The organism is Actinacidiphila rubida, assembly GCF_900110255.1.
In the GTDB taxonomy this organism is placed as follows: Bacteria; Actinomycetota; Actinomycetes; order Streptomycetales; family Streptomycetaceae; genus Actinacidiphila; species Actinacidiphila rubida.
Genome location: NZ_FODD01000042.1, coordinates 1 through 55967, shown reverse-complemented (window position 1 = coordinate 55967; position 55967 = coordinate 1). Strand labels below are relative to the sequence as shown.

The window sequence follows — 55967 nt, the reverse complement described above, 5'->3', positions numbered from 1 at the left end:
GGCCAGCTCCGCGTACCCGCCGGGCACGGTGCCCAGGTGGGCCACGACGCGGCGGCCGAGCCACGACGGGTCGGTGCCGGCGCCGAGCGCGTCCACCGTCCCGGCGACCTCGCGCCCCGGCACCGTCGGCAGTTCGGGCCGCGGCACCGGGCCGCTGACGGTGCCCGCGCGCAGCACCGTGTCGATCAGGTGCACCCCGCACGCGGCCACGGCGATCCGCACCTCGCCGGGGCCCGGCACCGGGTCGGGACGTTCCTCGAGGCGCAGGTTCTCCGGCGGTCCGAAGGCGTGCAGGCGGATGGCGCGCATGGGGCGGGTCCCTTCGCGGAGGAGGTGCCGCGCGGGTGGTGGCGCGGACCGGGGGACCAGCGAACAACGTCAAGTGCGCTTGAGGTCAAGCGCGGCGGCGGGGAGGGACGCCTGCGCCCTGCGGCCGCCGCCTCACACCCGCGGGTAGCGGGCCAGCAGTTCCCACACGGCCGGGTTGGCGTCCAGGCCGTCGTGCATGTCGGTGAGGTCGGCGACCAGGTCGTGCAGGAAGTCCCGGGCCTCGCGGCGCAGCTCGGCGAAGTGCACGGTCAGCGGCGGCTCGTCCTCGGCCCAGTCGGCGGTGACGTCCACGTGCCCGAAGCGGCGGACGAAGCGCAGGCGGTCGGTGGACTCGGTGAAGTCGAACTCGGCGTACTGCGGGCGGGCCGCCCGGCTGCCGCGCGGATCGCGGTCCAGCTCCTCGACGACGGCGCACAGCGCCCACGCGAAGTCCAGCACCGGCACCCAGCCCCAGCGGGTGGACAGCTCCCGCTCGCCCTCGGCCAGATAGACGTCGCCGCAGAAAAGGTCGTGGCGCAGCGCCCGCACGTCGGCGGTCCGGTAGTCGGTCTGCGGCGGGTCCGGGAAGCGGCGGGAGAGGGCGTATCCGAGGTCGATCACTGCCGCATCGTGCCAGACACGGGCGGCGGGGTCCGCGACCGGTATACGGCGGAGGCGCCACGCCGAGCGGCGTGGCGCCTCCGGGCCGGGCGCCGCGGACCCCCTGGAGGCTTCGCGCGCCTCGGAGGTCCCGGAACTCCCGGAGCCCGATGCGTCAGAGGTTGACGCCGAAGTCCTGGGCGATGCCCGCCAGGCCCGAGGCGTAACCCTGGCCGACGGCGCGGAACTTCCACTCGGCCCCGTTGCGGTACAGCTCGCCGAAGACCATGGCGGTCTCGGTCGCCGCGTCCTCGCTCAGGTCGTAGCGGGCGATCTCGCTGCCGCCGGCCTGGTTGACGATGCGGATGTAGGCGTTGCGGACCTGGCCGAAGTTCTGGCTGCGCGACTCGGCGTCGTAGATCGAGACCGGGAAGACGATCTTGTCGACGTCCGCGGGCAGCCCCGCCAGGTTGACGTTGATCGACTCGTCGTCGCCCTCGCCCTCGCCGGTGCGGTTGTCGCCGGTGTGGACGATGGTCTGGTCCGGGCTCTGCTTGTTGTTGAAGAAGACGAAGTGGCCGTCCGAGTAGACCTTGCCGGTCGCGTTGACCGCGATGGCGCTCGCGTCGAGGTCGAAGTCGGTGCCGGTGGTGGTCCGGACGTCCCAGCCCAGGCCGACCGTCACGGCCGTCAGGCCGGGCGCTTCCTTGGTCAGCGAGACGTTGCCGCCCTTGGTCAGGCTTACCGCCATGGGAAGTCCCCTTTTGTGGTCGTAGGTGATGCGGACGAAAGTACCGTCATCACTTTCATACGCGGGGGCGGCTCCGGAGGTTCCGCCGCTGAGGTAAATCCCCGTGACGGGTGACCCCGGGCGCGGGATCATGGGGGCATGTCCGGGCCACTCGTCATCCGCGGTTCGGTCTCCGTGCCGGAGGCCGAGCTCCTGTGGCGTTTCTCGCGGTCGTCCGGGCCGGGCGGGCAGCACGTGAACACCAGTGACACCCAGGTGGAGTTGCGCTTCGACCTGGCGTCGACGGAGGTGCTGCCGCCGGTGTGGAAGGAACGCGCCCTGGAGCGGCTGGCCGGCCGGCTGGTCGACGGGGTGCTGACCGTCCGGGCGTCCGAGCACCGCTCGCAGTGGCGCAACCGCGAGACGGCCGCGGCGCGGCTGGCCTCGCTGCTCGCGGAGGCGACGGCGCCGCCGCCCAAGGCGCGGCGGGCCACCCGCGTCCCGAGGGGGATCAACGAGCGCCGCCTGCGGGTGAAGAAGCAGCGGGGCGAGACCAAGCGCGGCCGCAGCGGGGGCTGGGACTGAGACGTGGGCGCTCCGGTCCGGGCCGGTGCGCGCGGCGCTCAGGTCAGATAGCGGTAGCGGCCGCGGAAGTAGGTGAGGGGACCGCCCTCGGCGCTCGGGGTGCGGGCCGTCATCACGCGGCCGATCAGCAGCGTGTGGTCGCCCGCGGCGACCCGCTGCTCCGTCTCGCACTCCAGTATCGCCAGCGCCCCGCCGAGGACGGGCGCGCCCGACTCCTCGCCGCGGTAGTACGCGACGTCCTCGAACAGCAGGCGGTCGCTGACCCGGCCGCGCATCGCGAACCGGCCGGCGATGTGCCGCTGGCTCTCGCTGAGCACCGACACCGCCCAGCGCGGTTGGCGCTCCAGCAGCTCGTCCATGCGCGAGCCGACCCGCACGCTCACCAGCACCAGCGGTGGCTCCAGGGACACCGACATGAACGCCGTCGCCGTCATGCCGACGTCCTCGCCGCGTGGCGGGTCGTCCGCGTCGTGCGCGGTGATCAGCACCACGCCCGCGGCGAGGCGGGTCATGGCGGCGCGGAAGTCGTCGATGTCGGCGGTGGGACCCATGGTGGTCCCAGGATGCCGTCCCGGTGAATCGTGAAGCACGCTCCTCACGGTACGGGTCGGTGGAACGGCCCCGCATCGGACTGTGGTCCCGGACCCTGAAGGCGAGGTCCTAGGACCAAAGGCTCTACGGTGGGTATTCACCCGCTTACCGGATCATGTGACTTGAGTCACAAGGGGGAGGAATTGTTGACCCTGTGTACCGGGCGGACAGCTCGCTGTGATTCAGTGGCGATGTCGTCGGACAGTGCGCATGGGTAGCCGCAGGGGCCGGGAGGACCGGGGGCCGGAACCGATCACGGGAGTCGCTGAAGAGGGCGTGGAGAGGGGCATGGACACCGATTCGGAGCCGTATGTCCGTCTCGCGACCCTGCGTCAGCTGCACCAGGTCGTCGCGGACCTCAACACCGCCCGCAGCCTCGCCGACACGCTGCAGGCCGTCGCCGACGGGGTGGTGCGCGGCCTCGGCTACGAGCTGGCCGCCGTCAACCTGGTCCGTCCCGACGGCGACCTCGTCGTGGCCGCGTTCGCCGGCAGCCAGGCCGGAGAGGCGCTGCTGGCCGGGCGCGTCGGCTCCCGCACGTCCTGGGAGCGCCGGCTCACCATGGGCGAGCGCTGGGGCCTGTTGCGCTTCATCCCGCACACCGAGGGCTGGGTGCTCATCGACGACGACGTGCCGCAGTGGCACACCGAGGGCCCGCTGCCCCGGTTCGCCGACGAGTGGCACCCCGGCGACCGGCTCTACGCCCCCATGTACTCCTCGCAGAGCGTCGGCGGCGAGCTGATCGGTGTCATCTCCGTCGACCAGCCGACCACTGGCCGGCACCCGGGACCCTGGGGCTGCGAGGCGCTCCAGATGTACGCGTTCCAGGCCGGCATCGCCATCAGCAACGCACGGCTGCGCGCCAACATGCAGCGCGCCCTGGTCCGCCTCGAACGCGACCAGCAGGCGCTGCGCGCCAGCGAGGAGAGCTTCCGGCAGGCCTTCGAGTACGCGCCCAGCGGCATGGCCATCGCCGAGATGGGCGGCGACCAGCACGGCAAGCTGCTGCGCGCCAACGACGCGCTGTGCCGGCTGCTCGGGCGCTCCGCGTCCACCATGCGCCGCTACTCCTTCTCCGACCTCGTCCACCCCGAGGACGTCGGGCTGCTGCTGCGCACCTCCGCCGAGGGGGGCCGGGCCGAGCTGCGGCTCGCCCGCCGCGACGGCACCTACGTGTGGGTGTCGCTGCGCAACTCGGTGGTGGCCGACACCGCCGACGGGCCGCGGTTCCTCCTCACCCACGTCGAGGACATCGAGGAGCGCAAGAGCCGCGAGCTGCAGCTCGCCCACCGGGCCAGCCACGACTCGCTGACCGGCCTGCCCAACAGCGCGGAGCTGCGCGCCCGGCTGTCCGCCCGCCTCTGCTCCCGCCCGCAGGACCGGGACGCCCGCGAGGCGGCGGCCGCGCTGGTCGACGACGTCGGCGGGCCCGACGACTTCGCGTTCTCCTACGGCTACGGCCCGGACGAACTGGCCACGCCACTGGGCGCGCTGGACTCCCACACCCACACGGTGCCGCCCGACGAGAACGACGAGGAGTCCGCGAACAAGGGGCTCGCGGTGCTCTTCTGCGACCTCGACGGCTTCAAGTCCATCAACGACAGGTTCGGGCACCACACCGGGGACGCGGTCCTCATCGAGGTCGCGCGCCGGCTCACCGGCGCGGTGCGGGACGGCGACACGGTCGCGCGGCTCGGCGGGGACGAGTTCGTCGTCCTCGCGGACGGGCTGGCGCCGGCCGACGCCGCGGATCTCGCGGTGCGGCTGCGGAACGCGATCATCCCGCCGATACGCGTCGACGGGCGCGCGGTGCGGGTCGGGGCGAGCTTCGGTATCGGCTGGGCCGGCTGCGGCATGACGGCGGAGGAAGTTCTTCACTCGGCGGATCAGCGGATGTACGTGGAGAAGCGGAGTCGTTCGGCGAAGCCGAATCATCGGCGGGCCGGCTGAGGTTTTTCTTTTTCCGCGGGTTCGGCCTACGGGGTGCCCCCGGGGCTCGCTCGACCACGCGGGGAGCACCTCCTCCCCACCTCCTGCCCACCCCCTCCCGCTCGCCGACCGTTGCCCCGGGGGGAGGAGGGGCTGGGGATGGGGGAGGATCGGGGGATGGAGACGGGCGAGGAGACAGGGCGGCGGCGGGCGGCGGTCGAGGGGTGCCGGAAGGTGCTCAGCGGGTCGTTGCGGCCGGGGATGAAGCAGAAGCTCGAGCGGCTGGCCGCGGCTGCGGAGGAGGGCGAGGCGGACCACTACGGGGACGGGGTGGTCCGGGAGCTGGAGCTGCGGGTCGCCGCGCTGCTGGGGATGCCGGACGCCGCGTTCTTCCCGACGGGGACGATGGCCCAGCAGGTGGCACTGCGGGCGTGGGCCGGCCGGACCGGAAACCCGGTGGTCGCGCTGCACCCGCTCGCGCACCCGGAGGTGCACGAGCGGGACGCGCTGCACGCGGTGAGCGGCCTGCGGACCGTGCACCCGACGACGCGTCCGCGCACGCCCACCGCCGAGGAGGTCCGGGACTTCGAGGAGCCGTTCGGCACGCTGATGCTCGAACTGCCGCTGCGGGATGCCGGGTTCGTGCTGCCCACGTGGGACGAGCTGACCGCCGTGGTGGCCGCGGCGCGCGAGCGGGACGCGGTCGTGCACCTCGACGGCGCCCGCCTGTGGGAGTGCACGCCGCACTTCGGCCGCAGCCTGCCGGAGATCGCCGAACTCGCCGACAGCGTCTACGTGAGCTTCTACAAGTCGCTGGAGGGCCTGTCCGGCGCCGTGCTGGCCTCCTCCACGGAACTGGTCGCCGAGGCCAAGGCGTGGCGGCACCGCTACGGCGGCATGCTGTTCGAGCAGTTCCCCGCGGTGCTCGCCGCGCAGGCCGGCCTGGACACCGAACTGCCCCGGCTGGCCTCGTACGTCGCGCACGCCAAGCCCGTCGCGCGGGCGCTGCGCGAAGGCCTGGCCGCCGCGGGGCTGGGCATGCCGCGGGTCCATCCGGAGGAGCCGCACACCCACCAGTTCCAGCTGTGGCTGCCCTACCCGGCGGACGCGCTGAACGAGGCGTCCGTCCGGCAGGCGGAGCAGACCGGGATCAGCCTGTTCGGCCGCGGGCGCTTCATGGAGCCGGGGCTGCCCGGGCTGTCGATGACCGAGGTGACCGTCGGCGCCTCGGCCCTGGAGTGGACCGAGGACGACGTGCGGGCCGCCGCGGCCGACTTCGCCCGCCGCCTGGCCGAAAGCACCGGCGGCCCGCAGGGGTGACGGCGCGGGGCGTCAGATCCGGAGCAGGAGCTTGCCGGTGCTGGTGCGGGACTCCAGCAGCCGGTGCGCCTCGGCCGCGTCCTCCAGCGCGAACTCCGCGCTGACCGGCAGCTCCACGCCGCCGTCAGTGACCGTGCGGAAGGCCGCGGTGGCGATCTCCCGCAGCCGCTGCGGGTCCGCCGCGGCCATGTTCAGGATCGAGAAACCGGCCACGGAGATCGCCAGCGGGTACGTCTCGGCGGGGCCGATCGACCACGGCTCCTCCGAACCCGCGTTGCCGAACGACACCAGCCGCCCGAAGCGGCCGACGACCGACAGGGTGCGCCGGAACGTCTCGCCGCCGACCGGGTCCAGGGCGATGTCCACGCCCTTGCCACCGGTCGCCCCGCGCACGTCGGCGTCGAAGGTGTCCGCCAGGAACACCTGGTCGTAGCCGGACTTCAGGGCGTGCTCCGCCTTGTCCAGGGACGACACCACGCCGTAGACCGCCGACGCCCCGCCCATCCGGGCCAGTTGGCCCGCGACGGTGCCGACGCCGCCGGCCGCGCCCTGGATCAGCACGGTGTCGCCCTCGCGCAGCCGCCCCACCTCGTGCAGCAGGCCGTACGCGGTGGGCAGGACGCTCGGCAGGGTGGCGCCGGTGCGCAGCGACAGGCCCTCCGGCACCGTGAAGACCGTCGCCGCCGGAGCGGCCACCACCTCCGCGTACCCGCCGCCGTTGAGGAACGCGGCGACCTCCTGCCCCGGCGTGAACCCCTCGACGCCCGCGCCGACCGCGCGGATCGTGCCGGACACCTCCAGACCCGGCAGGAACGGCAGGGACTCGACCCGGTAGCCCTCCGAACGGGCCTTGACGTCCGCGAAGTTGAGGCCGGCGAAGGCCACGTCCACGGTGACCTCACCCGGCCCCGGCTCCGGTGCGGGTATGTCGACGACCGTGAGGACCTCGGGGCCCCCGAACTCCTCGATGACGATGGCGCGCATGCCGTACTCCCCGTGTGCGGTTCCGGTTGCCTGCCCTGACTGGTCTGCCCAGCTCCGGCCTGATCTATCGAACCGTCAATACGCCGTCGGCGCGCTAGAAATTCCCGCCACCGGCCCGAACAAGGCCGGATTCGTACGCGAGCACCACGGCCTGCACACGATCGCGAAGTCCCAGTTTGGTGAGGATGCGCCCCACATGCGTCTTCACCGTGGCCTCCGACAGCACCAGCTTCTGCGCGATCTCCCCGTTGGACAGACCCTGCGCGACCAGCAGCAGCACCTCGCGCTCCCGCTCGGTGAGCTTGTCGACCTCCTGCTGCCGCGGCTCGCTCCCGGTACTGGGCAGCATCGGCGTGAACCGGTCGAGGAGGCGGCGGGTGGTGCTCGGCGCCACCACCGCGTCCCCGCTGTGCACGGCGCGGATCGCGGTCAGCAGCTCGTCCGGCGGCACGTCCTTGAGCATGAAGCCGCTCGCGCCCGCCTTGAGCGCGGTGAACGCGTACTCGTCGAGGTCGAACGTGGTGAGGATCAGCACCCGCGGGGTGCCTTCGGCCGGGACGCGCTCGCCGGCGCAGATCCGCCGGGTCGCCTCCACGCCGTCCATCCGCGGCATGCGCACGTCCATCAGCACCACGTCGACCCTGGTGCCGCGCAGCACCTCCAGGGCCTCCGCGCCGTCCCCGGCCTCGGCGACCACCTCCATGTCCGGCTGGGCGGCCAGCACCATCCGGAAGCCGGTGCGCAGCAGCACCTGGTCGTCGACGAGCATGACGCGGATGGCCATGGGCGTGGTCCCTTCGGTAGTCATCGGTTCAGCGGCCGGTCTTCAGCGGCAGGACGGCGCTGATCCGGAACCCGCCCCCGGGGCGGGGTCCGGCGTCCAGGGTGCCGCCGATCATCCCGATGCGCTCCCGCATCCCGATCAGCCCCTGTCCCAGACCGTCCCGGCCGCCGTGGGCGAGCAGCTCCTGTCCGGCGCCCCGCCCGTCGTCCTCGATCAGCAGGTCCAGCTCGGCGTCGCCGAAGTCCAGCATGACCTTCGCGCTCGCGCCGTCGCCGCCGTGCTTGCGGACGTTCGTCAGCGCCTCCTGCACGATCCGGTACGCGGTCAGCTCCACGCCGCTGGACAGCGGCCGTGCCTCCCCGGCGACCTCGAACCGCACCGGCAGCCCCGCCCCGCGCACCTGGTCGATCAGGTCGGCGAGCTGGTCGACGCCCGGCTGCGGCACGTACTCGCCGCCCGCGTCGTCCCCGGCCCGCAGCAGGCCCAGCAGGCGGCGCATCTCGGCCAGCGCCTGGCGCCCGGTGCTGGAGATCGTCTCCAGCGCCTGCTTCGCCTGGTCCGGCGCGGCATCCAGCACATAGGCGGCGCCGTCCGCCTGCACCACCATCACCGAGACGTTGTGCGCCACCACGTCGTGCAGCTCCCGCGCGATCCGGGCGCGCTCGGCGGCGACCGCGGCCTTCGACTGCGCCTCCCGCTCCCGGTGCTGCCGCGCCGCCCGCTCCTCCAGCTGCGCGTAGTACGCCCGCCGGGTGCGCAGGCGGTCGCCCACCACCCAGGAGCACGCGAAGATCACGGTGAGCAGGATCGTCTGGAACAGCGTCGTCCAGATCGTCGTGCCCCGCTCGTGGGGCGGCCAGCGCACCATCGACAACGGCGCGGCGGCCAGTCCCGCGAGCAGCGCCAGCCGCGACGCCCAGCGCTCCCCGTTCGACGCGCAGGTGTAGATGATCACCAGGAACGCGGCGTCGCCCGGGTTCGACTCGACGTTGAACACCAGCTGCGCGAGGCCGGTGGCGATGGCCACGAGCAGCATGCGTTCCGGCATGCGGCGGCGCAGCGCGACGACGGCCGCGAGGGCCAGGGACATGGGGATGGCGGCGAGCTTGGCGGCGCCGGACGGTCGGGGGTCCTCCACGGCCCACGCGGCGCAGGCCAGCAGCAGGACGACGGCCCAGAAGCTGTCGACCCCTGTCGGGTGCCGTCGGAAGAAGTCGTAGACGCGCTGCACATAACCCAGCGTAGGCAGGGGATCCCGTCCCGGGGTCAACCCCCAGAGCGATCTGCTCTACGCCCCAAGGTGGACGGTTCCCTCCGGGGGTTCCCCCTGTCCGTCCCCGGGTGCCACGCGCTGCGCGCTGCCGTCTGCCGGTCTCGTTGTGGCTTGTCGCGCCGACGGGGTGCCCCCGGGGCTTGTTCCGGCGTGTGCCGCGCCGTCGTGGCTTGTCGCGCAGTTCCTCGCGCCCCTGGCGGTGCAGGTTCGTGGGTGGGGTCAGGGGCCACTCCGGGTGTGTCTCCTCGAACTGTGCGTGCGCCGTTCTTTCGTTCGGTTGGGCGGGTGGATGCACAGTTCTGCGGGGACACACCCGGATCGTCCCCTTCCGGCCGGTCCCCGTCTGCGGGAGGACGTTGGCTGTGTCCCATGTCCCCCGCCGCACGGTGGGTGAGTGGGAGGGGGTGGGGAGGAAGTGCTCCCCGCAGAGAAATGTGCGCGGCCCCCGGGTGCGGCTGCGTACGTACCCGTATGCACATTTCCGAGGAGACGCTTCCGGAGCGCCCCCGACCCCACGGACAAAGGGCACGCATATCAGGGGCGCGGGGAACTGCGCGAGCAACCCACCACCGGCCGGGACACGGCAACGGCGCCCCGGGGGCACCCCGGATGCCGAACCCACCCACCGGCCGGTGGACGGCCGACAAGCCCCGGGGGCACCCCGTAGGCCGAACCCAGCAAGCCCCGGGGGCACCCCGGCGGTGTGAGAGGGGTTACGCGTCGTCGCCGGAGCCGCGCGCAGCGCCTTCGCGTAGGATTGACGAGAAGGGACAGCCGGGAGGCAACGTGGTCGTCGAGGAGAAGCCGGCGAGGCTGGCCGTGGGGGTCGTGGGGGCGGGCCGGGTGGGCGCGACGCTCGCCGCCGCACTGGGCCTGGCGGGCCACCGCACCGTCGCCGCTTCGGGGGTGTCGGACGCGTCCCGCAGGCGCGCGGAGACGCTGCTGCCGGGGGTGCCGCTGGTGGAGCCGCGGGCCGTGCTGGAGCACGCGGACCTCGTGCTGCTGACCGTCCCGGACGACGCGCTGCCCGATCTGGTGAGCGGTCTCGTGGAGACCGGTGCGATCCGCCCGGGCCAGTTGCTGGTGCACACCTCGGGCCGCTACGGCACGGCCGTGCTGGATCCGGCGCTGCGGGCCGGCGCGCTGCCGCTGGCGCTGCACCCGGTGATGACGTTCACCGGTTCGCGGGTGGACGTGCAGCGGCTGAACGGCTGCACGTTCGGCGTGACGGCCCCCGGCGAGCTGCGGATGGCCGCGGAGGCGCTCGTCATCGAGATGGGCGGCGAGCCGGAGTGGATCGAGGAGTCGGCGCGACCGCTCTACCACGCCGCGCTGGCGATCGGCGCGAACCACATGGTGACGCTGGTGGCGCAGTCGATGGACCTGCTGCGCGCCGCGGGGGTGCAGGAGCCGGGCCGCATGCTCGGCCCACTGCTGGGCGCGGCCCTGGACAACGCGCTGCGTTCCGGGGACGCGGCGCTGACCGGCCCGGTGGCCCGCGGCGACGCCGGCACCGTCAGCGCGCACCTGGCGGAGCTGCGCCGGCACGCGCCGGAGGACGTCGCCTCGTACGTGGCGATGGCCCGCGCGACCGCGGACCGCGCGCTGGCGAACGGCATGCTCAAGGCCGAGTACGCGGAGGCGCTGCTCGGCGCCCTCGCCGACGAGGGGATCCGATGACGGAACTGGTGCACCACGCGCGCGACCTCGAACCGGCCGCCGCCGTGGTCATGACGATGGGCGCGCTCCACGAGGGGCACGCCTCGCTGATCGAGGCGGCCCGGGCCCGCGCGGACGGCGGCCGGGTCACGGTGACCGTGTTCGTCAATCCGCTGCAGTTCGGGCCGAACGAGGACCTGGACCGCTACCCGCGCACCCTGGACGCGGACGTGAAGCTCGCCGGGGAGGCGGGTGCCGACGTGGTGTTCGCACCGGCCGCCGACGAGGTGTATCCGGGCGGCGAGCCGCAGGTGCGGCTGTCGGCGGGGCCGATGGGGGAGCGGTTCGAGGGCGCCTCGCGGCCCGGCCACTTCGACGGGATGCTGACCGTCGTCGCCAAGCTGCTGCACCTGACGCGGCCGCGGGTCGCGTTCTTCGGCCAGAAGGACGCCCAGCAGCTCGCGCTGATCCGCCGGATGGTCACCGACCTGAACTTCCCCGTGGAGATCGTCGGCGTGCCGACCGTCCGCGAGGGCGACGGCGTCGCGCTGTCCAGCCGCAACCGCTACCTGTCCGAGGTCGAGCGGGTGTCGGCCCGCGAGCTGTCCCGGGCGCTGTTCACCGGCCGGGAGGCGGCGGCCATGGGCCCCTCCGCGTCGCTGCGTGCGGCGACGGCGGTGCTGGAGAACGCCGCCTCGATGGAGCCGCCCGTCGTGCTGGACTACGTCGCCCTCATCGACCCCGCGGACTTCACCGACGCCGCCCCCGGCCACACCGGGCCGGCCGTGCTGGCTGTGGCCGCGCGGGTCGGCGCGACGCGGCTGATCGACAACATCCCCCTGGAGTTCGGAGATCCCGAATGACCGCCACCTGGAACGCCGGCCGCAGTGACGGCGCGGGCAGCAGCACCGGCATACGCCTGACCGCGCCGCCGCCCGGCTGGTCGCGGGAGGCGGACGTGGTCGTGGTCGGCTCGGGTGTCGCCGGGCTGACGGTGGCGCTGCGCTGCGCCGCGGCCGGCGCGAAGGTCACGGTGGTGACGAAGGCGCACCTGGACGACGGCTCCACGCGCTGGGCGCAGGGCGGCATCGCCGCGGCGCTGGGCGACGGCGACACCCCGGAGCAGCACCTGGAGGACACCCTGGTGGCGGGTGCCGGGCTGTGCGACGAGCCGGCGGTCCGCACCCTGGTCACCGAGGGCCCGGACGCGGTGCGGCGGCTGATGGACACCGGCGCGCACTTCGACACCGACGCGGCGTCCGGCGAGCTGCTGCTGACCCGGGAGGGCGGGCACCGCAGGCGCCGCATCACGCACGCGGGCGGTGACGCGACGGGGGCGGAGGTCTCCCGCGCGCTGATCGCCGCGGTGCGCGAGGCCGGCATCGACTTCGTCGAGAACGCCCTCGTGCTGGACCTGCTGACGGACGCGGAGGGCCGTACCGCGGGCGTCACCCTGCACGTGATGGGCGCCGGCGCCCGCGACGGGGTGGGCGCGGTGCGCGCGCCCGCCGTGGTGCTGGCCACCGGCGGTATGGGTCAGGTCTTCTCGGCCACCACCAACCCGGCGGTGTCCACCGGCGACGGCGTGGCGCTGGCGCTGCGGGCCGGTGCCGAGGTCAGCGACCTGGAGTTCGTGCAGTTCCACCCGACGGTGCTGTGGCTGGGCCCGGACGCCGAGGGCCAGCAGCCGCTGGTGTCGGAGGCGGTCCGCGGTGAGGGCGCGCACCTGGTGGACGCCGACGGGGTCCGCTTCATGGTGGGGCAGCACGAGCTGGCGGAGCTGGCCCCGCGCGACGTCGTCGCCAAGGGCATCATGCGCCGCATGCAGGAGACCGGCGCCGACCACATGCTGCTGGACGCCCGGCACTTCGGCGCGCGGATGTGGGAGGAGCGCTTCCCGACGATCCTGGCCGCGTGCCGGGCGCACGGCATCGACCCGGTGACGCGGCCGATCCCGGTGGCGCCGGCCGCCCACTACGCCTCCGGGGGCGTCCGCACCGACCTGCGGGGCCGCACGACCGTGCCGGGCCTGTACGCGTGCGGCGAGGTGGCGTGCACCGGCGTGCACGGCGCGAACCGGCTGGCGTCGAACTCGCTGCTGGAGGGCCTGGTCTTCGCCGAGCGGATCGCCGCGGACATCGCCGCGCACCCGGCGTCGTGCGGCGAGCCCGTCGTGCCGGAGGCGTTCGCCTCCCCGCTGCTGGCGCCCGAGGCCCGCTACGAGGTGCAGCGGATCATGTCGGCCGGCGCGGGCGTGCTGCGCAGCGCGGAGAGCCTGGCGGTGGCCGCGGGCGCCCTGGAGCGCCTGCACACCGCCGCGGTCGAGGCGTACGACCGGGACGGCAAGACCGAGGAGCCGTGCGTGGAGACCTGGGAGGCGACGAACCTGAGCCTGGTCGCCCGGGTCCTGGTCGCGGCCGCCCGTCGCCGCGAGGAGACCCGTGGCTGCCACTGGCGGGAGGACCGCCCGGACCGCGACGACGCCCGGTGGCGCCGGCACCTCGTCGTCCGGCTCACCCCGCACCGCACACTGGAGGTGCGGACCACGCAAGGCCCCGACTTCGCGGGCACGCGCCCCGCCGGGATCGGGGATGATGGGGCGGCCGCCGCCCCGCACCCGGCCCCCGCCGCACCGAAGGAGTTCTCGTGAGCACGCCCGACCGCCCCCTGCCCGTCTCGCTCCCGCTGCCGACGATCGGGCCGCCGTCCGCCGAGGCGGGCGGCTGCGGCGACGGCTGCGGCTGCGGCGCCGGGGAGGACTTCGCCCTGGACCCGCTGGAGTGCGGTCTGGACCCGGCGCTGGCCGAGCTGCTGGTGGACGCGGGCCTGGACCCGATCCAGGTCGAGGACATCGCGCACATGGCGATCGAGGAGGACCTCGACCAGGGCGTGGACGTCACCACCGTGGCGACCGTCCCCGAGGACGCGCTGTCCGTCGGCGACTTCACCGCGCGCGAGGCCGGCACGGTCGCCGGGCTGCGGGTCGCGGAGGCGGTGCTGTCGGTGGTGTGCACCGACGAGTTCGAGGTGGAGCGGCACGTCGAGGACGGCGACCGGGTCGAGGCGGGGCAGAAGCTGCTGACCGTCCGCACCCGTACCCGCGACCTGCTGACCGGCGAGCGCAGCGCCCTGAACCTGCTGTGCCGGATGTCGGGCATCGCGACCGCGACCGCCCGCTGGGTGGACGCGCTGGAGGGCACCACCACGCAGGTGCGCGACACCCGCAAGACCACGCCGGGCCTGCGGGCCCTGGAGAAGTACGCGGTGCGCTGCGGCGGCGGTGCCAACCACCGCATGTCGCTGTCGGACGCGGCCCTGGTCAAGGACAACCACGTGGTGGCGGCCGGCGGCGTCGCGCAGGCGTTCAAGCTGGTGCGCGACGAGTTCCCCGACGTGCCCATCGAGGTCGAGGTGGACACCCTGCACCAGGTGCGGGAGGTGCTGGACGCGGGCGCCGACCTGATCCTGCTCGACAACTTCACGCCCGCGGAGACCGCCGAGGCGGTGGCGATCGTCGGCGGCCGGGCGTTCCTGGAGTCCTCCGGGCGGCTGACGCTCGACAACGCCCGCGTGTACGCGGAGACGGGCGTCAACTTCCTGGCGGTGGGCGCGCTCACGCACTCCTCGCCGGTCCTCGACATCGGCCTGGACCTGCGAGCGGAAGCGTAAGGCGGATGCTGCTCACCATCGACGTCGGCAACACGCACACCGTCCTGGGGCTGTTCGACGGCGAGGAGATCGTCGAGCACTGGCGGATCTCCACCGACGCCCGCCGCACCGCGGACGAACTCGCGGTGCTGCTCCAGGGGTTGATGGGCATGCATCCGCTGCTCGGCGACCTCGGGGACGGCATCGACGGGATCGCGATCTGCTCGACGGTGCCGTCGGTGCTGCACGAGCTGCGGGAGGTGACGCGCCGCTACTACGGCGACGTCCCGTCGATCCTGGTGGAGCCCGGCATCAAGACCGGGGTGCCGATCCTCGTCGACCACCCCAAGGAGGTCGGCTCCGACCGGATCATCAACTCCCTTGCGGCCGTGCACCTCTACGGCGGTCCGTGCATCGTCGTCGACTTCGGCACCGCCACCACGTTCGACGCGGTGTCCGCGCGCGGGGAGTACGTCGGCGGGGCGATCGCGCCGGGCATCGAGATCTCGGTGGACGCGCTGGGGGTGCGCGGAGCGCAGCTGCGGAAGATCGAACTCGCGCGCCCGCGCAGCGTCATCGGCAAGAACACCATCGAGGCGATGCAGTCCGGCATCCTGTTCGGCTTCGCCGGGCAGGCCGACGGGATCGCCGAGCGGATGGCCCGCGAACTGGCCGACGACCCCGACGACGTGACGGTCATCGCCACCGGCGGCCTCGCGCCCCTGGTGCTGGGCGAGGCGTCGATCATCGACGCGCACGAGCCCTGGCTGACGCTGATCGGCCTGCGGCTCGTCTACGAGCGGAACGTGTCCACCACGTGAGCCGTTGCGCCGGTGAAGACCTGGTGACAACTGCCTGTTGAGGGCTCTCCGGTACAACCCGTACCCCCGTACCGTCGTCCTATGGGGCAGAGGTGGCCTTGACAGGCGGGGTGGGCGGCATGCGGGGTTCCAGCCGAGCGGGTGCGGCAGTCGCCGCGACGGCGCTGGCGGTGCTGGTGACGGGGCAGGGCGCGCGGGCGGACGACGGGGGACAGGCGGCGATCCGGCTGGTGTCCGCACCGGGGACGGTCTTCGTGCCGGACCCGGGCGGTGGTGCTTCGGCGCCGTTCGACGTGGTGCTGGCACCGGACGGCGGCACGGCCGTCACGGGCGCCACGGCCGTCTTCGACCTGTCGGCGCTGGCGGGCACGGTCGACGTGACGCCGCGCCCCGGCGAGGAGGACTGCACCTCGCAGGACCTGGAGGTCACCTGCGCCCTCGGGGACGTCGGCGGGCGCACCGAGCTGGCGCCGTTCACCCTCAGCGCCGCCGACGGGACGCCGCCCGGCGACGCCGGTGCGGTCACCGTGACGGTGACCGCGGACAACGCCCCTGCCGTCACGGCCACCGCCCACGTCGTCGTCGGCCGTCCCCGGCTGAGCGTGCTGCCGGCCGCGTCCGGGCGGCTGGCGGGCCGCTCGGTGGACGTGACGCCCGCGTTCGGCAACCGCGGGGACGTGGCGCTCACCCAGGGGGTGACCGTGCGCGTCAGCGGGTCGGCGCCCACCACACGGGAGTTCAGCAACTGCCGCTACGACCGGGCGGACCGGCCGACGGTCGCCGAGTGCGACTTCCCGGCGGTGCTGTCGCCCGGCCGGGCGGTGCGGACGGACGCCCCCTTCACCTTCACCGCCCCGCACGCCGCGACGAGCCTCGGCGTCTCCTACCAGGTGTGGCCCACCGGCAACCCGCCCGCCGGGACCGAGCCGCTGCCCGCCGACGCCCCCAGGGGCACCGCGGGCCCGCTCGGGCTCACGCCCTCCGACGAGGGCGCGCTGGTGGCCGGGACGGCCTTCGAGGGGCACTGGACGGTCGCCGCGGATCCCCCGCCCGCGCTCGTCGACTACGCGGCCACGCCGTTCACCATCGAGGGCGTCGTCGGCCAGACGCTGGACGTCGCGGTGCCCTACCCCACGGGCGGCCCCGCCGGCGGCCCGACCGCCGTCAGGGATCCGCAGGTCGTGACGATGCCGCAGGGCATCCACGCCGTGCTGCCGAGCCGGAGCGAACGGCGTCAGGCCGTCTACTGCGTCCCGGTGTCCGGCCGGACGGTCAGCTGCCCGTTCGGGCCCGGCGGCTACGGGCAGATCCTGCGGGTGCACATCGACGCGAACGTGCCGGACGCGGCCGGGACCATCGCGGTGGTGCCGCCGTCGGGCACCGATCGCGACCCGGCGGACGACCGGGCCGCGATCACCGTGTTCGTCACCGACCCCGCCGCGGCCACCGCCTCTCCTTCCACCGCCGCCGCCACCGGCGGTACGGGTGCGACGACCCCGCCCGCCGACACGGCCCCGTCGGACGGCGGCGACCCGTCGGGGCGCCGCGGTCTGGCCGTCACGGGCGCGGTCGGCGTCTCGTTCCTGTCGGCCGGCGCCTTCCTCGCGCTGGCGACGGGCAGCGTCCTGCTGGTCCGCCGGCGCCGCGCGTTCTGAGCGGCACGCCCGCCGGACGGGCACCGCGACCCGCCGCCGTGACGGCCGCTGCGAGCTGCGGGTCTGGGCCGTTCGGCCCCCGTCCTGGCGGGGCGCGCCGCGGAAAGGGCGCACCCATCCCGGCGACGCACCGCGTCGACCGGATTGCGCGAATTTTGTCCTCTTAGCACTTAAAGTCCATCCATGCCCACGCCACACGGAACCCGAGGCGGAATGGCGTTCAGCGCGGACGAACTGCGCGTGCTGCGGCGCGCGCTGGCGGAGGTGCTGCACCCCAGCAGGAGGGCGGGCCCGCCCGCGGTGCCCGCGGTGCCCCCGGCACCTCCGGCATCCCCTGCCGCCCTCGCCCCCGCCGCCGCGCCCCGCCCGGCGGAGTACGTCCAGGACTGCCTGCGACTGGTCGAGGCGCTCGACGAGGCGGTGCACGAGTCCGGGCGGCTGCGTGCCTTCCTGCTGGACGAACTGGTCCGCTACCGGCAGGCGCTCCCGGGCAGCGCGGGCGGGTACCTGGAACGCCTGACCGCCGCGCTCGCGGCGGGCTACGTGCCCCGCGCGGACGACCTGGCCGCCCTCCGGCGGTTGCGGGCGCTGCCGTGCGGTACCGCGGAGAACCGACGGCGGACGGTGCTGCTGCGCCGCTGCGAAACCCTCGCGGAGAACGACGTCCGACTGCGTCTGGAGGCCCATATGACCGCTCCGCGCCGACTGCTCACCCTGCCCGGGCTCGCCGACGAGCCCGCGCCGAAGCCCGGACCCGAACCAGCGCCCGGCCCCGCGCGGGCGCCGGACGAGAAGCCCGAGCCGGGCACCCCGGACAAGCCGCGCACCCCCACGCCCGCGGAGATCTGGCCCCCGCACCGCCGGACGGGCAAGCCCGACCAGGCGGCCCGCAGCGCCTGACCGCCCCGCACCGGCACGCGGCGCCGGGCCGGCCCACCCGCCGGCCCGGCGCCGCGTCGACGCGGTTCGGGCAGCGGTCTCTCGCTGAGCGTGCCGGACCGGTGCCGCTCCGGTGCGGGAGCGGCACCCGTACCGGCACGCTCACCGCCCACCTCTCCGGCGGGACGCGCCCGCCATCGCCGCCGCCGCGGCGAGCATCGTCAGGGCCGCCGCGCCGGCGGCCACGTCGCGGCTGGTCGCTCCCAGCCCCCGCCGGTGCCCGAACGCCGGCCCCACCCGCCCGTCCGGCGCGTAGACCACCGCCCGGGTCGTCCCGGCCGCCCCGGCGCAGCCGGCGTCGGCGCGGATGCCGTGCACCGAGCCGTCCGGCAGCCGCACCCGGCAGGTCGCGACCCGGGCGCCGTGCTCCCAGCGGTACTGCGGCGGCTCCAGGGTGGCGACGGCGTCCCGGCCCTTGACCGACAGGTACCAGTCGGGGGCGTACAGCAGCGTGGTGGCGAGCAGCACGATCATGGCGGGCACCGTCACCAGGAACGCCACCCCCGTCCACGGCACGCTGGGGACCGCCGCCCACGCGAAGAACAGGCCCGCGAAGCCGAGCACCGCCACCACCACGCCCAGCAGTTCGCCGACCAGCACGGTGCTCGCGAACAGCACCAGCAGCACGACCGCCGCCGTCAGCAGGTACAGCAGCCAGAACCCGACGGCCCTGCTCGGGGGGTCCGGGATCTCCGAGGGGGCCGGGCCGGCGAGGCGGCGCACCGCGGCCCGGCGGCCGGGCGCCGCCCCGAACTCGGTGACGATGTGCCGGACCTGCCGGGCGCCCGCCTCGGTGGCGCCCAGCTCGCGCAGCCGGGCCATGTCGAACCCGGCCTCGGACAGCGTCCTGCGGTTCGACGCGGACAGCGAGTCCAGGAACGCGTCGATCGGCGGGTCGCCTTCTCGCTCAGCCACGGTGGTGGGTGCCTTTCGGTGCGGTGCCGCCGCGGGTCCGGCGCCTGCCGGACCCGCGGTGTCGGCATGCTGGGGCTTCAGCCTGCCACGCGGGGAGTGCCGTCAGCCTGAGGCGGGCGTCCGGTGCCGGGCCCGGTGTGCGCGCAGACCGAGGGCGGGCGGAGGCGCCGACCCGGCGCTGGCTACGCTGGACGGCATGGACTACGTTTCCGCGATCGTGCCGCCGCTCGTGATGGCGGTGTTCTTCACCGTTCTGGTCGTGACGATCATCAAGCACCAGGGTGGCGCCAACAAGGGCAAGGAGGACGCCGCGGTCGACGCCGCGCTGGCCCGTGCCGAGGCCTCCCGCCGGGCCGCCGAGGGTGGCACGGAGTAGTAATTCGGGCATTTCCGCTTATAGGCCCGTAGGATCCCAGTGTGCCCCGACCGCTGGGAGAGCTCGAAGACGCCGTGATGACACGGGTGTGGGAGTGGAACCGCCCGGTCACGGTTCGTGAGGTACTCGAAGACCTGACGCGGGACCGCGCCATCGCCTACACAACGGTGATGACCGTAATGGACAACCTGCGCCAGAAGGGGTGGGTGCGGCGCACCCAGGAAGGCCGCGCATATCGCTATGAGGCGGTATCGACGAGGGCCGCATACTCCGCCGCACTGATGAACGAGGCGTGGGCGGCGAGTGACAACCCCGCCGCCGCACTGGTCCACTTCTTCGGCATGATGTCCCCGGAACAGCGCGAGGCGTTGCGGGACGCAATGCGCATCATCGAGTCCGGCGACCCCTCGGGACCGGGTGAACCCGAAGGGCGATAGCGTCCGCTCATGCCCCTCATGTCGAATGACGTCACGATCCGCCGCGCCCGTACCGCCGATGTCCCCGCCGTGCGGGCCCTGCTGGACTCCTATGTGCGTCAGGGCATCCTGCTCGACAAGGCCACCGTGACCCTTTATGAGGACATCCAGGAGTTCTGGGTGGCCGAACAGGACGAGGACGCCCGGGTGGTGGCCTGCGGCGCGCTGCACGTGATGTGGGAGGACCTGGCCGAGGTCAGGACGCTGGCCGTGGCCTCCGAACTGCACGGCAGGGGCGTCGGCCACCAGCTGCTCGCCAAGCTGCTGCAGACCGCGCGGTGGCTGGGAGTCCGCCGCATTTTCTGCCTGACCTTCGAAGTGGACTTCTTCGCCAAGCACGGCTTCGTGCAGATCGGGGAGACCCCGGTGGACGGCGATGTCTTCGGCGAGCTCCTCCGGTCCAATGACGAGGGTGTCGCCGAGTTCCTCGACCTCGAGCGAGTGAAACCGAACACCTTGGGCAACAGTCGCATGCTGCTGCAACTCTGAGGGGATCCGGTTTGTCCGGATCGCGCTACCTCGGGCGAACCTGTTCGCGCAAGGGGTTTGTGTTTTCCGGTGAAAGGCGGTTTGCTTTTACCGTTAATCCGTTTTCGATGAAAGGGAAGCCGGTGGCACAGAAGGTTCAGGTCCTTCTTGTTGACGACCTCGACGGTGGCGAGGCGGACGAGACCGTGACGTTCGCACTCGACGGTGTGACGTACGAGATCGATCTCACCACGGAGAATGCCGACAAGTTGCGGGGTCTGCTCAACCCGTACACGGACCGTGGCCGGCGTACCGGTGGACGGGCGGGCCGTGGGCGTACGAAGGCTGTCCGCAGCGGCGGCTCCTCCGGCCCCGACACCGCCAAGATCCGCGCGTGGGCCAAGGAGAAGGGCTACGAGGTCAACGATCGCGGCCGTGTGCCCGCGACCATCCGCGAGGCGTACGAGAAGGCCCACGGCTGATCCTGGGCGCGCGTCCGCAGCGTGATCCGATGGCACGCCGTCGCCAGTGCGGCGACGAGTGCCGTCAGGCCGACGGGCACCCCCGATCCGTCGGCGAGATCCGACACACGCAGAGCGGGTACGGCGGATTCCACGTCGAATCCCGGCCGAGGAGGCCGCAGCCACACCGGTGCCGACCGGTCGTACGCGGCCTCCCGGCGGACCCATTCGGGATGCGCCGGGGCCCGCATCAGGCTGCCCGAGCCCAGCGCGGCCAGGTCCAGGGCGATCCCGCCCCACTCCAGCCACTCCAGCAGCCCCGGCAGCTCCTCGGCGCTGCCCGCGGCGACCAGCAGCCGGATCCGGTGTCCGTCCAGCGCGACGGGCCCCAGCTGCTCCGGCCGTGAGAAGCGGCTGAGCATCGCGAAGCCGGCCTCCGCCGGTACGTCCAGCGCGTCGAACCGCGCCCCCGTGACCAGACCGGGGGGCGACCCGGCGACCGGCCACCCCAGCTCGTGCTCGTACCAGCCCATACCGTGAGCAACTGTCCGCCGGGCCCTTGGTTACGCACCGCCTTCGCGTGCTCGCGGCCGGTGAGAGGTGCCGTCTCGCATGGTGTCGGATCGTGTTCGCCCGTAGCGCACTCGAAACGCTGGCGCCGTGTGGATTACCGGCGGCTGAGGGTAAGAAGTACCTAGTGAGAAGGGCTGGTGTTCGAGCAGGAGGGACGGGCGTTCGCCACGGGCGTACTCGAGAACGGGGTATTCGCCTGGCCTGCGGGAACATCGTCTCGCACCATCGAGGTTGTGGGAGTGACGTCAGCCGGTAGCGCGGCTCGCACCTGTTTCCCTTCGGGATGCGGGGGCGATACGTGAGCGGCGCCGCTGTGCGCGACTAGCATGCGGTAGGACAGGGAGGGGACCGACCCCTCACTGCCCGACCGCTCTGAGGAGCGATTAACGATGTTCGAGAGGTTCACCGACCGCGCGCGGCGGGTTGTCGTCCTGGCTCAGGAAGAAGCCCGGATGCTCAACCACAACTACATCGGCACCGAGCACATCCTCCTGGGCCTGATCCATGAGGGTGAGGGTGTCGCCGCTAAGGCACTGGAGAGCCTCGGGATTTCGCTCGAGGCGGTCCGCCAGCAGGTGGAGGAGATCATCGGCCAGGGCCAGCAGGCCCCGTCCGGCCACATCCCCTTCACGCCCCGAGCCAAGAAGGTGCTGGAGCTGTCGCTCCGCGAGGCCCTTCAGCTCGGCCACAACTACATCGGCACCGAGCACATCCTGCTCGGCCTGATCCGCGAGGGCGAGGGCGTCGCCGCCCAGGTCCTGGTGAAGCTGGGCGCCGATCTGAACCGGGTCCGGCAGCAGGTCATCCAGCTGCTGTCCGGTTACTCCGGCGGGAAGGAGTCGGCGACGGCCGGCGGGCCGGCCGAGGGCACCCCCTCGACCTCGCTCGTCCTGGACCAGTTCGGCCGCAACCTCACCCAGGCCGCCCGTGAGACCAAGCTCGACCCGGTGATCGGGCGCGAGAAGGAGATCGAGCGGGTCATGCAGGTGCTGTCCCGCCGCACCAAGAACAACCCCGTCCTGATCGGCGAGCCGGGCGTCGGCAAGACCGCCGTCGTCGAGGGCCTGGCCCAGGCGATCGTCAAGGGCGAGGTTCCCGAGACGCTGAAGGACAAGCAGCTCTACACGCTGGACCTGGGTGCCCTGGTCGCCGGCTCCCGGTACCGCGGTGACTTCGAGGAGCGCCTGAAGAAGGTGCTCAAGGAGATCCGCACGCGCGGCGACATCATCCTGTTCATCGACGAGCTGCACACCCTGGTCGGCGCCGGCGCGGCCGAGGGCGCGATCGACGCGGCCTCGATCCTGAAGCCGATGCTGGCCCGGGGCGAGCTGCAGACCATCGGTGCCACCACCCTGGACGAGTACCGCAAGTACCTGGAGAAGGACGCGGCCCTCGAGCGCCGCTTCCAGCCCATCCAGGTGGCCGAGCCCTCGCTCCCGCACACCATCGAGATCCTCAAGGGTCTGCGCGACCGGTACGAGGCGCACCACCGGGTGTCCATCACGGACGAGGCCCTGGTGCAGGCGGCCACGCTGGCCGACCGCTACATCTCGGACCGCTTCCTGCCGGACAAGGCGATCGACCTGATCGACGAGGCCGGCTCGCGGATGCGCATCCGCCGGATGACCGCGCCGCCGGACCTGCGCGAGTTCGACGAGAAGATCGCCGAGGTGCGCCGGGAGAAGGAGTCCGCGATCGACTCGCAGGACTTCGAGAAGGCCGCGTCGCTGCGGGACAACGAGAAGCAGCTGCTCGCCGCGAAGGCCAAGCGGGAGAAGGAGTGGAAGGCCGGCGACATGGACGTCGTCGCCGAGGTCGACGGCGAGCTGATCGCCGAGGTCCTCGCCACCGCCACCGGCATCCCGGTCTTCAAGCTCACCGAGGAGGAGTCCTCCCGGCTGCTGCGCATGGAGGACGAGCTCCACAAGCGCGTCATCGGCCAGAAGGACGCCGTCCAGGCGCTGTCCAAGGCGATCCGGCGTACCCGCGCCGGCCTGAAGGACCCGAAGCGTCCCGGTGGCTCGTTCATCTTCGCCGGCCCGTCCGGCGTGGGTAAGACCGAGCTGTCCAAGGCGCTCGCGGAGTTCCTGTTCGGCGACGAGGACGCGCTGATCTCCCTCGACATGTCGGAGTTCAGCGAGAAGCACACCGTCTCGCGGCTGTTCGGCTCCCCGCCCGGCTACGTCGGGTACGAGGAGGGCGGCCAGCTCACCGAGAAGGTGCGCCGCAAGCCGTTCTCCGTCGTCCTCTTCGACGAGGTCGAGAAGGCCCACCCGGACATCTTCAACAGCCTGCTGCAGATCCTGGAGGACGGTCGCCTGACCGACTCCCAGGGCCGGGTCGTGGACTTCAAGAACACGGTCATCATCATGACGACCAACCTCGGCACCCGGGACATCTCCAAGGGCTTCAACCTGGGCTTCGCCGCCCAGGGCGACACGAAGTCCGGGTACGACCGGATGAAGGCCAAGGTCAGCGACGAGCTGAAGCAGCACTTCCGCCCGGAGTTCCTGAACCGCGTGGACGACGTGATCGTCTTCCCGCAGCTCAGCCAGGACGACATCCTGCAGATCGTCGACCTGATGATCGACCGGGTGGACGAGCGGCTGCGTGACCGCGACATGGGCATCGAGCTGTCCACCGAGGCGAAGGTCCTGCTGTCCAAGCGGGGCTACGACCCGGTGCTCGGCGCCCGGCCGCTGCGCCGCACGATCCAGCGGGAGATCGAGGACTCGCTGTCCGAGAAGATCCTGTTCGGCGAGCTGCGCCCCGGCCACATCGTCGTCGTGGACGTCGAGGGCGAGGGTGAGACCGCGAAGTTCACCTTCCGCGGCGAGGAGAAGGTCACCGTGGCCGACGCCCCGCCCGTGGAGACCGCGAGCGGCCCGCCCAACCTCTCCAAGGAGGCCTGACGCCTCCGGCGCGTCCCAGCGCCACCCCAGGGCCCGCCCCGGACCAGCACCGCTGGTCCGGGGCGGGCCAATATATTGCTGATCGAGACCACAGGAAGCGCCTGTGCACAGTCTGTGAGGGGGTCGGCCGATGACCGTTCTCGACGAACTGTGGCGCGAGATCGACGCCACCGTGAAGACCGAGGGTTTCAAGATCGAGATTCTCGACGGGAAGGTCGTGATGACGCCACAGAGCCCCGAGCAGGACTGGACGATCGATGAGATCAAGTCCGCAGTCCGCAAGGCCGGCATCGCCTTCAACCGCCTCGTCAGCAAGGTGGCCATCGACTTCCCCGACGAGACCTCCTCGGCCCCGGACGTCTCCGTCCTCGACAAGGATGCGCACCGCAACCAGAACCGCTTCACCTGCATCGACCTGCTCGCCGCCTTCGAGGTCGTGTCCAGGCCCGGCGACCGGAACGACTACGTCATCAAGGTGGAGAAGTACGGGCGGTACGGCGTCGGTGTCTACGTCATCGCCGACCCGTTCACCCGCGTGTGCACGCTCTTCGAGAAGCCGAACGGTTCGGGCTACGGCGAGCGGACCGAGCTGCCGTACGGCGAGTCCTTCATGGTGCGGCTGGCTACGGGGGAGTCGTTCACCGTGGACACCGGCACCTTCCCCGTGAAGGAGGCCTGACGCCTCCGGCGCGTCCCAGCGCCACCCCAGGGCCCGCCCCGGACCAGCACCGCTGGTCCGGGGCGGGCCCCTTTGTGTGCGTGCGGCGGCTCGGGGTGGGTGCGGGGAGGTCGTGCGGGGGGTGGCCGCGGGCACGAATGCGGGGGAATTCGGGGATTCGGATGTGGCCCGGGCCACATCCGGATGGTGCGTGAATGGATCGGAAAAGGGGCGCGCGGGTGACGTGCCGCACGTGAGCCACGCCACTTACTAAGGGAAATAGTGGAGAGCCGGTGGACGGTGGTCCGTCCACAGGGTGGGGACGGGGGAAACCAAGGGCCAGCCCGTGGGGCGGCGGGCAAAACGGGCGTAACGGGAGGTATCAACCCCGTGTGGAGGGGGTTCGGAGGGGGAGGCCGCTACGAGCCGGGGTAGTAAGAGGGCTCCTTGCCACCGCACTGAATGCCGGGTTACCAAGGATTGGCAGCGGGCCGCAGACGGAATCTGCTGCTCTCCCGATTCAGTGAGGTTATTTCTCCATGCGCAAGATCTCGACGATGAAGAACCGCACCCCGAAGTCCGTTACCCGCGGCCGGGTCGCCGTGGTGACCGGAGGACTGGTCGCGGCGATCGCGCTGGGTTCGACCGCAGCAATGGCTGCTGCCCCCGCGCAGCACGACGCCACCGCGTCGGCGAGCAGCGTGACCCAGGCCGTGCAGAAGCAGGCCGCGGACCAGAAGGCCGCAGCCGTGAAGAAGGCCGCGGACGCCAAGGCCGCCGCCGAGGCGAAGAAGGCCAACGAGGCGAAGAAGGCCGCCGACGCCAAGGCCCGGGTCAACGGCTGGGTCACCCCGGCCGAGCACTACGTCCTCGGCGCGGGCTACGCCCAGGCCGGCCCGCACTGGATACACAAGCACTCCGGCCAGGACTTCGTCGTGCCGTCCGGCACCACCGTGCGCGCCGCGCACACCGGTACCGTCGTCACCGCCGGCTGGGGCGGCGCCTACGGCAACAACATCGTGATCAAGCACGGCTCGCAGCTGTACACCCAGTACGGCCACCTGTCCAAGATCGAGGTCCACGTGGGCGAGCCGGTCACCACCGGTGAGGAGATCGGCAAGTCCGGCTCCACCGGCAACTCGACCGGCCCGCACCTGCACTTCGAGGTCCGGACCACGCCGTACTACGGCTCCTCCGTCGAGCCGCTGCACTTCCTGCGCGCCCACGGCGTCAACCCGTGAGCGGACTGATCGACTCGCAGGAGTGACCGGGTCACGGTGACCCGACAGAACCCGGCGGCCGGCTCCGAGCAGAACGCTCGGAGCCGGCCGCCTCGCCGTGTCGGCCCAGCGGCCGGGGGCGATCAGTTCACCGAGAGGTTCGTCTCCGCCTGGGCGACCAGATCGAGGGCGACCTCGAGGATGGCCGCGCGCTTCTCCTCGGGGTCGCCCTCGACGTTGCGCATCACGAACATCCCGGCGTGCATCGAGAACAGCGCGGTGACGCTGCGCACCTGCGCGGCCAGCGGCGCCCCGGGGTCCTTCATCAGGTCGCCGAGGGCGGCCGTGGAGGTCTTGAAGGTCTCGCCGATGGTCAGCTCGCGGACCGACGCCTGGTTCTCCTGGATGAAGCGGAACAGGTCCGCGGAGTGCCACAGGATGTCGCTGTAGCGGCGCAGGACCTCCTGCTTGGTGGCCAGCGTCCGCGGCTGCCCCTCGGCCCAGGCGAGCAGGTCCCTGATCGGCTGGGCGAGGTCCTCGGCGATACTGCTGAGGATGTCTTCCTTGGTCTTGAAGTGGTAGTACAGCGCGGCCTTGGTGACGTCGAGCCGCTCGGCGATCTCGCGGAGCGACGTCTTCTCGTACCCCTGCTCGGCGAACAGTGCCAGAGCGACTTCCTGGATCCGGCGGCGCGTGTCGCCCCGGCGCGGATGGTGCGGTGTGGCCATCGGTTCGTCGCTCTCCTGCTGCACTACGCGTCACGCGGGGCTGGGGTGTGCGTGACGGGCCCGGTTGCCCCCCAACGGTAGGGCCTTAGGGTGAGGCTACGCACTTACTTGACGCCCGGCTAGTACGCACCGTACCTTGCTGCTGTCTACAGAACTAGCCGGGCGGCAAGTAAGCACCCTGAACCACCGCCCTCGCACGGGGGAGAAGCAACGGTCATGTCCCAGACCGCAACGCCCGCCGCCGCCAACGAGCCGCGCCAGCGCAGCGTGCGCGTCGTGATGGTCGGCCTCATGGTCGCGATGCTGCTCGCGATGCTCGACAACATGATCATCGGCACCGCGATGCCGACGATCGTCGGCGAGCTCGGCGGCCTCAACCACCTGTCATGGGTGGTCACCGCCTACACACTGGCCACCGCCACGTCGACCCCCATCTGGGGCAAGCTCGGCGACATGTTCGGCCGCAAGAACATCTTCCTGATGTCGATCGTGCTGTTCCTGGCGGGTTCCGCGCTGTCCGGCATGGCGCAGACGATGGACCAGCTGATCACCTTCCGCGCCGTGCAGGGCCTGGGCGCCGGCGGTCTGATCGTCGGCGTGATGGCGATCATCGGCGAGCTGATCCCGCCGCGCGAGCGCGGCAAGTACCAGGGCCTCACCGCCGGCGTCATGGCCATCGCCATGATCGGCGGCCCGCTGGTCGGCGGCTCCATCACCGACAACTGGGGATGGCGCTGGAGCTTCTACATCAACCTGCCGATCGGCGTCGTCGCGCTCGCGATGATCACCATCGTGCTGCACCTGCCCAAGAAGCGGACCAAGGCCCGCATCGACTACTTCGGCGCCGCCCTGCTGACCGTGGCCATCACCTCGCTGGTGCTGCTCACCACCTGGGGCGGCACGCAGTACGCGTGGGGCTCCGGCCAGATCATCGGCCTGCTGGTGCTGGGCCTCGCCGCCCTGGCCGGCTTCGTGTTCGCCGAGACCCGTGCCGCCGAGCCGATCCTGCCGCTGCGCATCTTCCGCAGCGGGAACTTCACGCTGATCTCCCTGATCGGCTTCCTGGTCGGCTTCACCATGTTCGGCTCGATGACGTTCCTGCCGCTGTTCCAGCAGACCGTGCAGGGCGCCTCGGCGACGAACTCCGGCCTCCTGCTGCTGCCGATGCTGCTGTCGATGATGGCGGTGTCGATGGTCGCCGGCCGGGTCACCACCTCCACCGGCAAGTACAAGATCTTCCCGATCGTCGGCGGCGCGCTGATCATCGCCGGCCTCTTCCTGCTGTCCACCATGGACGTGCACACGACCCGGCTGATGTCCGGCGTGTTCATGGCGGTGCTCGGCCTCGGCATGGGCTGCATCATGCAGATCACCATGCTGATCGCGCAGAACAGCGTGGAGATGAAGGACATCGGCGTCGGCTCGTCGTCGGCGACCCTGTTCCGGACGATCGGCGGCTCCTTCGGCGTCTCCCTGTTCGGCGCGCTGTTCACCCACAAGGTGCAGCACGGCATGTCGAGCGTCGCGGGCGGCCAGGGTTCCGAGGCCACCAAGGGCGGTGCGCAGCTCGACCCGGCGACGGTCGCCAAGTTCCCGCCCGCGATGAAGGACGCCTACTTCCACGCGGTGGCGTCCGGCACCCACGTGGTCTTCCTGTGGGGCGCGGTCATCAGCATCGTCGGCTTCATCGCCGCCTGGTTCCTGGTCGAGACCCCGCTGCGCGGCCACGCCGCCAAGGCCGCCCCGGCGGCCGAGGACACGCCGGTCCTGGCCGACGCGCACTGACCGGCGACCGCTGACGCGCACGGCGCCGCGTCCTCCGACCGCATCGACGGCCGGGCCCTTCCCCCGGGGGCCCGGCCGTCGCCGTTCCCGGCGACTCGCCCGCCCCTGCCCGACGCGCCGGGCCGTTCCGGCGCGCCGCGTCCCCGGCCCGTCCTGCCGGGTCCCGCCCTTCCCGTCGGCGTTCAGCGCCCGTCGCGGTGGCCGGGACGCGGGAGGGGGAGGAGGCCGAGGGACTGGGCGCGCAGGACGGTGGACAGCCGGTCGGCGGTGCCGAGCTTCCGGTAGGTGTGCTGGATGTGCTTGTGCGCGGTGCGCACGGATATGCCGAGGCGGCGCCCGATGGCCTCGGCGGTGAGGGACCCCGCGAGGAGGGTGAGGACGGCCGTCTCCCGCGGGGTCAGGCCGTGCTCGGCGGCGAGGCGGACCGGGTCGGCGGCTGCCACGGCCGGACCCACGGCCGGACCCACAGCGCGAGCCGCGGCCGGATCCGCGATCGGACCCGCGGCCTGGCCCGCGGCCGGACCCGGCGCGGGCGGCACGGCCTGCGGCGGGGGCGTGCGCAGACGGCGCAGCGTGCGGCACTGCCGCTCCACCCCGCACAGCAGCGGCTGGAGGCGGTGCGCGCCGTCCACCTCGGCCGGGGTGAACGGCGACCCCGTGCGCAGCAGCAGCCAGCCGCGCAGCGGCTCCTCCGTGTCGGGGAACGGGATCGTCAGGACGTCCCGGGCGCCCAGTTCCTCGCGGGCGATCGTGGCGAAGGCCGTGCCGCGCCAGCGGGCGTCGCCGATGATCCCGCCCGCGCTCACCGGTGCGGGGTCGCCCGACACCAGGTAGTGGTCGACGACCGGGTAGCAGCGGCGTATCGCGGCACGCAGCGGCCCGCTGACCGCGTCGGCCCCGAGGCTCTCCGTCGGCTCCCACAGGCGGACCGCGCCCCGCTCCGGGGTCCAGTCGTCCTCCTTGTGGACCAGCAGGTCGGCGCCGAGCGTGCCGAGGACCTCCTCGGCGATCGACCGCCACAACGCGTCGGGGTCCGGCTCGTGCAGGGCCGCGATCGCCAGGTCGGCGATCCGGTCGTGGCCCGCGTGCGTCACGGAGCTCCCTCGCGTCCTGGTGGTCCCGGCCCCGGCAGGGCCTTTCCCACTGTTTGTCGCGTGCCCGGCGGCCGCCCGGCTACGCAGTTCTCCCCATGGTCCCGGTGCGGGCGCCGTTGGCAAGCTTGGCCGCGTCGGGCCCGGCCCGACCGCACAGTCGTCCCGGCCACCGGCGGGGGAGCCCAGCCGGCGGGGGGCCGGTGTGGCCACGGGGGGAGAGCGGGGGCCGGGGCGGAAGGTGTGCCGGGGGCCGGGCCGGGACCGCGGGGTGCGCGGCGACGCGATGTCACAGGGCGTCGGCGTCGCGGCACTCCGGCGGCGCGGAATTCCGGCCCTCCGGAGCTCAGGAACTCCGGTATCGCGGAACGGCCGGGAAGAGACCCGGGAGAGACCCGGAAGGGAAGCTGCCGCGCTCAGCGCGGCAGCAGCAGCTGGGCGACGGCCCCGCCGCCGTCCTCCGCGGGGGCGTTGCGGAAGGTCAGGCGGGCGCCGAGGACGCGGGCCTGGCCGGTCGCGATGGTCAGGCCCAGGCCGTGCCCGCTGCCGGCCCGGTCGCTGCTGCCGGTGCGGAACCGGCTCGGGCCTTCGCGCAGCAGATCGGCGGGGAAGCCGGGGCCGTGGTCGCGCACCCGCAGGAACGGGCCGTCGACCACCACCTCGATGAGCGGGCGGCCGTGCCGGGCCGCGTTCGCCAGCAGGTTGCCGAGGATCCGCTCCAGGCGGCGCGGATCCGTCTGCACGACCGCCTCCTCCTCGACCGTCACCTTCGCGTCCGGCGCCAGCGCCGGCACCCGGCGCCGCACGAACTCGCCGAGCGCCACCTCCGCCAGGTCCGCCTGCTCGGCGGCGCCGTCCAGCCGGGCCACCTCCAGGACGTCCTCGACGAGCGTGCGCAGCGCGTGCACCCGGTCCCTGACCAGCTCCGACGGGCGGCCCGGCGGCAGCAGCTCGGCCGCGGTGACCAGGCCGGTGACCGGGGTGCGCAGCTCGTGCGCGATGTCCGCGGTCACCCGCCGCTCGGCCTCCAGCCGCAGCTGCAGGGCGTCGGCCATGGCGTCCACGGCCCGGGCCAGCTCGTCCGTCTCGTCCCGCACCCGGCGGCCGCCGATGGCCTCGCGCACCCGCACCTGGGTGTCGCCGTCGGCGACCCTGCGGGCGGCGGTCGCCGCCTTGTGCAGCCGGCGTGACATCCGGCCGCCGATCAGCACGCCGACCGCCGTGCCGACGCCGACCACCGCGATCGAGCCCACCACCAGCGCCTGGTCCAGGTCGACCAGCACGGAGTAGCGGTCGGTGAACGCGCCCTTCAGCGACAGCACCCGGCCGTCGCTCAGGGGCGTCTCGGCCCACACCGTCGGGGCGCCGTGCCTGTTCTCCTGCACGAACGTGGCGCGCTGGCCCTTGGCCGCGTAGTCCCGCAGCGGATCGGGCAGCGCCGGGTCGTCGACCTTGGCGAAGAAGGCGGGGCGGCCGGTGAGCTCGTAGATGCGCAGCGCCGACTGGACCTTCTCGTCCTGCACGTCCCGGGTGCTGTTGATCATGCTGACCCGGGCGGCGTTGTGCACGACCAGGCTCAGCGCGACGGCCACCAGCGCGGAGACCACCGCGATGGCCGCGCTGAGTTTCCACTGGAGTCCGCCACGGAAGAACGTGCGCATGGTCAGGCCCGCAGCTTGTAGCCGAAGCCGCGTACCGTCTCGATCCGGTCCTGGCCGATCTTGGCGCGCAGCCGCTGCACGTGGACGTCGACGACGCGGGTGTCGCCGCCCCACTCGTAGTCCCACACCCGCTCCAGCAGCCGGTCCCGGGACAGCACGGTGCCGGGGGCCTCCGCGAACTCGAGCAGCAGCCGCATCTCGGTGGGGGTGAGGGCCAGGCGGGCGCCGTCCCGGGTGACCTCCAGGCCCTCCGGGTCGATCGCGATGTCGCCGAACGCCAGCAGCGCCCCGTCGTCGGCGGGCTCGCCGGCGGACGCGGCCCGGAAACGGCGCAGCACCGCGCGGATGCGGGCCACCAGCACCGCGCCGTCGAACGGTTTGGTGACGTAGTCGTCGGCGCCGGCCTCCAGGCCGAGCACGATGTCGATGGCGTCGGCGCGCGCCGACACCATGATCACCGGGACGGTGGACTCGTCGCGGATCCTGCGGCACAGGCTCACGCCGTCCAGACCCGGCAGCATCACGTCGAGCAGTGCCAGGTCGGGCTGGTCGGTGCGGAAGGCGTCCAGGCCGGTCAGCCCGTCGGGGGCCGCGGTGACCTGGAAGCCGTCGCGCTCCAGCGCGAGAGTCGTCGCCTCGCGGATGACGTCGTCGTCCTCGACGAACAGAACATGAATGGCCGCCATGCGCCTATCGTCCCCCAGACGGCGCAGCCGCCGTACCGCCCGTGCCCGTCGCCGACGGCAGGTCGGGGTCGACCGGCGTCGCGTCGGGCACCGGCACCGGGTCGGTGGCCAGCGGTTCGGGAGAGGCCGTCGGCGTCTTCGCGCCGTAGTCCTGGTAGGTGCGGGCGACCTGCACGAACTGGTTGCCGCGCCACACGTACGTGGCCGACTCCTCGCCCGTGGGGTACGCGACCGGGTCGTCGGAGCGGTAGACCTCGTGGATCACCTGGAGCTTGCCGCTGTCGACCGTGCCGTACACACCGGTGTGCTCGTCGGCGAACACGTTCTGGTACTTGCCGTCGACCATCCGGTACACGTACGACGCGACGCCCAGCCCGTCGCCGCAGGTCATGACGTTGACCACCAGATCGGGGCCGTCACCGGCGGTGAGGTCGCCGGCGTCGGTGTCCATCGGGTAGTCGTCGTCGTCACAGGGGGTCAGGTCCTCGCGCACGTCGGCGCTGACGCTGGAGTCCTTGCGGATCATGGTCGCCAGGGCCGCCGGATTGGCGGCGATGGCGGGCGCCGTCGTCGAACGCGGCTTGACCGTCTCGGTGGGCGCCGGGCCCTCCCTGCGAGCACCGGTGACGGACGAACCGCAGCCGGCAACCACGACGCACGCGCAGGTCAGCGCGCTCGCCGCGGTGAGGGAGGCTATGCGGCGCACACGCTCTCCCTTCGTGAGTAGCCATAGGTGCCGTGCTCCAGTTCGTACCGCAGCCGGGCCAGTGCCCGGTGCAGGGTGCTCTTCACCGTACCGGTGGACATGCCCAGCGCACGGGCCGTCTCCTCGGTCGTGAGCTGCCCGTAATGGCGCATGATCACGACCTGGCGCTGCTTGGGCGCCAGTACCCGCATCGCGTCCCGCAGCATCTCGCGGTCGGCGCGCTGCTCCGCGCCGTCGTCGACGGTGGCTTCCGGCAGCTCGGCGGAGGGCACTTCCTCCAGTTTGCGGTTGCGCCACCACTCCGTGCGGGTGTTGATCATCACACGCCGCATGTACGCGTCAGCGAGTGCCTTGTCGGCGATGCCGTCCCAGCGCGGGTAGGTGCGCACGAGGGCGGTCTGGACGAGGTCCTGGGCGTCGATGGGATCCGGGACCAGCCTGCGGGCGCTGCGCAGCAGGGCGTCCTGCCGGGTCCGGACGTACTCCTCGAACTCCAGTACCGCGCCGTTCGCCGTCATTGGTGCCTCCGCCCCGTGTGCCTCATGCCGTGCCGGGGAAGGTCTCCCACCGGCCGCAACTGAAGCTACGGAGCGGATGTTGGGCTTTCGCCACCACGAGCGCACAGCGGACGCACAGCAACCCATCGGTTGTGTAACGGGTGTGGGGCGAATGGGGACAACCGTCGTATTGGCGGTCGTATCCCCGGCGTGAGGGGTCCATAAAGAGGACATAAAGCCAGGTGGACGGCGCTTAGGCGGTTTCCGGGGTGGCGCTCGGTGACGGCCGCGCGGCGCCGCGGAGGCCCCGTCCGGTCGGGCCCGGGCGGGCCGCGTCAGGCCGGGAGGCGGTACAGGCCGTCGGCGAGCGGTTCCACGAGGCCGTCCGCGACGAGGCCGTCGAGCGCGCGGGCCCGCTGCACGGGCTCGTGCCAGACGCCGTCGAGCACCGCCTGCGGCACCGGATCGGACGAGGCGCGCAGCACGGCCAGCAGCCGCCCGCGGACCTGCCGGTCCGTGCCGGCGTAGGTCTGGCCGCGGCGCGGCGGGCCGTCGTGCGCGGGCGAGCCGGCCAGCCGCCAGGCGCAGCGCGCCGCGACCGGGCAGCTGCCGCACGCGGGGGAGCGCGCCGCGCACACCAGGGCGCCGAGCTCCATCGTGGCCGCCGCCCAGCGCGCGGCGGTCGCCTCGTCCGCGGGCAACAGGCCGCCGGCGGTGCGGCGTTCGGCCGCCGTCGTGGCGTTCGGCGGGTAGGCGGTGCCCGACACCAGCCGCGCGAAAACCCGCCGCACATTGGTGTCCAGGACGACGTGCCGCCGCCCGTAGGCGAACGACGCCACGGCCGCCGCGGTGTACTCGCCGACACCCGGCAGCGCCAGCAACTCGTCGTGCTCGCGCGGGACTTCACCGCCGTGCCGCTGCGCTATGGCGGTCGCCGCCGCGTGCAGCCGCAGCGCCCTGCGCGGGTAGCCGAGCCGTCCCCAGGCGCGGACGGCCTCGCCCGGCGACTCCTGGGCCAGGTCGGCGGGCCGCGGCCAGCGCGCCAGCCACTCCTGGTGCACCGGAAGGACCCGGCTGACCGGCGTCTGCTGCAGCATGAACTCGCTGACCATCACCGACCAGGCGCCGGCGTCCGGAGCGCGCCACGGCAGGTCGCGGGCGTTCTCGTCGAACCAGTCGATGACCAGGTCGTGCAGCTCGGCGACGGCACGCGGGCCCGGCGCGGGTGGGCCGGCGGCCGCGGCGGAGGGGCCGGAAGGGGTCGAGGCGGCGCGGGAACGGGAGTCGCGGAGGTCAGTGCTCATGTCCTTCCGATCCTCGCACATGCCACCCTCCCCGCACGGCCGGTGACCGCGCGTACGGGTAAACGTGATCATCCGCAAAGACCGTGTGCGGAGCGGCGCGTGTGGCGACGGCGCGCGGCTGATCTCCCCTAGAGTTCGTCCGTGGGCTCGATGCGCAATCCCGTGGGACCTCTTCCGTCCTCGATCTACTGGCGGCGGCGGGTCGTTGTGCTGTGCCTGCTCGCGCTGGTGGCCGCCGTGGTCGCCTGGGCCGTCAACTCCTCCGGCGGCAGCGGAGGCAAGGGTTCGGGCGCGCCGGCCGGCTCGCACACCCCGGTCGCCACGATCACCGCGGGGCCCGCACCCACCGGCACCCACATCAGCGGCCGCCCCGGCGGCCGCGACACGACCTCCGGCGGCGGAACCGGCACCGACGGCGGTACGGGCAGCGGCAGTTCCGACGGCGGGACCGGCAGCGGCACCGCAGGGGACACCTCCGGTTCGGACGCGGGCACCTCGGGCACGGACGCCGCGGGCGGCTCCTCCAGCGGCTCCTCCGGGAGCGCGTCGACGGCCGGTTCGTCCGGCGGTTCCGCTGGCTCGACCGGCGGCGGGGAACTGCCCGCCGGCTCCTCACTGCCCGACTGCGCCCCGGGCGCCGTGCAGTTGGGGCTGGCCACCACGCAGAACTCCTACGGGCCGGGCCAGACACCGCAGTTCAAGCTCACCGCCACCAACACCTCGGACATCACCTGCAAGGTCGACTTCGGTCCCACCAAGGCGGTGTTCACCGTCACCCAGGCCACCGGCGACAGCCACGTGTGGGCCTCCGACGACTGCCCGAAGACCGGTGCGTACCTGATGCAGGTGCCCGCGCACGGCTCCACCGCGTACACGCTGAACTGGGACGAGCGGACCAGCTCGCCCAAGTGCGCGAGCCCCAAGGGCCAGCAGGCGGGACTCGACACCACCTACCTGGTGACGGCGCGGACGGCCGGCTACGGCTCCAAGCAGGTGTCGTTCAGGCTCTCCGCCGACTGACGGGACGGCGGCCGCGGGCGCGGAGGCTGCCGGACGTACCGAACGTGCCGAAGGCACCGACGTCCCGGCGCCGCCCGCGGTACGGGCGACCCGCCCGGCCGGACGTACCGGGCCACCGGACCGGTCAGACGTACCGTTCGAGGATCGAGGACTCCGCCAGCCGCGACAGGCCCTCGCGCACCGAGCGGGCCCGCGCCTCGCCGACGCCGTCGACCGTCTGCAGGTCGTCCACGCTGGCGGCCAGCAGCTTCTGCAGGCCGCCGAAGTGCTCCACCAGGCGCTCGATCACGGTGTTCGGCAGCCGCGGCACCTTCGCCAGCAGCCGGTAACCGCGCGGCGAGACCGCGGAGTCGAGCGACTCGGGCGATCCGGTGTAGCCCAAGGCCCGTGCCACCGAGACGAGTTCGATGAGCTCACTCTGCGGCAGCGCGTCCAGCTCGGCCAGCGCCTCCGGCATCGTGCGGCTGCGCTTGGCGGTCGGCTCGGGCACGTAGTCGCGCGCGACCAGCTCCCGCTCGGGCTCCACGCCCGCGATCAACTCGTCGAGCTGCAGCGCCAGCAGGCGGCCGTCGGTGCCCAACTCCAGGACGTACTCGGCGATCTCGGTGGCGATCCTGCGGACCATCTCCAGGCGCTGCGCGACCGCGGTGACGTCCCGGACGGTGACCAGGTCCTCGATCTCCAGGGCCGACAGGGTGCCCGCGACCTCGTCCAGCCGCAGCTTGTACCGCTCCAGCGTGGCCAGCGCCTGGTTGGCGCGGGACAGGATCGCCGCCGAGTCCTCCAGGACCCGGCGCTGCCCGTCCACGTACAGGGCGATCACGCGCATCGACTGGCTGACCGAGACGACCGGGAGGTTGACCTGCTGGCTGACGCGGTCCGCGGTGCGGTGCCGGGTGCCGGTCTCCTCCGTGGGGATCGCCGGATCGGGCACGAGCTGCACGCCGGCCCGCAGGATCTTGGTGATGTCCTTGTCCACGATCATCGCGCCGTCGAGCTTGCACAGCTCGCGCAGCCGCGTCGCGGTGAACTCGACGTCGAGCACGAAGCCGCCGGAGCACAGCGACTCCACCGTCTTGTCCATGCCCAGCACGATCAGCCCGCCGGTGTTCCCCCGGACGATGCGCTCCAGGCCGTCCCGCAGGCTCGTGCCGGGCGCGACCGCGCTCAGCGCGGCGCGCATCAGCCCGCCGTCGCCAGGGCCCCCGCCGGACCTTCCGGCAGAGTCTCCTGCCGCCCTACGGGCCGGGGCGGCGCCCCCTGCTCCGTCCTTGGCTGCCACTCTGCAATCCTCCGGTAGCTACGGATGCCCACTGCCGACTCGGCGAGAGGCGCGACCAGGGCAAAGTTTACGTCTTCGTTCCCGGAGGGCGCGGTCGTACCGTGAGCGACCCGAAACCCGCCCCGCCGGCGGGCGCCGGAGCGGCCCCCGCCCCGGCCGCGGACCAGCCCCCCGAGCGGCCGTGGACCGGCTCCCGACCTGTTCGCGGGCCGGCCTCGCGACCCGGTCGTGACGGGGCCGGCGGGCGGTCCCGTCAGCCGCGCGGCGTGCGCGAGGGCAGGGCTCGCAGGGCGTCGCTTATGTCCGCGACCTCGATCACCTTCATGCCCGCCGGGACCTTCCCGGGGTCCGGCGGCACCAGGGCGTGCGTGAAGCCGAGGCGGTGCGCCTCCGAGAGCCGGCGCTGCACGCCGGTGACCCGCCGCACCTCGCCGGCCAGCCCCACCTCGCCCACGGCCACCAGGTTCTTCGGCAGCGGGGTGTCGATGGCCGCGCTGGCCAGGGCCAGCGCCACCGCGAGGTCCGCGGCCGGCTCGGTGAGCCGCACCCCGCCGACCGTCGCGGTGTAGATGTCCTGCTTGCCGATCGAGCGGATGCGGCCGCGCTGTTCGAGCACCGCCAGCATCATCGACACCCGCGACGTCTCCAGGCCCGAGGTGGTGCGCCGGGGCGAGGGGATCTGCGTGTCGACGGTCAGCGCCTGCACCTCGGCGACCAGCGGGCGGCGGCCCTCCAGCGTCACCGTCAGGCAGGTGCCCGGCACCGGCTCGTCACGCCGGGTCAGGAACAGCCCCGACGGGTCCGCGAGGCCGATGATGCCCTCGTCGTGCAGCTCGAAGCAGCCCACCTCGTCGGTCGCCCCGAACCGGTTCTTCACCCCGCGGATCAGCCGCAGCCGCGCGTGCCGGTCGCCCTCGAAGCTCAGCACCACGTCCACCAGGTGCTCCAGCAGCCGCGGCCCGGCGATCGCGCCGTCCTTGGTGACGTGGCCCACCAGCAGGGTGGCCATGCCCCGTTCCTTCGACGCGCGGATCAGCGCGCCGGCGACCTCGCGGACCTGCGCCATGCCGCCCGGCGCACCGTCGATCTCGCCGGACGCCACGGTCTGCACCGAGTCCATGATCAGCAGCGACGGCTTCACGTCGTCGAGATGGCCGAGCACCGCGGCCAGGTCGGTCTCCGCCGCCAGGTACAGGTGGTCGGCGAGTGCCCCGATCCGGTCGGCCCGCAGCCGCACCTGCGACGCGGACTCCTCACCGGTGACGTACAGCGTGGGGGTCTGCGGGCCGGACGCCTTCGCCGCGACGTCCAGCAGCAGCGTGGACTTGCCGACGCCCGGCTCGCCCGCCAGCAGCACCACCGCGCCCGGGATGAGCCCGCCGCCCAGCACGCGGTCCAGCTCCGGCACCCCGGTCGACCGGGCGGTGGCCTGCCGGCTGTCCACCTGGCCGATCGGGCGGGCGGCCGCCGTCACCCGGCCCGGCGCGGTGGTCCGCACCGCGGGCGCCGCGCCGTACTCCTCGACGCTGCCCCACGCCTGGCACTCGCCGCAGCGGCCCACCCACTTCACCGTCGTCCACCCGCACTCGGTGCAGCGGTACGACGGACGGTCCTTGGCGGTGGTTTTGCGGGTGGCCATGCCGTTCACCGTAGCGGGCGGGTACGACAACCGGCGCCGGCGCGGCCCCCGGCGGGCGGTGCGGGACGGGCGCCTGGGGCGCGTGCGGGGGCGTGGGGCGCGGGGTTCGCGCAGATGCGCGTGCCGTCACCCGTACGTATGACCGTCATGTCCGAATTCGGCCCGGACTACTACCCATTAGGGTTAACGTCCCGCCGGAGTGCTGAACTCGGCCCCGCGGCGGGCCTACCGTCTCCCGGTGATGAGCAGGCAGGAGACCCCCACCCAGAGCACCGGCGCCCACCGCAGGCACCGGGCACCCGCCGGGCGGGCCAGAGCGACGGAACGGGACCGCGAGCGGCGGCCGCAGGGCACCCTGCCCATGCAGCCGCCAGGGCACTACGAGCCCTATCTCGACGGCCTGTTCACGTACTGCCTGTCCATCCTGTGCGAGCACGACGCGGCCACCGCGGCGCTCGGCGAGACCCTCGCGCTGGCCGAACGGCAGCGCGCCCGGCTGCACGACCCGGGGCTGCGCCGGCCCTGGCTGTACGCCCTGGCGCGCTGGGCGTGCCTGCGGCGGCTGGCCGCCGGGGTGCCGCCGCTGCCGCGCGCCTCGGAATCCGTCGCCGAGCAGCGCCGCGCCCAACTCGCCTCCCTGGCCTGGCCCGAGGCGGCCGGCACCACTCCCGAGCAGCGCGAGGCCCTCGAACTCGCCGTCCGGCACCAGCTCACGCCCGGCGAGATCGGCCATGTGCTGGGCCTGGACCCCGACGCGGCCCGCTCCCGGCTGGCCCGCGCCGCCTGCGAGGTCGAGCGGACCAGGACCGCGCTCGCCGTCGTCGACACCGGGCGCTGCGCCCTGGTCGCCCAACTCGCCGGCGAGACACGGGTGCTGCTCGGCACGGCGCTGCGCACCGAACTCGTCCGGCACGTCGACGAGTGCGCGGTGTGCCGCCGCACCGCCGAACGCGTCGTCGCCCAGGGCCCGTGGCCCGGCGCCGCCGCGCCCGGCGGGTCCGCCGTGCTCGCGCTCGTCGAGGCGCCGCGCGCCGCCGCGTACGCGGCGCTGCTGCACGCGATGGACACCGGCGCCGGGCGCACCCGCGAGGGCACCCCGGGGTTCGACCGGCGCGGCTTCCCGCTGGACCTGAAGGACCGCGCGGCCCGCCGTGCCCAGTTGCGGCACCGGGCCGTGACGACGACGGTCGTGGCCGCGGTCGTCGCCGCGCCAGTCCTCGCCCTGTGGGCCGCGTACCGGGCGGCGCCGCTCGGCGACGAGGCGCCGGGGAACCGGGGACGGTCCACCGTCAGCGAGCCGGAGGGGCTCGACGGCGTCCCCTACGAGAAGGCCGGCAGCTCGGTGCCCAGCCCCCGGGCCGGCCGGCCGGGCCCCGCGGCCTCGCCGTCGGCGGACGCGTCGGCCGACCCGGCGTCACCCGCCGTCTCGGTGTCCACGGGTGCCACGGCCGCGCCGACGGACGGCTCCGGCTACCTCCTGGTCGCCGCGCGCCCCGCGCCGGGACGGACGCTCGTCACGCTCACCGCGAGCGGTGGCGCGCCCGTGAAGTGGTCGGCGTCCACGTCGGCGTACTGGCTGGAACTGTCGGCGCGCGGCGGGGTGCTGCAGCCCGGGGAATCGGTCACTCTCAGCGTGCGGGTCGACCGGTCGATGGAACCGTCCGGCCACTGGTCGGCGGTCATCTCGTTCGACCCGGGCGGCGCGCAGGTGCGGCTGCACGGCTCGTCGTCGCGGTCCGTGCCGCCGCCGTCCTCGTCGCCGCCCCCGTCGTCGGAACCGCCGTCCTCCTCGCCGCCCCCGTCCTCGCCGCCTCCGTCGTCGGACCCGCCGCCCTCGTCGCCGCCCGCGTCGTCCTCCCCGCCGCAGTCGACGGCACCGGCGGGGACGGCCTCGGACACGCCGTGACGCGCCGGCCCCGCCCGCTCGTTCGGGCAGCGCGGGGACACCGGCCGGTCACGTCGACGTCTGCGGCGCGCGGCCCGGGGCCCGGACGGGGGTGAGGAGGGCCAGGGCCGCGATGAGCACGCAGCAGGAGCCCGCGGTCAGGCAGGCCCATGCGGTGCCGTAGTGCTGGGCGGCCCAGGTGAGGGCGGCCGCGCCCAGCGGGGCCGCCGAGTAGTGGATGGTCCAGAACGCCGAGGTGACCCGCCCCAGCAGGTGTTCGGGGGTGACCTCCTGGCGCAGCGACATCGAGCAGGTGCCGGCGATGCTGACGGCGGCCAGGAAGACGGCGGCCGCCACGGCGGTCGCGGTGGTGCCGCCGGTCGCGCCGACCGCGGCCAGGGCCACCCCGCTGACGGCCACCCCGCCGATCCAGGAGGCGCCGAAGCCGAGGACGCGCCGGAGCAGGGCGACGGTCAGGGCGCCGGCGACCGTGCCCAGTGCGGCGATGCCGAAGACCGTGCCGACGGCGCTGTCGCCCTGCCCCAGGTCGTGCTTGACGTGGTAGACGATCAGGTCGTCGAGCCCGAGGGTGAGGAAGGCGAAGGCCGACAGCAGCACGGTGAGGCTGCGCAGCACCGGATGGCTCCGCAGGAACGCCGCCCCGGCCGACAACTCCCGCCACACCGAGCCGCGTTCGCCCTCACCGTCCGGACGCGTCGGCCCGCGGAACCTGACCACGGCCATGCAGGCGGCCGAGACGCCGAAGCTCGCCGCGTCCACGCCGATCGCGGCCGCCGCCCCGAACCACGACGCCACCACGCCCGCGCACAGCGGCCCGACCACCCCCGCCGCCGCGGCCGTCGCGTTGAGCCGGCCGTTCGCCTCCGTCATGCGGTCGGCCGGCACGAGCGCGCGCACCACCGTCACGTAACCGACGGAGAAGACCATCCCGACCGCCTCGGCCAGCGGCAGCACCAGGTAGAGCAGCCAGATCCGCGGCCCGGCCAGCCAGGCCAGCGGGATCAGCGCGTACAGCACCATCCGGACCAGGTCGCAGGCGATCAGCAGCTTCCTGCGGTCCAGCCGGTCGACCACGACCCCGGCGAACACCCCGGCGGCCACGGACGCCGCGCCGCCGGCCCCGGTCAGCAGGCCCATGCGCGCCACCGACCCGGTCGCGTGCAGCACCAGAAGGGGCAGCGCGATCAGCGCGAAGGAGTCCCCCACGACGGACAGGGCGATCGCGGCCCAGAACACCCGGAAGTCCCTGCGCCCGCCGCCCTCAGCCACCCGGGGACCATAACAATCCCCACCCGCCTCGCGCGCGTCCTTTTTTCCCCTGCCTCACTCCCGTCACGGGAGGGCGACCCGCCCCGGAGCCGCAGCCCCGTGACGGCGACCGCTGACCCGCCCTACGCGGGGTCCGCGGGGTGCGCCGCGACCAGCGGAAGGCCCGCGGCCAGCCGCGCCTCGCACAGGCCGACGAGGACCCCGTACGCCTCGGCGCCCATCAGCTCGGTGAGCTCCGCCCGGTAGGAGACGTACACCGGCTCACCGCCGCCGTGCGCGGACGTGGCCGACGTGCACCACCAGTGGAGGTCGTGGCCGCCGGGACCCCATCCCCGCCGGTCGTACTCGCCGATGGAGACGACGAGGACGCGGGTGTCGTCGGGCCGGTCCACCCAGTCGAAGGTGCGCCGGATCGGCAGCTGCCAGCACACGTCCGGTTTGGTCTCCAGCGGCTCCCGGCCCTCGCGCAGGGCCAGCGCGTGCAGCGCGCAGCCCTGGCCGCCGGAGAACCCGGGGCGGTTGGCGAAGACGCACGCGCCGTCCACGACGCGGGTCTGCCGCTCGCCGTCCTCGTTCTCCTCCGCCCAGTAGCCGTCGGGGCCGGTGCCGAGCGGGTGGAACTGCCACATGTCGGGCGTGAGCCGGGCCACGTGGGACGCGACCCGCTTCTCGTCGTCGTCGTCGGAGAAGTGCGCGCCCAGCGAGCAGCACCCGTCGCTGGCCCGGCCCGCCACGATGCCCTGGCAGCCCTGGCCGAAGACGCAGGTCCAGCGGGAGGTGAGCCAGGTCAGGTCGCAGCGGAAGACCTGCTCCTCGTCGGCCGGGTCGGCGAACTCCACCCAGGCCCGGGGAAAGTCCAGTGCTGTCTCGTCGTGGCCGCCGCTGCGGCCCTTCGCCTTCGCCACGCGCCCAAGCGTAAGACCGTAATGCGCGTATTGCCGCAACCCGCCCGCGCACGAGGCGCTGCGGGGGCGCTAGCGTCACCCCATGCGACTCGGAGTGCTCGACGTGGGATCCAACACCGTTCACCTGCTGGTCGTGGACGCGCACCCGGGCGCGCGTCCGCTGCCGGCGTACTCGCACAAGGCGGAACTGCGCCTGGCGGAGCTCCTGGACGAGCAGGGTGCGATCAGCGGGGCCGGCGTGGACCGGCTGGTCTCCACGGTCGCGGACGCGATGCGGGTCGCCGAGGACAAGGGTGTGGAGGACGTGCTGCCGTTCGCGACGTCCGCGGTGCGGGAGGCGGCGAACGGCGAGGCGGTGCTGGCCCGGGTCCAGCAGGAGACCGGCGTCGCGCTGACCGTCCTGTCCGGCGAGGACGAGTCGCGCCTCACGTTCCTGGCCGTGCGCCGCTGGTTCGGCTGGTCCGCGGGCCGGCTGCTGGTGCTGGACATCGGCGGCGGCTCGCTGGAGATCGGCTTCGGCATGGACGAGTACCCGGACGCGGCGGTGTCGCTGCCGCTGGGCGCCGGCCGGCTGACCAGCGGCTGGCTGCGCGACGACCCGCCGGCGGCGGCGGACGTGCGCACCCTGCGCCGCCACGTGCGGGCCGAGATCGCCCGCACCGTCGCGGAGTTCGCCCGCCTGGGCCGGCCCGACCTGGCGGTCGGCACCTCCAAGACGTTCCGGCAGCTCGCCAGGATCGCCGGGGCGGCCCGCAGCGCGGAGGGCCTGTACGTGCAGCGGACGCTGCGACGTTCGTCACTCGAGGAGTGGGTGCCGAGGCTGGCCGCGATGAGCGCGAGCAAGCGCGCCGAGCTGCCCGGCGTCTCGGCGGGCCGGGCCCGCCAGCTGCTGGCCGGCGCGCTGGTCGCCGAGGGCGCCATGGACCTGTTCGGGGTCTCCGAGCTGGAGATGTGCCCGTGGGCGCTGCGCGAGGGCGTGATCCTGCGCAAGCTCGACGTGATGGCCGCCGACACCGCGGGCGGCGGGGAGCCCGGACCGCCGGCGACCCGCGGCGCGGACGACGGCACCGGCGTGACCCTCGCGCCGTGGCGCGGGTGACGCACCGGGTACGCAGCGTGGCGGCCTTACGCTAGCTCCCGTGGCTGAACCCGTGGACCCCCAGGCGCATCATGCCGCGAGCCGTGCAGGACGGCCCGTGGCGGTGCCCGGTGCCCGGGTCGCGCTGTCGACGGCCTCGGTCTATCCGGAGTCCACGGCGACCGCGTTCGAGATCGCCGCGCGCCTCGGGTACGACGGCGTCGAGGTGATGGTGTGGACCGATCCGGTCAGCCAGGACGTGGACGCGCTGCGCCGGCTGTCGGACTACCACGGCATCCCGATCCTGGCCGTGCACGCGCCGTGCCTGCTGATCACGCAGCGGGTGTGGTCCACCGACCCGTGGGTGAAACTGCAGCGGGCCCGGAAGGCGGCCGAGCGGCTGGGCGCGAGCGCGGTGGTGGTGCACCCGCCGTTCCGCTGGCAGCGCTCCTACGCCCGGGACTTCGTACGCGGCATCTGGCGGATGGCCGGGGAGTCGGACGTGCGGTTCGCGGTGGAGAACATGTTCCCGTGGCGGTACCGGGACCGGGAGATGCTGGCGTACGCCCCGGACTGGGACGTCACCAAGGAGGACTACCGGCACTTCACGGTCGACCTGTCGCACGCGGCCACCTCCCGGGTCGAGGCGATGGACATGGTCCGGCGGATGGGCGACCGGCTCGCGCACGTCCACCTCGCCGACGGCAGCGGCTCGGCGAAGGACGAGCACCTGGTGCCGGGGCGCGGCGGGCAGCCCTGCGCGGAGCTGCTGGAGTCGCTGGCCGCGGTGGGCTTCGACGGCCACGTGGTGGTGGAGGTCAACACCCGCCGCGCGATGTCCGCGGCCGAGCGGGAGTCGGACCTGGCGGAGGCGCTGGCCTTCACCCGGCTGCACCTGGCGACGGCGGCGGGCGCGGGCCGGCGGTGAGCACGACGCGCCGCAGGGGCCGCCCGGCGGGGCCCGCCTCCGGCGACACCCGGGAGCGCATCCTGGCCGCCGCCCGCGAGGAGTTCTCCGCGCGCGGCTACGACCGCACCTCGGTCCGTTCGATCGGCAAGGCGGCCGGCGTGGACGCGGCACTCGTGCACCACTACTTCGGCACCAAGGAGCAGGTGTTCGCGGCCGCCATCGAGGTGTCGTTCGCGCCGGCCCAGGACATGCCGGCGGCGATGGCGGGCGGCGACGCCGGCGCCATGGGGGAGCGGGTGGCCCGCTTCATGCTGCGGATCTGGGAGAACCCCCAGACCCGCGAGCCGCTGCTGGCGGTGGTGCGCTCGGCGGTGACGAACGACACGGCCGCCGCGGTCCTGCGCGGGCTGGTCAGCCGTACCGTGCTGGCGCGGGTGGCGGGGGAGCTGCGGGCACCCGACCCGGAGTTCCGGGTGCAGCTGGCGGCGGCCCAGCTGGTCGGGATCGTCATGCTGCGGTACGTCGTGAAGGTGGAGCCGATCGCCTCGGCGGACCCGGAGCGGGTCGTGGCGATGATCGCCCCGGCGCTGCAGCGCTACCTCACCGACCCGGACGTCCGGCCGTGACACCGGCCGCACCGGTGCTCGCCGCTCGAACACAGGTCCCGCCATCCGGACGGGTTGTCCGGATCCTGGGCGACGGGCGTACCCTCGGAGCCCAAGCGGCAGGCACCGCCGCCGCGTACGCGCTTGAGTGCAACCAGGGAAAACCAAGGGAGTGGACACCGTGCCCGAGCTGAGGTCACGTACGGTCACCCACGGCCGGAACATGGCGGGAGCCCGCGCGCTGATGCGCGCCTCCGGCGTCGCCAACTCCGACATCGGCAAGCCGATCGTCGCGGTCGCCAACAGCTTCACCGAGTTCGTACCGGGCCACACCCACCTCCAGCCGGTCGGCCGGATCGTCTCCGAGGCGATCAAGGCCGCGGGCGCGGTACCGCGCGAGTTCAACACGATCGCCGTGGACGACGGCATCGCGATGGGCCACGGCGGCATGCTCTACTCCCTGCCGTCCCGCGACCTGATCGCCGACTCCGTCGAGTACATGGTCGAAGCGCACTGCGCGGACGCGCTGGTCTGCATCTCCAACTGCGACAAGATCACGCCGGGCATGCTGATGGCCGCGCTGCGGCTCAACATCCCCACGGTGTTCGTCTCCGGCGGTCCCATGGAGGCCGGCCGCGCCACCCTGGTCGACGGCACGGTCCGCAAGCTCGACCTGATCAACGCGATCTCCGACGCGGTCGACGAGAACGTCTCCGACGAGGACATCCTGCGCATCGAGGAGAACGCCTGCCCGACGTGCGGCTCCTGCTCGGGCATGTTCACCGCCAACTCGATGAACTGCCTGACCGAGGCGATGGGCCTGTCGCTGCCCGGCAACGGCTCGGTGCTGGCCACCCACACCGCCCGCAGGGCGCTGTACGAGAACGCCGGCCGCACCGTCGTCGACCTGGCCAAGCGCTACTACGAGCAGGACGACGCGACCGTGCTGCCGCGCTCCATCGCCACCGCCGCCGCGTTCGAGAACGCCATGGCCCTGGACATCGCGATGGGCGGCTCGACCAACACGATCCTGCACCTGCTGGCCGCCGCCCAGGAGGCCGAACTGGACTACGGCCTCACCGACATCGACGCGGTCTCGCGCCGCGTCCCGTGCCTGGCCAAGGTCGCGCCGAACGTCGCGCCCGGCGGCACCTACTACATGGAGGACGTGCACCGCGCCGGCGGCATCCCGGCGATCCTCGGCGAGCTGTACCGCGGCGGCCTGCTCAACGAGGACGTGCACACCGTCCACTCCCGTTCGATCAAGGAGTGGCTGGAGACCTGGGACGTGCGCGGCGGCACCGCCTCGCCCGAGGCCGATGAACTGTGGCACGCCGCCCCCGGGTGCGTCCGCTCCGCCGAGGCGTTCTCGCAGTCCGAGCGCTGGGAGTCGCTGGACACCGACGCGGCCGGCGGCTGCATCCGCGACGTCGAGCACGCCTACTCCAAGGACGGCGGCCTGGCCGTGCTCCGCGGCAACCTGGCGGTCGACGGCGCGGTGGTGAAGACCGCGGGCGTCGACGAGTCCATCTGGACGTTCGAGGGCCCGGCGGTGGTGTGCGAGTCGCAGGAGGAGGCCGTCGACAAGATCCTCCGCAAGGAGATCACCCCCGGCGACGTCGTCGTCATCCGCTACGAGGGACCGCGCGGCGGCCCCGGTATGCAGGAGATGCTCTACCCGACCTCGTACCTCAAGGGCCGGGGGCTGGGGAAGTCCTGCGCGCTGATCACCGACGGCCGCTTCTCCGGTGGCACGTCGGGTCTGTCCATCGGCCACGCCTCGCCCGAGGCGGCGTCCGGCGGCACGATCGCGCTGGTCCGCGACGGCGACCGGATCCGCATCGACATCCCGGAGCGGTCCATGGAACTCCTCGTCCCGGACGAGGAGTTGGCGGCCCGCCGGGAGGAACTGGGCGGGGTGTACGCGCCGCGCGACCGCGAGCGCAAGGTCTCCACGGCGCTGCGCGCCTACGCGGCGATGGCCACCAGCGCGGACAAGGGCGCGGTGCGCGACGTCAGCAGGCTCCAGGGCTGAGCGGCCGGCGCCGGCGGTCCGCCGCCGGCGCCGCACCTCACCATGACGCGCGGCCGGGCACCCCGGCGTCTTCGGCTCACCCCCGGGGCGGTGTCACAGGCCGAGCGCGGCCATCGTCCGGTCGGCCATCCTCGACTCGCCCAGCGCGTTGGGGTGCACGGGCACGAAGTTGGTGCCGAACAGCACCGGTTCGATCCACCGGGTGCCGGCCGGCCGGCACGCGTCGTGCCCCTCGGAGGCCGCGGACAGGTCCACGTAGGTGGCACCGGTGGCCGCGGCCGCCCGCCGCACCGCGGAGTTCAGGTGCGTCTGCAGGTCCCGCAGGTACGGCACGTCACCCGAGGCGATCGGCATCTTCGCGAAGCACGACGGGTCCGCGGTGGCCGGCAGGATCCACGGGTAACCCAGGATCGCCACACGGGCGTTGGGCGCCTTGGCGCGGACCGCTCTCAGCGCGCCCACCAGCGCCGGGTAGGTGCTGGAGTCGATCGTGTCGTCGAAGCTGCTGCCGTACAGCGTCCGGCACGGGTCGCCGAACCCGAGGGTGACGACGCCGGCCGAGCCGCACGCGAGGATCGCGTCGATGAAGGTGTTGCTGTCGTTGCCGCCGATGGTCATCGTCACGAGCTCGGTGCTGCCGCTCAGCGCGTCCAACTGCGGTGCGACGCCGGGGTACTGCGACCCGGCGAAGTCCTTGGTCTCCGCGCCGCCGCAGGTCGCGTCGGTGAGCTGGTCGCCGGTGCGGGCGGCGATCACGTGCGGGTAGTTCGCCGTCGACCGGGCGCACAGCAGCGAGGCGGCCGGGTCCAGCGGCAGGATGCCGGACCCCGCGCTGTAGCTGTCGCCGAGTGCCACGTACGGCACCGGGGTCGAGGCGTGGGCGGTGGGTGCGGTCAACCCGAGGGCCGCGGTGCCCGCGGCGGCGACCGCCGCCAGTCCGCGGACGAGAGCGCGCAACGACATCGGCTATCTCCCTTGACGTCAGATGTGGGGGGACGCCGCCTCGGCACCGTCCGGCACCGCGGCGACGACTCGACGCTGCGCGGAACTTACTGACCGGTCAGTAGGTCGTCAAGACATCGCGCAAGGAACGTCGCGTGTCGCCCCGAACGCGCCGCCCGCGCACGCACCAGGGGCCGTACCGCCGGTCCCGTGGCGGTACGGCCCCTGAGCGCCGTCGATGTCAGAGATGGTCGATCGCGGTGAGGTCCACCGCGATGGGGTACGGCTGCGCCACCTTGAGCTGGTCGCGGTGGATGCCGGTCAGGGCGTACGCCTTGGTGACCGGGTCGAGCTCGTACACGTAGACCACGGGCCGGTCGTCCTCGCCGGCCATCTCCACGCGCCAGAAGTGCGCGATGCCCGCCGCCGCGTACTTGTGCGGCTTGGTGTCCCGGTCCCGGTCCTCGGAGTCGGGCGACACGACCTCGACGGCCAGGACGACGTCCTTGACCTCGTAGCGCGTCTGCCGCTGATCGGCGTCGGCCGCGGCCTGGACGACGACGAGGTCCGGTTCCGGGACGTTGCGCTTGCTGATCACCACCGCCATTTCCCGTCGCACGCGGAGGGTCTCGGGGACGGTGCTGCGCAGGCACTGTTCCAGCAGGTACATGGCAAGGCTGTGGAACTTGCGTTGCGGGCTCACGAAGACGAGGCTCCCGTCCATCAGCTCGGTGTGGGGCGGGAGGTCGAGCCGGTAGAGATCGTCGACGGTGTACCCGTCAACCGGCGGGACCGGCCACTCCGAGCCGTTCGGCTGCAGGTGCGCCATGTGGGGCGCTGCCTCGCCGGTCATGGTTCCTCCCATGGACGGGATCCTTGCCGTTGCCTCAAGGCTACCCAGGGCATATGCCGCCACTGTCACCTGATCGAGTGTCGATGTGGACTCAAGTTGACGCATCGATGCGCCCGGAGAGCGTCAGGAGGGTGGGGGCACAAGGCCGGACTCGTGGGCCGCGATCAGGAGGTGCACGCGGTCGCGCGCGGTGAACCGGGCCAGCAGTAGGGCGACTTCGACGCCGACCTCGGACGGGCTGAGGGAGAGGTCGCCGCCGATCTCGGCGTCGGACAGGCCGCGGGCGAGGCGGACCAGGACCTCGCGTGCGCGGCCGGCGGGGACGCCGGTCCGGCCGCGGGCCGCGCGGGTGAACGCGGCGACGAGGCGGCACGTCGCCGCGGGATCGACGAGCGCACCGCCGGACGCGGCCACCCGGATCGCGGTGAGGACGTCGCCGGCGCCCATGCCCCGCGACAGGAAGCCGCTCGCGCCGGCCCGCAGTGCCGCGTAGACCTCGCCGTCGTCGTCGGCCGCGGCCAGCACGAGGACGCGGGTCCCCGCGCCGGCGGTGTCACCGGTGATGATCCTGGTCGCCTCGATCCCGTCGAGATCCGGCAGCCGCAGGTCCATGAGCACCACGTCCGGCCGGGCCTCCCGGGTCAGCGTCACCGCCTCCCGCCCCGTCGCGGCCTCCCCGGCGACCTCGATGTCGGCGGTGTCGCCGAGGAGGACGCGCAGCCCGGTCCGCACCAGCGGCTGGTCGTCGGCGAGGACGACGCGGATCGTCACGAACGCTCCCCATGATCGACGGGCACGGCCCGAGCGTAGCCAGCGCGGGTCCGGCCGACATCGCCCCCCGGGCGCGATCCGGACATACCGTCGCCATACCGCATAATCGATGACGTGAGCGAGACGACCACCCCCACGCGGGGCAGCGCATCCAAGCCCGCCCGCGCGCCGGGCGGCCGGCCGGAGCCCCTGCGGTTCTTCGGCACCACCTGGGTGGACCACGACGCCGGATACCGCGTGCGGCGCGTCGGCGTCGCGGCGGGCTCGCTGGCCGCCGCGGCCCTCGGCGTGGTCGTCCTGCGCTTCGGCTTCCAGGGACTCGCGGAGGCGAAGGTCAACGTCTTCGTCATGATCCTGGCGATCGCCGGGTTCGCCGTCTGCACGGCGCTGGCGTTCCAGCGCACGTGGCAGTCCTTCACCGCGGGCCCGGCCGGCGCGGACGCCTCGCGCGGCGTCTACGCGATCGGATTCGTCGGGTCGCTCCTCGCGTACTTCCTCCGAAGCCTGACGGAGGCGCCGGGCGAAGCGCGCGCTCGCGCGCGGCTCCGCGGGTAAGCCTGCGGCTGGCTCCGGGGTACGGCATCCGGAGTGCCACGCGCTGCGCGCTGCCGTCCGCGGGTCTCGTCGTGGCTGGTCGCGCCAACGGGGTGCCCCCGGGGCTTGTCGGCCGTCCACCGGCCGGTGGGTGGCTCGGCTTCCGGGGTGCCACGCGCTGCGCGCTGCCGTCTGCGGGTCTCGTCGTGGTTGTTCGCGCAGTTCCTCGCGCCCCTTCGGCTTCCGGGGTGCCCCGCGCTGCGCGCTGCCGTCTGCTGGTCTCGTCGTGGCTTGTCGCGCAGTTCCTCGCGCCCCTGGTGTGCGTGCCCTTTGTCCGTGGGGTCGGGGGCGCTCCGGAAGCGTCTCCTCGGAAATGTGCATACGGGTTCGTCCACCGGCTTGCCCGGGGGCCGCGCACATTTCTCTGCGGGGAGCACTTCCTCCCCACCCCCTCCCGCCTATCCACCGTGCGGCGGGGGACATGGGGCACGGCCAAAGTCTTCCCGCAGACGGGGACGGGCCGGAAGGGGACGATCCGGGTGTGTCCCCGCAGAGCTTTGCAAGGCCCCGGCCCGCCAATCTGGAAGAAGTCGCCATGCAAAGCTCGAGGAGACACTCCCGGAGTGGCCCCTGACCCCACCCACGAACCTGCACCGCTAGGGGCGCGAGGAACTGCGCGACAAGCCACAACGAGACCGGCAGACGGCAGCGCGCAGCGCGGGGCACCCCGGAGGCCGAAGGGGCGCGGGGAACTGCGCGACAAGCCACGACGAGACCAGCAGACGGCAGCGCGCAGCGCGGGGCACCCCGGAGGCCGAAGGGGCGCGAGGAACTGCGCGACAAGCCAAGACGGCGCGGCACACGCCGGAACAAGCCCCGGGGGCACCCCGTTGGCGCGACAAGCCACGACGAGACCGGCAGACGGCAGCGCGCAGCGCGTGGCACCCCGTAGGCCGAACCCACCCACCGGCCGGTGGGCGGCCGACAAGCCCCGGGGGCACCCCGTTGGCACCCCGTTGGCTGAGCGAGTCGGCAGGGACCGCCCCGGAGGGGGCTAGCGGCGGGACGAGGAGACGGTGCCGACCGTGCCCACGACGGCCGCGACGACGGCCGCGTGCCACAGCCCCGTCCAGACCGTGCCGAAGACGCCCTGGCTGGTCAGGACCTGCCGCACGACGAGGTCGCAGAGGAACATCGCCGCCGCCGGCACCGCCGCCACCCGCCAGGGGTGCCGCGCGGCCCAGCGCCGGATCCGGTGGTCGCGCCCCTGGCCGTGCGAGGAGTAGCCGAGCACGGCTCCCGCCCCGCCGACGCAGAAGAAGAGCAGCGCCGCGACGGTTATCGCGCTGCTCAGGATGCCGAGCCCGAAGTGCCCGGACAGCAGGTGCAGGGCCAGGTCGACCCCGCCGCCGAGCGCGCCGACGACCGCGGCCGGCCGCCAGGGTCCGAGGGTCGCCGAGGCCACGGCCAACTGCCGCTTCTCCGCGCCCGACACAGCGATGTCATGGGATGAACGCCTCATACCGCAACGGTCCATCGCGGGGTGCGCGAAGGCCATAGGGGATGACCCTGACGATTCCCCCACCCCGCGCCCCGGGGATCGGGGCCGGACCCCGGACCCCTTGACGCGGAACGGCCCCGGGTGTTTATTCATCGCGTGATGAATAAACACGCCGTCCAGGCCACGGGCCTGCGCGTCGTGCGCGGCGGCCGCACCGTGCTCGACGACCTGACGTTCGCGATGCCGCGCGGCCGCATCACCGGCCTGCTCGGCCCGAGCGGCTGCGGCAAGTCGACCCTGATGCGGGCCCTGGTCGGCGCCCAGGCGAAGGTGACGGGCGAGCTGACCGTCCTCGACCGGCCCGCGGGCCACCGCGACCTGCGCTCGCGCGTCGGCTACGTCACACAGGCGCCGTCGGTGTACGCGGACCTGACGGCACGGCAGAACCTGGAGTACTTCGCGGCCGTCCTCGGCACCCCCGCCCGCGCCCGCGCCGCCGAGGTCGCGCGGGCCCTGCACGACGTCGACCTCACCTCGCACGCCGACGCCCTCACCGCAAACCTGTCCGGCGGCCAGCGCGGCCGCGTCTCGCTGGCCGTCGCCCTGCTCGGCGACCCCGAGCTGCTGGTGCTCGACGAGCCCACCGTCGGCCTCGACCCGGTGCTGCGGCGCGACCTCTGGCAGCTGTTCCACCGCCTCGCCGAGGAGCGCGGGACCACCGTCGTCGTCTCGTCGCACGTCATGGACGAGGCCGAGCGCTGCCACCGGCTGCTGCTGCTCCGCGACGGCCGCCTGCTCGCCGACGACACTCCCGACGACCTGCGCCGCCGCACCGGCGCCGCCACCGTGGAGGACGCCTTCCTCCGCCTCGTCGACGAGGCCGCCGCCGCGTCCCCCCTCCCCACGAAGGCCACGCCATGAACGCCGCCCGCACCCTCGCCACCGCCCGCCGCGTCCTGCGCCAGCTCGGCCACGACCCGCGCACCATCGCGCTGATGCTCGTCGTGCCGTGCGTCCTGCTGACCCTGCTCAAGTACGTCTTCGACGCGAGCCCCCGCACCTACGACTCCGCCGGCGCCTCCCTGCTGGGGATCTTCCCGCTGATCACGATGTTCCTGGTGACGTCGATCGCTACCCTGCGGGAACGCACCTCGGGCACGCTGGAGCGGCTGATGTCCATGCCCCTCGCCAAGGCCGACCTGCTCGGCGGCTACGCGCTGGCGTTCGGCGCGGTCGCCGTCGTGCAGGCGTCCCTGGCCACCGGCCTGTCGGTGCTGCTGCTCGGCCTCGACGTCACCGGCTCGCCCTGGCTGCTGCTGGTCACCGCGCTCGCCGACGCGTTCCTCGGCACCGCCCTCGGCCTGTTCGTCAGCGCCTTCGCCGCCAGCGAGTTCCAGGCCGTCCAGTTCATGCCCGCGGTCCTGCTGCCGCAGCTGCTGCTGTGCGGCCTGTTCGTCCCGCGCCACGCGATGCAGCCCGTGCTCACCGGCCTGTCCGACGTGCTGCCGATGTCGTACGCCGTCGACGGCATGGGGCAGGTCGTCCACCACGGCGGCGTCACCGGCGCGTTCGTCCGCGACCTGGCGGTCGTCGCCGGCTGTGCGCTGCTCGCCCTCGGACTCGGCGCCGCGACCCTGCGCCGCCGCACCCCCTGACGTCCGTCCGGCCGGACCGTCCACCCCTTGGTTCACCCCCGCGGGCCGCGCCCGGGACCTGGAAGGATGTGCGGCACCAGCCCCTCCGGGTCCGACGAGGAGAGCCGCCGCCATGACCGACCTGAACCGCAGCCAGAAAGTCGCCGTCCTCGGCACCGGCAAGATCGGCGAGGCGCTGCTCTCCGGCATGATCCGCGCCGGCTGGGCCCCCGCCGATCTGCTCGTCACCGCGCGCCGCGCCGAACGCGCCGAGGAGCTGCGGACCCGCTACGGCGTCGAGGCCGTCGGCAACCCGGAGGCCGCCAAGGCCGCCGACACCCTCATCCTCGCCGCCAAGCCGCAGGACATGGGCGCGCTGCTGGACGAGCTCGCCCCGCACCTCGCCGCCGACCGCCTCGTCATCAGCGCGGCCGCGGGTATCCCCACCGGCTACTTCGAGGAACGCCTCGCCGACGGCATCGCCGTCGTGCGCGTCATGCCCAACACCCCTGTGCTGGTGGACGAGGGCATGTCGGTGATCTCCGCGGGACGCCACGCCACCGAGGCGCACCTCGCCCGCACCGAGGCGATCTTCCAGCCCGTCGGCAAGACGCTGCGGGTGCCGGAGAAGCAGCAGGACGCGGCGACCGCCCTGTCCGGCTCCGGCCCGGCGTACTTCTACTACCTGGTCGAGGCCATGACCGACGCGGGCATCCTGCTCGGCCTGCCCCGCGCCCAGGCGCACGACCTCATCGTCCAGTCCGCGATCGGCGCCGCCGTGATGCTGCGCGACAGCGGCGAGCACCCCGTCAAGCTGCGTGAGGCCGTCACCTCCCCGGCCGGCACCACCATCAACGCCATCCGCGAGCTGGAGAACCACGGAGTCCGTGCCGCCCTGCTCGCGGCGCTGGAGGCCGCCCGCGACCGCAGCCGCGAGCTGGCCTCCGGCGCCTGACCCCTCAGGCTCCGCGACCGCCGCGGCCGGACCCCGCGACGGCGCGTCCTCGCGGAGCCCGGCCCGCCGCCGTCACGCCGGCGGCATGAGCCCGATCGCCCGGTAGGCCGCGTCCACGGTCGGCCGGGCGAGGGCCCGCGCCCGCGCCGCACCCTCCCGCAGCACCCCGTCCACGTACCCCGGGTCCGCGCTCAGCTCCGCGTGCCGCGCCTGGAGAGGCCGCAGCAGTTCGACGACCGCGTCCGCCGTGTCCGCCTTCAGCGCGCCACTGCCCTGGTAGGCGTCCGCGAGCGCCGACGGCTCCTTGCCGGTGCACGCCGACAGGATCTCCAGCAGGTTCGCGACGCCCGGCCGGGTCTCCGGCTCGTACGTCACCCCGGCCTCGCTGTCCGTCACCGCCCGGCGGATCTTCTTCCCGATCGTGGCGGGCTCGTCCAGCAGGTAGATGATCCCGGCCGTCGCGTCATGCGACTTGCCCATCTTCGACGCCGGGTCCTGCAGGTCCATCACCCGCGCCGCCACCTTCGGCACCACCGCCCGCGGCACCACGAAGGTGTGCCCGTAGCGGTGGTTGAAGCGCTCGGCGAGATCCCGCGTCAGCTCCACGTGCTGGGCCTGGTCCTCACCCACCGGCACCTCGTCGGCGCCGTAGACGAGGATGTCCGCGGCCATCAGCGCCGGATACGTCAGGAGCGACAGTCTCACGCTCTGCCCGGACGCCTGCGCCCGCACGGATTTCTCCTTGTACTGGATCATCCGGCGCATCTCCCCGTCGGTGGCGACGCACTCCATCACGAACGCCAGCCGGGCGTGCTCGTCCACATGGCTCTGCACGAACACGGTGCACACCCCGGGGTCCAGCCCAGCCGCCAGCAGCAGGCTCGCGCCCTGCCGGCTCAGCCGGCGCAACCGCGCCGGATCGTGGTCGACGGTGAGCGCGTGCAGGTCGACCACGCAGAACAGCGAGTCCGCGCGGTGCTGGTCCACCTCGGACCACTGCCGCAGCGCGCCCAGGTAGTTCCCCAGGGTCATGTGACCGGTCGGCTTGATCCCGCTGAAGATGCGTGTCATGACGTCGTTCTCTCCCTGTCGGGGGGCCACCGCCCCTCACGGCCGGGAGAACGCGAAACGGCCGCCTGAGGCGGCGGCCGTCGGATGCATGCGTGAGACCCGGGCCGCCCTAGGCGGCCCACCACTGGGTGCTGCACGTACGCGAGGTCATGACCACAGGCTAGCCGGTGGCCGCCGGACACGGGCAGAGTTGACATCGTCTGTTCACCTGCGTAGTGTCCTCCGAGTTGTCCGACGTGAGCGCCGACTCCGGTCGGTCCCCGGACAGCCATTCCGCTCAAGTATTCGGAGTCACGATCACGGCCGGTTTCGGCCCTCTGTGGTGTCCCCGTGTCTTTTTGCGGAATGACGGACGGGAAAGCGGCCGATTTGGATCGGCCGGTGAACATCCGCTAAAGTCTCACTCGTCGGAAGGGCCCAACGGCCCGGAAGACGGACCCCGCTGACTGGGGGTCAGACACCGAAAAGCGTCTGATACAGTCGGAACACAACGAAGGGAAAGCCCGGAGGGGCCCGAAAGGGAACCGAAGGAAGCGTCCGTTCCTTGAGAACTCAACAGCGTGCCAAAAGTCAACGCCAGATATGTTGATACCCCGTCCCTCACGGTTCGCCGTGGTGGATGTGGTTCCTTTGAAAAGTCCTTCCTGTAGCGGGAAGGCGAGACACAGCGAGGACGCTGTGGGCGGTCGGATTATTCCTCCGATCGTCCCGCT

53 protein-coding genes (1 of these 53 running past the window's edge) are annotated in these 55967 nt (G+C 73.2%); 28 read left to right on the top strand and 25 right to left on the bottom strand.

All coding sequences use genetic code 11. The annotated features are described in order from the left end of the window. The 3 genes from BMW99_RS31885 to BMW99_RS31875 all read right to left on the bottom strand — a co-directional run. Window positions 1–309: the beginning of a zinc-binding dehydrogenase gene (locus BMW99_RS31885; RefSeq protein ID WP_075018047.1), read on the bottom strand. 699 nt of this gene lie to the left of the window's left edge; 309 of the gene's 1008 nt are visible here — the first part of the coding sequence; the start codon lies at window positions 307–309; the stop codon falls past the left edge of the window. Between the two features lie 132 nt (window positions 310–441). Further along, entirely contained in the window at window positions 442–930 is a 489-nt protein-coding gene (locus BMW99_RS31880) for a hypothetical protein (RefSeq protein WP_069465616.1), read from the bottom strand. A gap of 154 nt (window positions 931–1084) precedes the next feature. Continuing rightward, window positions 1085–1660 (bottom strand): TerD family protein, encoded by a 576-nt coding sequence (locus BMW99_RS31875; RefSeq protein ID WP_069465615.1) that lies wholly within the window; start codon window positions 1658–1660, stop codon window positions 1085–1087. A 138-nt stretch (window positions 1661–1798) separates the two neighbouring features. Here BMW99_RS31875 and arfB point away from each other — a divergent pair, with 138 nt between their 5' ends. Further along, entirely contained in the window at window positions 1799–2224 is a 426-nt protein-coding gene (arfB, locus tag BMW99_RS31870; protein ID WP_069465614.1) for an alternative ribosome rescue aminoacyl-tRNA hydrolase ArfB, read from the top strand. Window positions 2225–2262: 38 nt separating this feature from the next. Here arfB and BMW99_RS31865 read toward each other — a convergent pair whose 3' ends face one another. Then, window positions 2263–2775: a flavin reductase family protein gene (locus BMW99_RS31865; protein WP_069465613.1), complete on the bottom strand. Its 513-nt coding sequence runs from the start codon at window positions 2773–2775 to the stop codon at window positions 2263–2265. Window positions 2776–3103: 328 nt separating this feature from the next. Between BMW99_RS31865 and cdgB the strand changes: the two genes are divergently transcribed. Further along, a complete protein-coding gene (gene cdgB / locus BMW99_RS31860; RefSeq protein WP_069465612.1) occupies window positions 3104–4765 on the top strand; it encodes a diguanylate cyclase CdgB in 1662 nt (553 codons plus the stop codon). 156 nt (window positions 4766–4921) lie between these two features. Next, window positions 4922–6064 carry a threonine aldolase family protein gene (locus tag BMW99_RS31855; RefSeq protein ID WP_107485451.1) on the top strand — a complete coding sequence of 381 codons (1143 nt, stop codon included), beginning with the start codon at window positions 4922–4924 and terminating at the stop codon, window positions 6062–6064. Between the two features lie 12 nt (window positions 6065–6076). Here BMW99_RS31855 and BMW99_RS31850 read toward each other — a convergent pair whose 3' ends face one another. The 3 genes from BMW99_RS31850 to BMW99_RS31840 all read right to left on the bottom strand — a co-directional run bounded on the left by BMW99_RS31850 (window position 6077) and on the right by BMW99_RS31840 (window position 9063). After that, on the bottom strand, window positions 6077–7048 hold the full coding sequence (locus tag BMW99_RS31850) for a quinone oxidoreductase family protein (protein ID WP_069466680.1): 972 nt from the start codon (window positions 7046–7048) through the stop codon (window positions 6077–6079). Window positions 7049–7142: 94 nt separating this feature from the next. Continuing rightward, window positions 7143–7832, bottom strand: a complete 690-nt coding sequence (locus BMW99_RS31845) for a response regulator (RefSeq protein WP_069466681.1) — start codon at window positions 7830–7832, stop codon at window positions 7143–7145. 28 nt (window positions 7833–7860) lie between these two features. After that, entirely contained in the window at window positions 7861–9063 is a 1203-nt protein-coding gene (locus tag BMW99_RS31840; RefSeq protein ID WP_069466682.1) for a sensor histidine kinase, read from the bottom strand. A gap of 828 nt (window positions 9064–9891) precedes the next feature. Between BMW99_RS31840 and BMW99_RS31835 the strand changes: the two genes are divergently transcribed. The 7 genes from BMW99_RS31835 (at window position 9892) to BMW99_RS31805 (ending at window position 17788) form a co-directional block, all read left to right on the top strand. Next, a complete protein-coding gene (locus BMW99_RS31835; protein WP_075018045.1) occupies window positions 9892–10785 on the top strand; it encodes a Rossmann-like and DUF2520 domain-containing protein in 894 nt (297 codons plus the stop codon). Then, on the top strand, window positions 10782–11627 hold the full coding sequence (panC, locus tag BMW99_RS31830; protein ID WP_069466764.1) for a pantoate--beta-alanine ligase: 846 nt from the start codon (window positions 10782–10784) through the stop codon (window positions 11625–11627). Before BMW99_RS31835 ends, panC begins: the two co-directional genes overlap by 4 nt. Next, the gene (locus BMW99_RS31825; RefSeq protein ID WP_075018044.1) at window positions 11624–13414 is read left to right on the top strand and encodes an L-aspartate oxidase; all 1791 of its coding nucleotides are present in this window, start codon (window positions 11624–11626) and stop codon (window positions 13412–13414) included. Before panC ends, BMW99_RS31825 begins: the two co-directional genes overlap by 4 nt. Continuing rightward, entirely contained in the window at window positions 13411–14433 is a 1023-nt protein-coding gene (gene nadC / locus BMW99_RS31820) for a carboxylating nicotinate-nucleotide diphosphorylase (RefSeq protein WP_075018043.1), read from the top strand. Before BMW99_RS31825 ends, nadC begins: the two co-directional genes overlap by 4 nt. A 5-nt stretch (window positions 14434–14438) precedes the next feature. Beyond that, window positions 14439–15233 carry a type III pantothenate kinase gene (locus BMW99_RS31815; protein WP_069467324.1) on the top strand — a complete coding sequence of 265 codons (795 nt, stop codon included), beginning with the start codon at window positions 14439–14441 and terminating at the stop codon, window positions 15231–15233. 119 nt (window positions 15234–15352) lie between these two features. Next, window positions 15353–16888 carry a hypothetical protein gene (locus tag BMW99_RS31810; RefSeq protein ID WP_143080590.1) on the top strand — a complete coding sequence of 512 codons (1536 nt, stop codon included), beginning with the start codon at window positions 15353–15355 and terminating at the stop codon, window positions 16886–16888. 183 nt (window positions 16889–17071) lie between these two features. Then, on the top strand, window positions 17072–17788 hold the full coding sequence (locus BMW99_RS31805; RefSeq protein ID WP_075018041.1) for a hypothetical protein: 717 nt from the start codon (window positions 17072–17074) through the stop codon (window positions 17786–17788). A 141-nt stretch (window positions 17789–17929) separates the two neighbouring features. Here the strand turns inward: BMW99_RS31805 and BMW99_RS31800 are convergent, their stop codons facing one another. Next, entirely contained in the window at window positions 17930–18742 is an 813-nt protein-coding gene (locus BMW99_RS31800; RefSeq protein WP_075018040.1) for an ABC transporter permease, read from the bottom strand. Between the two features lie 196 nt (window positions 18743–18938). On the opposite strand from BMW99_RS31800, the gene BMW99_RS31795 reads away from it, so the two are divergent. The 4 genes from BMW99_RS31795 to BMW99_RS31780 all read left to right on the top strand — a co-directional run bounded on the left by BMW99_RS31795 (window position 18939) and on the right by BMW99_RS31780 (window position 20544). Beyond that, window positions 18939–19118, top strand: coding sequence for a hypothetical protein (locus BMW99_RS31795; RefSeq protein WP_069465114.1), 180 nt, complete (start codon window positions 18939–18941; stop codon window positions 19116–19118). 41 nt (window positions 19119–19159) lie between these two features. Next, on the top strand, window positions 19160–19555 hold the full coding sequence (locus BMW99_RS31790; protein WP_075018039.1) for a BlaI/MecI/CopY family transcriptional regulator: 396 nt from the start codon (window positions 19160–19162) through the stop codon (window positions 19553–19555). A gap of 9 nt (window positions 19556–19564) precedes the next feature. After that, a complete protein-coding gene (locus BMW99_RS31785; RefSeq protein WP_069465115.1) occupies window positions 19565–20083 on the top strand; it encodes an amino-acid N-acetyltransferase in 519 nt (172 codons plus the stop codon). Between the two features lie 122 nt (window positions 20084–20205). Next, window positions 20206–20544: a histone-like nucleoid-structuring protein Lsr2 gene (locus tag BMW99_RS31780; RefSeq protein WP_069465116.1), complete on the top strand. Its 339-nt coding sequence runs from the start codon at window positions 20206–20208 to the stop codon at window positions 20542–20544. On the opposite strand, the gene BMW99_RS31775 is transcribed toward BMW99_RS31780, so the two are convergent. Beyond that, entirely contained in the window at window positions 20475–21056 is a 582-nt protein-coding gene (locus BMW99_RS31775; protein ID WP_069465117.1) for an SCO3374 family protein, read from the bottom strand. The two genes, BMW99_RS31780 and BMW99_RS31775, sit on opposite strands and share 70 nt — an antisense overlap. A 429-nt stretch (window positions 21057–21485) precedes the next feature. Between BMW99_RS31775 and BMW99_RS31765 the strand changes: the two genes are divergently transcribed. The 3 genes from BMW99_RS31765 to BMW99_RS31755 all read left to right on the top strand — a co-directional run bounded on the left by BMW99_RS31765 (window position 21486) and on the right by BMW99_RS31755 (window position 25907). Further along, window positions 21486–24008 carry an ATP-dependent Clp protease ATP-binding subunit gene (locus tag BMW99_RS31765; RefSeq protein WP_069465118.1) on the top strand — a complete coding sequence of 841 codons (2523 nt, stop codon included), beginning with the start codon at window positions 21486–21488 and terminating at the stop codon, window positions 24006–24008. A 130-nt stretch (window positions 24009–24138) separates the two neighbouring features. Beyond that, entirely contained in the window at window positions 24139–24687 is a 549-nt protein-coding gene (locus BMW99_RS31760; protein ID WP_069465119.1) for a Uma2 family endonuclease, read from the top strand. 518 nt (window positions 24688–25205) lie between these two features. Then, window positions 25206–25907, top strand: coding sequence for a M23 family metallopeptidase (locus tag BMW99_RS31755; protein ID WP_069467782.1), 702 nt, complete (start codon window positions 25206–25208; stop codon window positions 25905–25907). A 122-nt stretch (window positions 25908–26029) separates the two neighbouring features. Here the strand turns inward: BMW99_RS31755 and BMW99_RS31750 are convergent, their stop codons facing one another. After that, window positions 26030–26614, bottom strand: a complete 585-nt coding sequence (locus BMW99_RS31750; RefSeq protein ID WP_069462190.1) for a TetR/AcrR family transcriptional regulator — start codon at window positions 26612–26614, stop codon at window positions 26030–26032. A gap of 216 nt (window positions 26615–26830) precedes the next feature. On the opposite strand from BMW99_RS31750, the gene BMW99_RS31745 reads away from it, so the two are divergent. Next, window positions 26831–28399: an MDR family MFS transporter gene (locus tag BMW99_RS31745; RefSeq protein ID WP_069462189.1), complete on the top strand. Its 1569-nt coding sequence runs from the start codon at window positions 26831–26833 to the stop codon at window positions 28397–28399. 182 nt (window positions 28400–28581) lie between these two features. Here BMW99_RS31745 and BMW99_RS31740 read toward each other — a convergent pair whose 3' ends face one another. The 6 genes from BMW99_RS31740 to BMW99_RS31715 form a co-directional block, all read right to left on the bottom strand. Beyond that, window positions 28582–29493 (bottom strand): helix-turn-helix domain-containing protein, encoded by a 912-nt coding sequence (locus tag BMW99_RS31740; protein ID WP_075018038.1) that lies wholly within the window; start codon window positions 29491–29493, stop codon window positions 28582–28584. Between the two features lie 413 nt (window positions 29494–29906). Then, window positions 29907–31151 carry a HAMP domain-containing sensor histidine kinase gene (locus BMW99_RS31735; RefSeq protein WP_075018037.1) on the bottom strand — a complete coding sequence of 415 codons (1245 nt, stop codon included), beginning with the start codon at window positions 31149–31151 and terminating at the stop codon, window positions 29907–29909. 2 nt (window positions 31152–31153) lie between these two features. Continuing rightward, entirely contained in the window at window positions 31154–31837 is a 684-nt protein-coding gene (gene cseB, locus BMW99_RS31730) for a two-component system response regulator CseB (RefSeq protein ID WP_069467653.1), read from the bottom strand. Window positions 31838–31841: 4 nt separating this feature from the next. Further along, the gene (locus tag BMW99_RS31725; RefSeq protein ID WP_069467654.1) at window positions 31842–32543 is read right to left on the bottom strand and encodes a hypothetical protein; all 702 of its coding nucleotides are present in this window, start codon (window positions 32541–32543) and stop codon (window positions 31842–31844) included. Then, window positions 32531–33061: a SigE family RNA polymerase sigma factor gene (locus BMW99_RS31720; protein WP_069467655.1), complete on the bottom strand. Its 531-nt coding sequence runs from the start codon at window positions 33059–33061 to the stop codon at window positions 32531–32533. Before BMW99_RS31720 ends, BMW99_RS31725 begins: the two co-directional genes overlap by 13 nt. Before the next feature lie 314 nt (window positions 33062–33375). After that, window positions 33376–34344, bottom strand: a complete 969-nt coding sequence (locus BMW99_RS31715) for an HhH-GPD family protein (RefSeq protein ID WP_075018036.1) — start codon at window positions 34342–34344, stop codon at window positions 33376–33378. A 162-nt stretch (window positions 34345–34506) separates the two neighbouring features. Between BMW99_RS31715 and BMW99_RS41540 the strand changes: the two genes are divergently transcribed. Beyond that, the gene (locus tag BMW99_RS41540; RefSeq protein ID WP_245791709.1) at window positions 34507–35364 is read left to right on the top strand and encodes a hypothetical protein; all 858 of its coding nucleotides are present in this window, start codon (window positions 34507–34509) and stop codon (window positions 35362–35364) included. Between the two features lie 124 nt (window positions 35365–35488). Here BMW99_RS41540 and disA read toward each other — a convergent pair whose 3' ends face one another. Beyond that, window positions 35489–36547, bottom strand: a complete 1059-nt coding sequence (gene disA / locus BMW99_RS31705) for a DNA integrity scanning diadenylate cyclase DisA (RefSeq protein ID WP_069466801.1) — start codon at window positions 36545–36547, stop codon at window positions 35489–35491. 352 nt (window positions 36548–36899) lie between these two features. After that, window positions 36900–38285 (bottom strand): DNA repair protein RadA, encoded by a 1386-nt coding sequence (gene radA, locus BMW99_RS31700; protein WP_075018034.1) that lies wholly within the window; start codon window positions 38283–38285, stop codon window positions 36900–36902. Window positions 38286–38526: 241 nt separating this feature from the next. Between radA and BMW99_RS31695 the strand changes: the two genes are divergently transcribed. Beyond that, a complete protein-coding gene (locus BMW99_RS31695) occupies window positions 38527–40191 on the top strand; it encodes a BACON domain-containing protein (RefSeq protein WP_075018050.1) in 1665 nt (554 codons plus the stop codon). Window positions 40192–40239: 48 nt separating this feature from the next. Here the strand turns inward: BMW99_RS31695 and BMW99_RS31690 are convergent, their stop codons facing one another. Both BMW99_RS31690 and BMW99_RS31685 read right to left on the bottom strand, forming a co-directional pair. Further along, window positions 40240–41460: an MFS transporter gene (locus tag BMW99_RS31690; RefSeq protein WP_069465220.1), complete on the bottom strand. Its 1221-nt coding sequence runs from the start codon at window positions 41458–41460 to the stop codon at window positions 40240–40242. Between the two features lie 122 nt (window positions 41461–41582). Further along, entirely contained in the window at window positions 41583–42365 is a 783-nt protein-coding gene (locus BMW99_RS31685; RefSeq protein ID WP_069465219.1) for a hypothetical protein, read from the bottom strand. Window positions 42366–42447: 82 nt separating this feature from the next. On the opposite strand from BMW99_RS31685, the gene BMW99_RS31680 reads away from it, so the two are divergent. From BMW99_RS31680 to ilvD, 4 genes are all read left to right on the top strand, one after another. After that, complete coding sequence (locus tag BMW99_RS31680; protein WP_079176254.1) at window positions 42448–43464, top strand: Ppx/GppA phosphatase family protein; 1017 nt, start codon at window positions 42448–42450, stop codon at window positions 43462–43464. A 52-nt stretch (window positions 43465–43516) separates the two neighbouring features. Continuing rightward, window positions 43517–44371 carry a sugar phosphate isomerase/epimerase family protein gene (locus BMW99_RS31675; RefSeq protein WP_075018033.1) on the top strand — a complete coding sequence of 285 codons (855 nt, stop codon included), beginning with the start codon at window positions 43517–43519 and terminating at the stop codon, window positions 44369–44371. Continuing rightward, the gene (locus tag BMW99_RS31670) at window positions 44368–44979 is read left to right on the top strand and encodes a TetR/AcrR family transcriptional regulator (protein WP_069465084.1); all 612 of its coding nucleotides are present in this window, start codon (window positions 44368–44370) and stop codon (window positions 44977–44979) included. Before BMW99_RS31675 ends, BMW99_RS31670 begins: the two co-directional genes overlap by 4 nt. Window positions 44980–45139: 160 nt before the next feature. After that, complete coding sequence (ilvD, locus tag BMW99_RS31665) at window positions 45140–46993, top strand: dihydroxy-acid dehydratase (protein WP_069465086.1); 1854 nt, start codon at window positions 45140–45142, stop codon at window positions 46991–46993. Between the two features lie 93 nt (window positions 46994–47086). Here ilvD and BMW99_RS31660 read toward each other — a convergent pair whose 3' ends face one another. The 3 genes from BMW99_RS31660 to BMW99_RS31650 form a co-directional block, all read right to left on the bottom strand. Beyond that, window positions 47087–47956: an SGNH/GDSL hydrolase family protein gene (locus BMW99_RS31660; RefSeq protein ID WP_069465083.1), complete on the bottom strand. Its 870-nt coding sequence runs from the start codon at window positions 47954–47956 to the stop codon at window positions 47087–47089. Window positions 47957–48176: 220 nt separating this feature from the next. Continuing rightward, window positions 48177–48800 carry a Uma2 family endonuclease gene (locus BMW99_RS31655; protein ID WP_079138664.1) on the bottom strand — a complete coding sequence of 208 codons (624 nt, stop codon included), beginning with the start codon at window positions 48798–48800 and terminating at the stop codon, window positions 48177–48179. Window positions 48801–48911: 111 nt separating this feature from the next. After that, window positions 48912–49559: a response regulator transcription factor gene (locus BMW99_RS31650; protein ID WP_069465081.1), complete on the bottom strand. Its 648-nt coding sequence runs from the start codon at window positions 49557–49559 to the stop codon at window positions 48912–48914. Between the two features lie 114 nt (window positions 49560–49673). Here BMW99_RS31650 and BMW99_RS31645 point away from each other — a divergent pair, with 114 nt between their 5' ends. After that, window positions 49674–50114 carry a hypothetical protein gene (locus BMW99_RS31645; protein WP_069465080.1) on the top strand — a complete coding sequence of 147 codons (441 nt, stop codon included), beginning with the start codon at window positions 49674–49676 and terminating at the stop codon, window positions 50112–50114. Between the two features lie 1033 nt (window positions 50115–51147). On the opposite strand, the gene BMW99_RS31640 is transcribed toward BMW99_RS31645, so the two are convergent. Continuing rightward, window positions 51148–51615: a hypothetical protein gene (locus BMW99_RS31640; RefSeq protein WP_143080588.1), complete on the bottom strand. Its 468-nt coding sequence runs from the start codon at window positions 51613–51615 to the stop codon at window positions 51148–51150. A 138-nt stretch (window positions 51616–51753) separates the two neighbouring features. Between BMW99_RS31640 and BMW99_RS31635 the strand changes: the two genes are divergently transcribed. The 3 genes from BMW99_RS31635 to proC all read left to right on the top strand — a co-directional run bounded on the left by BMW99_RS31635 (window position 51754) and on the right by proC (window position 54183). Next, the gene (locus tag BMW99_RS31635; protein ID WP_069464973.1) at window positions 51754–52515 is read left to right on the top strand and encodes an ABC transporter ATP-binding protein; all 762 of its coding nucleotides are present in this window, start codon (window positions 51754–51756) and stop codon (window positions 52513–52515) included. Next, on the top strand, window positions 52512–53249 hold the full coding sequence (locus BMW99_RS31630) for an ABC transporter permease (protein ID WP_069464972.1): 738 nt from the start codon (window positions 52512–52514) through the stop codon (window positions 53247–53249). The genes BMW99_RS31635 and BMW99_RS31630 overlap by 4 nt, the downstream gene beginning before the upstream one ends. Window positions 53250–53361: 112 nt before the next feature. Continuing rightward, a complete protein-coding gene (gene proC, locus BMW99_RS31625) occupies window positions 53362–54183 on the top strand; it encodes a pyrroline-5-carboxylate reductase (RefSeq protein ID WP_069464971.1) in 822 nt (273 codons plus the stop codon). 72 nt (window positions 54184–54255) lie between these two features. Here proC and trpS read toward each other — a convergent pair whose 3' ends face one another. Continuing rightward, window positions 54256–55254, bottom strand: a complete 999-nt coding sequence (gene trpS / locus BMW99_RS31620; RefSeq protein WP_069464970.1) for a tryptophan--tRNA ligase — start codon at window positions 55252–55254, stop codon at window positions 54256–54258. Between the last annotated feature and the right edge of the window lie 713 nt (window positions 55255–55967).

Coding starts and splice junctions, on each gene's coding strand:
- BMW99_RS31875 (WP_069465615.1), bottom strand. CDS start 1,660: ATGGCGGTAAGCCTGACCAAGGGCGGCAACGTCTCGCTGACCAAGGAA.
- arfB (WP_069465614.1), top strand. CDS start 1,799: ATGTCCGGGCCACTCGTCATCCGCGGTTCGGTCTCCGTGCCGGAGGCC.
- BMW99_RS31865 (WP_069465613.1), bottom strand. CDS start 2,775: ATGGGTCCCACCGCCGACATCGACGACTTCCGCGCCGCCATGACCCGC.
- cdgB (WP_069465612.1), top strand. CDS start 3,104: ATGGACACCGATTCGGAGCCGTATGTCCGTCTCGCGACCCTGCGTCAG.
- BMW99_RS31855 (WP_107485451.1), top strand. CDS start 4,922: ATGGAGACGGGCGAGGAGACAGGGCGGCGGCGGGCGGCGGTCGAGGGG.
- BMW99_RS31850 (WP_069466680.1), bottom strand. CDS start 7,048: ATGCGCGCCATCGTCATCGAGGAGTTCGGGGGCCCCGAGGTCCTCACG.
- BMW99_RS31845 (WP_069466681.1), bottom strand. CDS start 7,832: ATGGCCATCCGCGTCATGCTCGTCGACGACCAGGTGCTGCTGCGCACC.
- panC (WP_069466764.1), top strand. CDS start 10,782: ATGACGGAACTGGTGCACCACGCGCGCGACCTCGAACCGGCCGCCGCC.
- BMW99_RS31825 (WP_075018044.1), top strand. CDS start 11,624: ATGACCGCCACCTGGAACGCCGGCCGCAGTGACGGCGCGGGCAGCAGC.
- BMW99_RS31815 (WP_069467324.1), top strand. CDS start 14,439: ATGCTGCTCACCATCGACGTCGGCAACACGCACACCGTCCTGGGGCTG.
- BMW99_RS31810 (WP_143080590.1), top strand. CDS start 15,353: ATGCGGGGTTCCAGCCGAGCGGGTGCGGCAGTCGCCGCGACGGCGCTG.
- BMW99_RS31805 (WP_075018041.1), top strand. CDS start 17,072: ATGCCCACGCCACACGGAACCCGAGGCGGAATGGCGTTCAGCGCGGAC.
- BMW99_RS31795 (WP_069465114.1), top strand. CDS start 18,939: ATGGACTACGTTTCCGCGATCGTGCCGCCGCTCGTGATGGCGGTGTTC.
- BMW99_RS31785 (WP_069465115.1), top strand. CDS start 19,565: ATGCCCCTCATGTCGAATGACGTCACGATCCGCCGCGCCCGTACCGCC.
- BMW99_RS31775 (WP_069465117.1), bottom strand. CDS start 21,056: ATGGGCTGGTACGAGCACGAGCTGGGGTGGCCGGTCGCCGGGTCGCCC.
- BMW99_RS31765 (WP_069465118.1), top strand. CDS start 21,486: ATGTTCGAGAGGTTCACCGACCGCGCGCGGCGGGTTGTCGTCCTGGCT.
- BMW99_RS31760 (WP_069465119.1), top strand. CDS start 24,139: ATGACCGTTCTCGACGAACTGTGGCGCGAGATCGACGCCACCGTGAAG.
- BMW99_RS31755 (WP_069467782.1), top strand. CDS start 25,206: ATGCGCAAGATCTCGACGATGAAGAACCGCACCCCGAAGTCCGTTACC.
- BMW99_RS31750 (WP_069462190.1), bottom strand. CDS start 26,614: ATGGCCACACCGCACCATCCGCGCCGGGGCGACACGCGCCGCCGGATC.
- BMW99_RS31745 (WP_069462189.1), top strand. CDS start 26,831: ATGTCCCAGACCGCAACGCCCGCCGCCGCCAACGAGCCGCGCCAGCGC.
- BMW99_RS31735 (WP_075018037.1), bottom strand. CDS start 31,151: ATGCGCACGTTCTTCCGTGGCGGACTCCAGTGGAAACTCAGCGCGGCC.
- cseB (WP_069467653.1), bottom strand. CDS start 31,837: ATGGCGGCCATTCATGTTCTGTTCGTCGAGGACGACGACGTCATCCGC.
- BMW99_RS31720 (WP_069467655.1), bottom strand. CDS start 33,061: ATGACGGCGAACGGCGCGGTACTGGAGTTCGAGGAGTACGTCCGGACC.
- BMW99_RS31715 (WP_075018036.1), bottom strand. CDS start 34,344: ATGAGCACTGACCTCCGCGACTCCCGTTCCCGCGCCGCCTCGACCCCT.
- disA (WP_069466801.1), bottom strand. CDS start 36,547: ATGCGCGCCGCGCTGAGCGCGGTCGCGCCCGGCACGAGCCTGCGGGAC.
- radA (WP_075018034.1), bottom strand. CDS start 38,285: ATGGCCACCCGCAAAACCACCGCCAAGGACCGTCCGTCGTACCGCTGC.
- BMW99_RS31695 (WP_075018050.1), top strand. CDS start 38,527: ATGAGCAGGCAGGAGACCCCCACCCAGAGCACCGGCGCCCACCGCAGG.
- BMW99_RS31680 (WP_079176254.1), top strand. CDS start 42,448: ATGCGACTCGGAGTGCTCGACGTGGGATCCAACACCGTTCACCTGCTG.
- BMW99_RS31660 (WP_069465083.1), bottom strand. CDS start 47,956: ATGTCGTTGCGCGCTCTCGTCCGCGGACTGGCGGCGGTCGCCGCCGCG.
- BMW99_RS31655 (WP_079138664.1), bottom strand. CDS start 48,800: ATGGGAGGAACCATGACCGGCGAGGCAGCGCCCCACATGGCGCACCTG.
- BMW99_RS31640 (WP_143080588.1), bottom strand. CDS start 51,615: ATGAGGCGTTCATCCCATGACATCGCTGTGTCGGGCGCGGAGAAGCGG.
- BMW99_RS31635 (WP_069464973.1), top strand. CDS start 51,754: ATGAATAAACACGCCGTCCAGGCCACGGGCCTGCGCGTCGTGCGCGGC.
- BMW99_RS31630 (WP_069464972.1), top strand. CDS start 52,512: ATGAACGCCGCCCGCACCCTCGCCACCGCCCGCCGCGTCCTGCGCCAG.
- proC (WP_069464971.1), top strand. CDS start 53,362: ATGACCGACCTGAACCGCAGCCAGAAAGTCGCCGTCCTCGGCACCGGC.
- trpS (WP_069464970.1), bottom strand. CDS start 55,254: ATGACACGCATCTTCAGCGGGATCAAGCCGACCGGTCACATGACCCTG.